The 57,671-nt window shown below is 37.4% G+C and carries 49 protein-coding genes, 17 pseudogenes and 1 other annotated feature (1 of these 67 running past the window's edge); of the genes and pseudogenes, 40 read left to right on the forward strand and 26 right to left on the reverse strand.

Translation table 11 applies throughout. From position 1 onward, the window contains the following. Positions 1-257 (forward strand): annotated as a pseudogene (locus M44_RS05020) (transposase); the annotation flags it as partial. Positions 258-385: 128 nt separating this feature from the next. Here the strand turns inward: M44_RS05020 and M44_RS20460 are convergent. Further along, positions 386-1,024, reverse strand: coding sequence for an alpha/beta hydrolase (locus M44_RS20460; RefSeq protein ID WP_010171471.1), 639 nt, complete (start codon positions 1,022-1,024; stop codon positions 386-388). A gap of 271 nt (positions 1,025-1,295) precedes the next feature. Here M44_RS20460 and M44_RS20465 point away from each other — a divergent pair, with 271 nt between their 5' ends. The 6 genes and pseudogenes from M44_RS20465 to M44_RS05055 all read left to right on the forward strand — a co-directional run bounded on the left by M44_RS20465 (position 1,296) and on the right by M44_RS05055 (position 12,591). Next, complete coding sequence (locus tag M44_RS20465; RefSeq protein WP_010171474.1) at positions 1,296-2,411, forward strand: phosphatidylglycerol lysyltransferase domain-containing protein; 1,116 nt, start codon at positions 1,296-1,298, stop codon at positions 2,409-2,411. 285 nt (positions 2,412-2,696) lie between these two features. Beyond that, positions 2,697-4,214 (forward strand): annotated as a pseudogene (mqo, locus tag M44_RS20470) (malate dehydrogenase (quinone)). Positions 4,215-4,348: 134 nt separating this feature from the next. After that, positions 4,349-4,882: a GNAT family N-acetyltransferase gene (locus M44_RS05040; RefSeq protein WP_010171476.1), complete on the forward strand. Its 534-nt coding sequence runs from the start codon at positions 4,349-4,351 to the stop codon at positions 4,880-4,882. Between the two features lie 72 nt (positions 4,883-4,954). Beyond that, a complete protein-coding gene (gene addB, locus M44_RS05045) occupies positions 4,955-8,431 on the forward strand; it encodes a helicase-exonuclease AddAB subunit AddB (RefSeq protein WP_010171478.1) in 3,477 nt (1,158 codons plus the stop codon). Next, positions 8,424-12,168, forward strand: a pseudogene (addA, locus tag M44_RS20475) (helicase-exonuclease AddAB subunit AddA). The gene addB and the pseudogene addA overlap by 8 nt, the downstream one beginning before the upstream one ends. Before the next feature lie 108 nt (positions 12,169-12,276). Continuing rightward, positions 12,277-12,591, forward strand: coding sequence for an HNH endonuclease (locus M44_RS05055; protein WP_010171479.1), 315 nt, complete (start codon positions 12,277-12,279; stop codon positions 12,589-12,591). A 226-nt stretch (positions 12,592-12,817) separates the two neighbouring features. On the opposite strand, the gene M44_RS05060 is transcribed toward M44_RS05055, so the two are convergent. The 7 genes from M44_RS05060 to M44_RS05090 all read right to left on the reverse strand — a co-directional run bounded on the left by M44_RS05060 (position 12,818) and on the right by M44_RS05090 (position 14,733). After that, on the reverse strand, positions 12,818-13,036 hold the full coding sequence (locus tag M44_RS05060; RefSeq protein ID WP_010171481.1) for a spore germination protein: 219 nt from the start codon (positions 13,034-13,036) through the stop codon (positions 12,818-12,820). A 60-nt stretch (positions 13,037-13,096) separates the two neighbouring features. Next, positions 13,097-13,492 (reverse strand): spore germination protein GerPE, encoded by a 396-nt coding sequence (locus M44_RS05065; RefSeq protein WP_010171483.1) that lies wholly within the window; start codon positions 13,490-13,492, stop codon positions 13,097-13,099. Between the two features lie 4 nt (positions 13,493-13,496). Beyond that, a complete protein-coding gene (locus M44_RS05070; protein WP_010171485.1) occupies positions 13,497-13,676 on the reverse strand; it encodes a germination protein GerPD in 180 nt (59 codons plus the stop codon). A gap of 62 nt (positions 13,677-13,738) precedes the next feature. Beyond that, entirely contained in the window at positions 13,739-14,104 is a 366-nt protein-coding gene (gerPC, locus tag M44_RS05075) for a spore germination protein GerPC (protein ID WP_010171487.1), read from the reverse strand. 2 nt (positions 14,105-14,106) lie between these two features. Then, complete coding sequence (locus tag M44_RS28725) at positions 14,107-14,238, reverse strand: hypothetical protein (RefSeq protein ID WP_272941178.1); 132 nt, start codon at positions 14,236-14,238, stop codon at positions 14,107-14,109. A 42-nt stretch (positions 14,239-14,280) separates the two neighbouring features. Beyond that, positions 14,281-14,499, reverse strand: a complete 219-nt coding sequence (locus M44_RS05085; protein WP_010171493.1) for a spore germination protein GerPB — start codon at positions 14,497-14,499, stop codon at positions 14,281-14,283. Positions 14,500-14,511: 12 nt separating this feature from the next. Next, the gene (locus M44_RS05090; protein WP_010171495.1) at positions 14,512-14,733 is read right to left on the reverse strand and encodes a spore germination protein; all 222 of its coding nucleotides are present in this window, start codon (positions 14,731-14,733) and stop codon (positions 14,512-14,514) included. 122 nt (positions 14,734-14,855) lie between these two features. On the opposite strand from M44_RS05090, the gene M44_RS24775 reads away from it, so the two are divergent. From M44_RS24775 to M44_RS05105, 4 genes and pseudogenes are all read left to right on the forward strand, one after another. Continuing rightward, the gene (locus tag M44_RS24775) at positions 14,856-15,365 is read left to right on the forward strand and encodes a DUF418 domain-containing protein (protein WP_050770910.1); all 510 of its coding nucleotides are present in this window, start codon (positions 14,856-14,858) and stop codon (positions 15,363-15,365) included. Positions 15,366-15,525: 160 nt separating this feature from the next. Beyond that, on the forward strand, positions 15,526-16,041 hold the full coding sequence (locus M44_RS24780; RefSeq protein ID WP_050770913.1) for a DUF418 domain-containing protein: 516 nt from the start codon (positions 15,526-15,528) through the stop codon (positions 16,039-16,041). Continuing rightward, positions 16,038-16,864 (forward strand): annotated as a pseudogene (locus tag M44_RS20485) (fumarylacetoacetate hydrolase family protein). Before M44_RS24780 ends, M44_RS20485 begins: the two are co-directional and overlap by 4 nt. Positions 16,865-16,935: 71 nt before the next feature. After that, on the forward strand, positions 16,936-17,304 hold the full coding sequence (locus M44_RS05105) for a YisL family protein (protein WP_010171500.1): 369 nt from the start codon (positions 16,936-16,938) through the stop codon (positions 17,302-17,304). A 32-nt stretch (positions 17,305-17,336) separates the two neighbouring features. Here M44_RS05105 and M44_RS27840 read toward each other — a convergent pair whose 3' ends face one another. After that, positions 17,337-17,660, reverse strand: a complete 324-nt coding sequence (locus M44_RS27840) for a DUF2777 family protein (RefSeq protein WP_237705213.1) — start codon at positions 17,658-17,660, stop codon at positions 17,337-17,339. Further along, complete coding sequence (locus M44_RS27845; RefSeq protein WP_050770916.1) at positions 17,593-17,898, reverse strand: DUF2777 family protein; 306 nt, start codon at positions 17,896-17,898, stop codon at positions 17,593-17,595. The genes M44_RS27840 and M44_RS27845 overlap by 68 nt, the downstream gene beginning before the upstream one ends. A 170-nt stretch (positions 17,899-18,068) precedes the next feature. On the opposite strand from M44_RS27845, the gene asnB reads away from it, so the two are divergent. From asnB to M44_RS05130, 4 genes and pseudogenes are all read left to right on the forward strand, one after another. Beyond that, positions 18,069-19,916, forward strand: a complete 1,848-nt coding sequence (gene asnB, locus M44_RS05115; protein WP_010171501.1) for an asparagine synthase (glutamine-hydrolyzing) — start codon at positions 18,069-18,071, stop codon at positions 19,914-19,916. A 162-nt stretch (positions 19,917-20,078) separates the two neighbouring features. Then, positions 20,079-21,615 (forward strand): annotated as a pseudogene (locus M44_RS20495) (phytoene desaturase family protein). After that, the gene (locus M44_RS20500; RefSeq protein WP_010171504.1) at positions 21,612-23,108 is read left to right on the forward strand and encodes a phytoene desaturase family protein; all 1,497 of its coding nucleotides are present in this window, start codon (positions 21,612-21,614) and stop codon (positions 23,106-23,108) included. The pseudogene M44_RS20495 and the gene M44_RS20500 overlap by 4 nt, the downstream one beginning before the upstream one ends. After that, positions 23,074-23,910, forward strand: a complete 837-nt coding sequence (locus tag M44_RS05130; RefSeq protein ID WP_010171506.1) for a phytoene/squalene synthase family protein — start codon at positions 23,074-23,076, stop codon at positions 23,908-23,910. The genes M44_RS20500 and M44_RS05130 overlap by 35 nt, the downstream gene beginning before the upstream one ends. A gap of 145 nt (positions 23,911-24,055) precedes the next feature. Here the strand turns inward: M44_RS05130 and M44_RS05135 are convergent, their stop codons facing one another. From M44_RS05135 to M44_RS05150, 4 genes and pseudogenes are all read right to left on the reverse strand, one after another. Continuing rightward, positions 24,056-25,432 (reverse strand): ammonium transporter, encoded by a 1,377-nt coding sequence (locus M44_RS05135; RefSeq protein ID WP_420167094.1) that lies wholly within the window; start codon positions 25,430-25,432, stop codon positions 24,056-24,058. Positions 25,433-25,448: 16 nt separating this feature from the next. After that, positions 25,449-25,790: a P-II family nitrogen regulator gene (locus M44_RS05140; protein ID WP_010171509.1), complete on the reverse strand. Its 342-nt coding sequence runs from the start codon at positions 25,788-25,790 to the stop codon at positions 25,449-25,451. A gap of 158 nt (positions 25,791-25,948) precedes the next feature. Next, a complete protein-coding gene (locus M44_RS05145; protein WP_010171511.1) occupies positions 25,949-27,298 on the reverse strand; it encodes an MATE family efflux transporter in 1,350 nt (449 codons plus the stop codon). A gap of 264 nt (positions 27,299-27,562) precedes the next feature. After that, positions 27,563-29,327: pseudogene (locus M44_RS05150) on the reverse strand (alpha-glycosidase). Positions 29,328-29,620: 293 nt separating this feature from the next. Here M44_RS05150 and M44_RS05155 point away from each other — a divergent pair. The 5 genes and pseudogenes from M44_RS05155 (at position 29,621) to M44_RS20515 (ending at position 35,795) form a co-directional block, all read left to right on the forward strand. Next, the gene (locus M44_RS05155) at positions 29,621-30,901 is read left to right on the forward strand and encodes an extracellular solute-binding protein (RefSeq protein ID WP_010171514.1); all 1,281 of its coding nucleotides are present in this window, start codon (positions 29,621-29,623) and stop codon (positions 30,899-30,901) included. Between the two features lie 133 nt (positions 30,902-31,034). After that, a pseudogene (locus tag M44_RS20505) lies at positions 31,035-32,317 on the forward strand (carbohydrate ABC transporter permease). Position 32,318: 1 nt separating this feature from the next. Then, positions 32,319-33,161 carry a sugar ABC transporter permease gene (locus M44_RS05165; RefSeq protein WP_010171516.1) on the forward strand — a complete coding sequence of 281 codons (843 nt, stop codon included), beginning with the start codon at positions 32,319-32,321 and terminating at the stop codon, positions 33,159-33,161. Between the two features lie 26 nt (positions 33,162-33,187). Further along, a pseudogene (locus M44_RS20510) lies at positions 33,188-34,733 on the forward strand (alpha-amylase family glycosyl hydrolase). Positions 34,734-34,757: 24 nt separating this feature from the next. Further along, positions 34,758-35,795 (forward strand): annotated as a pseudogene (locus M44_RS20515) (LacI family DNA-binding transcriptional regulator). A gap of 36 nt (positions 35,796-35,831) precedes the next feature. On the opposite strand, the pseudogene M44_RS20520 reads toward M44_RS20515, so the two are convergent. From M44_RS20520 to M44_RS20525, 3 genes and pseudogenes are all read right to left on the reverse strand, one after another. Further along, positions 35,832-36,684: pseudogene (locus tag M44_RS20520) on the reverse strand (SDR family oxidoreductase). Between the two features lie 208 nt (positions 36,685-36,892). Beyond that, positions 36,893-37,024 (reverse strand): DUF3941 domain-containing protein, encoded by a 132-nt coding sequence (locus tag M44_RS25945; RefSeq protein ID WP_010171525.1) that lies wholly within the window; start codon positions 37,022-37,024, stop codon positions 36,893-36,895. 54 nt (positions 37,025-37,078) lie between these two features. Continuing rightward, positions 37,079-37,932, reverse strand: a pseudogene (locus M44_RS20525) (DegV family protein). 126 nt (positions 37,933-38,058) lie between these two features. Between M44_RS20525 and M44_RS20530 the strand changes: the two are divergent. Next, positions 38,059-38,913 (forward strand): annotated as a pseudogene (locus tag M44_RS20530) (YitT family protein). Between the two features lie 61 nt (positions 38,914-38,974). On the opposite strand, the gene M44_RS05200 reads toward M44_RS20530, so the two are convergent. The 3 genes and pseudogenes from M44_RS05200 to M44_RS20535 form a co-directional block, all read right to left on the reverse strand. Then, on the reverse strand, positions 38,975-39,178 hold the full coding sequence (locus tag M44_RS05200; RefSeq protein WP_010171527.1) for a DUF3813 domain-containing protein: 204 nt from the start codon (positions 39,176-39,178) through the stop codon (positions 38,975-38,977). 2 nt (positions 39,179-39,180) lie between these two features. Then, positions 39,181-39,333 carry a hypothetical protein gene (locus M44_RS27485; RefSeq protein ID WP_010171529.1) on the reverse strand — a complete coding sequence of 51 codons (153 nt, stop codon included), beginning with the start codon at positions 39,331-39,333 and terminating at the stop codon, positions 39,181-39,183. Between the two features lie 103 nt (positions 39,334-39,436). Further along, positions 39,437-40,244, reverse strand: a pseudogene (locus M44_RS20535) (Cof-type HAD-IIB family hydrolase). A gap of 120 nt (positions 40,245-40,364) precedes the next feature. Between M44_RS20535 and M44_RS20540 the strand changes: the two are divergent. Both M44_RS20540 and M44_RS05220 read left to right on the forward strand, forming a co-directional pair. Further along, a pseudogene (locus M44_RS20540) lies at positions 40,365-41,127 on the forward strand (alpha/beta fold hydrolase). A 60-nt stretch (positions 41,128-41,187) separates the two neighbouring features. Next, the gene (locus tag M44_RS05220) at positions 41,188-41,496 is read left to right on the forward strand and encodes a metal-sulfur cluster assembly factor (protein WP_010171535.1); all 309 of its coding nucleotides are present in this window, start codon (positions 41,188-41,190) and stop codon (positions 41,494-41,496) included. Positions 41,497-41,550: 54 nt separating this feature from the next. On the opposite strand, the gene M44_RS05225 is transcribed toward M44_RS05220, so the two are convergent. Further along, complete coding sequence (locus M44_RS05225) at positions 41,551-42,243, reverse strand: Crp/Fnr family transcriptional regulator (protein ID WP_010171537.1); 693 nt, start codon at positions 42,241-42,243, stop codon at positions 41,551-41,553. A 29-nt stretch (positions 42,244-42,272) separates the two neighbouring features. Beyond that, positions 42,273-43,088 (reverse strand): undecaprenyl-diphosphate phosphatase, encoded by an 816-nt coding sequence (locus M44_RS05230; protein ID WP_010171539.1) that lies wholly within the window; start codon positions 43,086-43,088, stop codon positions 42,273-42,275. 127 nt (positions 43,089-43,215) lie between these two features. On the opposite strand from M44_RS05230, the gene M44_RS05235 reads away from it, so the two are divergent. Then, the gene (locus M44_RS05235) at positions 43,216-43,395 is read left to right on the forward strand and encodes a YjzC family protein (protein WP_010171542.1); all 180 of its coding nucleotides are present in this window, start codon (positions 43,216-43,218) and stop codon (positions 43,393-43,395) included. A gap of 45 nt (positions 43,396-43,440) precedes the next feature. Here M44_RS05235 and M44_RS05240 read toward each other — a convergent pair whose 3' ends face one another. Beyond that, positions 43,441-43,635 (reverse strand): DUF2929 family protein, encoded by a 195-nt coding sequence (locus M44_RS05240; RefSeq protein ID WP_010171544.1) that lies wholly within the window; start codon positions 43,633-43,635, stop codon positions 43,441-43,443. A gap of 544 nt (positions 43,636-44,179) precedes the next feature. Between M44_RS05240 and M44_RS26815 the strand changes: the two genes are divergently transcribed. The 6 genes from M44_RS26815 to M44_RS05265 all read left to right on the forward strand — a co-directional run bounded on the left by M44_RS26815 (position 44,180) and on the right by M44_RS05265 (position 46,598). Further along, positions 44,180-44,317 (forward strand): hypothetical protein, encoded by a 138-nt coding sequence (locus M44_RS26815; protein WP_010171546.1) that lies wholly within the window; start codon positions 44,180-44,182, stop codon positions 44,315-44,317. A gap of 100 nt (positions 44,318-44,417) precedes the next feature. Beyond that, positions 44,418-44,609, forward strand: a complete 192-nt coding sequence (locus M44_RS24795; RefSeq protein WP_010171547.1) for a hypothetical protein — start codon at positions 44,418-44,420, stop codon at positions 44,607-44,609. A gap of 16 nt (positions 44,610-44,625) precedes the next feature. After that, the gene (locus M44_RS05255) at positions 44,626-45,339 is read left to right on the forward strand and encodes a hypothetical protein (RefSeq protein ID WP_059282420.1); all 714 of its coding nucleotides are present in this window, start codon (positions 44,626-44,628) and stop codon (positions 45,337-45,339) included. A gap of 103 nt (positions 45,340-45,442) precedes the next feature. Beyond that, entirely contained in the window at positions 45,443-45,676 is a 234-nt protein-coding gene (locus tag M44_RS27850; RefSeq protein WP_237705211.1) for a hypothetical protein, read from the forward strand. 8 nt (positions 45,677-45,684) lie between these two features. Continuing rightward, positions 45,685-46,407, forward strand: coding sequence for a BMP family ABC transporter substrate-binding protein (locus tag M44_RS20550; protein ID WP_337444036.1), 723 nt, complete (start codon positions 45,685-45,687; stop codon positions 46,405-46,407). A 2-nt stretch (positions 46,408-46,409) separates the two neighbouring features. Then, entirely contained in the window at positions 46,410-46,598 is a 189-nt protein-coding gene (locus tag M44_RS05265; RefSeq protein ID WP_010171551.1) for a ComZ family protein, read from the forward strand. A 45-nt stretch (positions 46,599-46,643) separates the two neighbouring features. On the opposite strand, the gene M44_RS05270 is transcribed toward M44_RS05265, so the two are convergent. Continuing rightward, entirely contained in the window at positions 46,644-46,868 is a 225-nt protein-coding gene (locus M44_RS05270; protein WP_010171553.1) for a hypothetical protein, read from the reverse strand. Positions 46,869-47,030: 162 nt separating this feature from the next. Here M44_RS05270 and M44_RS05275 point away from each other — a divergent pair, with 162 nt between their 5' ends. The 6 genes and pseudogenes from M44_RS05275 to M44_RS05295 all read left to right on the forward strand — a co-directional run bounded on the left by M44_RS05275 (position 47,031) and on the right by M44_RS05295 (position 51,223). Continuing rightward, on the forward strand, positions 47,031-47,963 hold the full coding sequence (locus M44_RS05275; protein WP_010171555.1) for a beta-ketoacyl-ACP synthase III: 933 nt from the start codon (positions 47,031-47,033) through the stop codon (positions 47,961-47,963). 47 nt (positions 47,964-48,010) lie between these two features. Next, positions 48,011-49,238 (forward strand): annotated as a pseudogene (fabF, locus tag M44_RS20555) (beta-ketoacyl-ACP synthase II). A 105-nt stretch (positions 49,239-49,343) separates the two neighbouring features. After that, complete coding sequence (locus tag M44_RS28730; RefSeq protein ID WP_010171561.1) at positions 49,344-49,862, forward strand: DUF2268 domain-containing putative Zn-dependent protease; 519 nt, start codon at positions 49,344-49,346, stop codon at positions 49,860-49,862. Next, positions 49,792-50,100 (forward strand): DUF2268 domain-containing putative Zn-dependent protease, encoded by a 309-nt coding sequence (locus tag M44_RS28735; protein WP_162013645.1) that lies wholly within the window; start codon positions 49,792-49,794, stop codon positions 50,098-50,100. Before M44_RS28730 ends, M44_RS28735 begins: the two co-directional genes overlap by 71 nt. A gap of 84 nt (positions 50,101-50,184) precedes the next feature. Beyond that, positions 50,185-50,403 carry a YuzI family membrane protein gene (locus M44_RS05290; protein ID WP_010171565.1) on the forward strand — a complete coding sequence of 73 codons (219 nt, stop codon included), beginning with the start codon at positions 50,185-50,187 and terminating at the stop codon, positions 50,401-50,403. 79 nt (positions 50,404-50,482) lie between these two features. Beyond that, positions 50,483-51,223, forward strand: coding sequence for a YjbA family protein (locus M44_RS05295; protein ID WP_010171567.1), 741 nt, complete (start codon positions 50,483-50,485; stop codon positions 51,221-51,223). A gap of 38 nt (positions 51,224-51,261) precedes the next feature. Here M44_RS05295 and trpS read toward each other — a convergent pair. Then, a pseudogene (gene trpS / locus M44_RS20565) lies at positions 51,262-52,252 on the reverse strand (tryptophan--tRNA ligase). Positions 52,253-52,296: 44 nt separating this feature from the next. After that, positions 52,297-52,528 (reverse strand) — a binding site (T-box leader). Between the two features lie 49 nt (positions 52,529-52,577). Further along, the gene (locus M44_RS05305) at positions 52,578-52,889 is read right to left on the reverse strand and encodes a DUF3899 domain-containing protein (protein WP_029326739.1); all 312 of its coding nucleotides are present in this window, start codon (positions 52,887-52,889) and stop codon (positions 52,578-52,580) included. 552 nt (positions 52,890-53,441) lie between these two features. Between M44_RS05305 and M44_RS20570 the strand changes: the two are divergent. The 4 genes and pseudogenes from M44_RS20570 to M44_RS05325 form a co-directional block, all read left to right on the forward strand. Further along, positions 53,442-55,111 (forward strand): annotated as a pseudogene (locus M44_RS20570) (peptide ABC transporter substrate-binding protein). Between the two features lie 177 nt (positions 55,112-55,288). After that, positions 55,289-56,218 (forward strand): oligopeptide ABC transporter permease, encoded by a 930-nt coding sequence (gene opp3b / locus M44_RS05315; protein ID WP_010171573.1) that lies wholly within the window; start codon positions 55,289-55,291, stop codon positions 56,216-56,218. Next, entirely contained in the window at positions 56,218-57,246 is a 1,029-nt protein-coding gene (gene opp3C / locus M44_RS05320) for an oligopeptide ABC transporter permease (RefSeq protein WP_010171575.1), read from the forward strand. Before opp3b ends, opp3C begins: the two co-directional genes overlap by 1 nt. A 17-nt stretch (positions 57,247-57,263) precedes the next feature. Beyond that, a protein-coding gene (locus M44_RS05325) for an ABC transporter ATP-binding protein (RefSeq protein WP_010171577.1) crosses the window boundary here: on the forward strand, positions 57,264-57,671 show its 5' end (the start). The gene runs 660 nt beyond the window's last position; the window shows 408 of its 1,068 coding nt (coding positions 1-408); its start codon is at positions 57,264-57,266; its stop codon lies beyond the right edge, outside the window.

Consider the following 57,671-nt stretch of genomic DNA (forward strand, 5'->3'; position numbering starts at 1 on the left):
TGTGAAAGTGGTAACCCGTCATGTATGTGGAAGAACATAAAGAGAAGGTAAGGATAAATAGGTTATCAAATCCTGGAAAGAAGCTATATAAATTTAGAAAAGAAAAAGTGGAGCGAAGCTTCGCAGACTCAAAAGAGCTGCATGGGCTTCGCTATTGTAGGTTTAGGGGAATTAAAAACGCAAGTGAGCAGGTTCTTCTAACTGCAGCTTGCCAGAATATAAAAAAGATTGCGACCCACCTAGCGAAGCTCGGATAAATGGGAAGCAATCTTTTTTTATACTTATCCAAACATATCGAGGCGAAAACACCTTTGAATATCTATGAAAAAATTAACTTTCTCGACGAGCTGAGGACGAATTTAATTCGKCCTTTTTGTTCTTTTTCTTATAATACATCCTGGAATAATGTGTGARTCAAAGAAGGTACCCTTTCTTTCCAAGCGGATTCATGATGAATTCCTTCATCATAAATAGAGAACTGTAGAGGAACGTCTTTTCCATCGATAAGTAGATGCATACGTTTTGATACATCTACATATGTTTTAGCATCAATCGTCGCAGTCTCCTCGTCTGTACCAACATCCATATAAAATGAGTGAATACCTTTCAAATCAACCTGCTCCACTAACTCAAAAATGTCGTCCTCATTAAACCAATAGGCAGAAGACAAAGCCCCAATTCGTGAAAATATAGTTGGATACATACACGCTATATACGTAGCGAGTAACCCTCCCATTGAACTGCCTGCAAATCCCGTTATTTCAGGGTTTGTTCGATATCGAGAATCAATCAATGGTTTAACTGTCATGATTAAGTCATCGGCAAAAGCAGGAGCATCTCCACCTAAAACGCCGTTTTCTCCAAATAATGTGTATTTAATTTGATGATCTATCCAAGGACCATATTCATTAAACCGTTCAAATCGGTCTGTAGGTGAGTGGATTCCAACGACGATAAGTTCAAGTCCCGTCTCTTCTAAGTAATTTTTTACTTCCCCATGAAACCCCGAAGTTAGCTTCTTCATCTACAAATAAATTTTGGCCATCTGGCATATAAAGAACGGGATATGTTTTAGAAGATGTATCATAAGAAGTAGGAAGAAACACGCTCMCCTTTTCTAGTTTTTTTGTARAGAGGGGCWTGTTAACTAAAAAATTGKTCTAGCMTTWCGATCMCTCCTTTATCTCTACTATTATACCAGAACTAGGGATAGTCTTGATTGCGCTTTCAGTATATTAAAAAACAGGATTTTGTGCTATTCTAATAATTGCAATCTAACGATGAGGAGGAAAACATTGAACAGCATTGCCATTATTTTCATTTTATTCGTTGTCTTAGTTGAACTTCCTTCATTAAAACGTAGGTCCATTGAGAGGAATGACATATGTTATCAAGAGACGACACGTTTTCTTCAGCAATATGGAGGAAATCATGTGTCTCATCTGCTTTTTACGATGGATAAATTGGTCTATTGGACCAAGGATCGACAAGCTATGATCTTATACCAGAAAGTCGGCAAGACATTCATAGTGTTGGGTGATCCTATTGGGAGAGAAGAGTATCTTTCCGGCGCTATTAAAGAATTCATTGACTTCTCAATAGAAAAGAAACAAAAAATAGCTATCTATCAAGCATCGGCTAACTATATTGATCTATATCGTCAACATGATTTTAATACGGTCAAAATAGGGGAAGAAGCAGTTGTACCATTACCTGATTTTAGTTTGAGTGGAAAGAAAATGCAAAATCTAAGGTCAAGTCGTAGTAAATTTGAACGACTCGGCTACTCATTTTCCTTTGTATCTCCACCATTTGATGAAGCATTCATCCAAAACCTTAAAGAAGTGTCCGACTCCTGGTTAAATGGTCGTAAGGAAAAAGGTTTTTCTGTTGGGTATTTTTGTGAAAGAGCACTAACAAATTTTCATATAGCCGTGTTAAAAGATGAACAAGGATCAGTTGTTGCGTTTGCCACGCTTTCTTATTACCGCCAAGAAAAGAAAACATATGCTACTATTGACTTAATGAGATATAAGAACAGTTGTCCAAACGGGACGATGGATATGCTATTCTTGTCTATTTTAGATTGGTGCAAAGTCAGAGGGTTCGAAACATGTAGTTTAGGAATGGCTCCATTGTCCAATACAGTTAACGAAATGGACGCAGCATCTCGTGGTGTTCAAAAGCTTGTATCATTTGCCTATCATTATGGTCATCGCTTTTATAATTTTAAAGGTCTGTATAACTATAAAAATAAATATTTTCCTAATTGGGAACCAAGATATGTTGTTTTTCAGAAGAGCTTACTTCTTGTCTATATTCAGCTAATTTATTTAATACACCGTAATTATTTCTCTATTAATCTGCAGAGATTGAAGATTAGAGGTTTAAGAAGAAACATAGTGAACTAAAATAGGATGTGAACACATCCTATTTTTGTATACAAATATCTAGATTGAAATTTTTTGGAAGAAGCATGGGGACGGTGAAAATATAGTGATAAAATTAAACGATTACTTTCCTTATCCCTTTTGTAGAAAGGATAAATAGTTTATAATTATCAGAAAATAGTAGCTATTCTTGGGTCATAATCATTATAATAGTATAGAAAGACAGATGGAGTTTTACGAGTCAGGGGATTAACATTTAAGAGAGTAGCAGCTCTCTTTACGAATATAGGGGAAAGGAAGATTTTGATGAGTAGCGGACAAGAAAAAACAGATGTGATTTTAATTGGTGCAGGGGTAATGAGTGCAACACTAGGAACTTTATTAAAGGAGCTTGTACCCGAATGGGAGATTAAAGTGTTTGAAAAGTTAGGGAGTCCTGGTGAAGAAAGTTCAAATGAGTGGAACAATGCAGGTACAGGTCATGCTGCCCTATGTGAATTAAATTATACACCTGAAAATCCAGATGGATCAGTTGACATTTCAAAAGCAATAGGAGTAAACGAACAATTCCAACTCTCTAGACAGTTTTGGACTTTTTTGGTGAATAAAGGAATCATTAAAGATCCGAGTGAATTTATTATGCCATTACCACATATGAGTATGGTTCAAGGGGAAGAAAATATCGCTTTTTAAAAAGACGCGTGGAAGCGCTAACAAAAAATCCATTGTTCTATGGTATGGAATTTAGTGACCATCCTGAGACGTTAAAAGACTGGATCCCGCTCATTATGGAAGGTCGTACATCTAATGAGCCCATCGCTGCAACAAAGATTGACTCAGGGACAGACGTCAATTTCGGTGCCTTAACTAGAATGTTGTTCGAGCACCTACAAGATAGAGATGTTCAGGTTCATTACAATCATTGTGTGAAGGGGATGAAGCGAACAGCGGATGGATCATGGGAAGTAAAGGTAGAAGACCTAGGCGGAAAAAATATAGAATATCATACGGCTAAGTTCGTGTTTATTGGTGGTGGAGGAGGAAGCTTACCATTACTACAAAAGACAAGAATACAAGAATCTAAACAAATTGGCGGGTTCCCAGTAAGTGGTCTATTCTTAGTTTGTAAAAACCAAGATGTGATAGATAAGCATCAGGCGAAAGTATACGGGAAAGCAAAAGTAGGTGCTCCTCCTATGTCAGTCCCTCATTTGGATACAAGGTATATTGATCATCAAAAAACGTTACTATTTGGTCCATTTGCAGGCTTTTCACCGAAGTTTCTAAAAACGGGTTCGTACTTTGATTTAATCGGTTCAGTGAAACCGAATAATATTTTTACGATGCTGGCGGCTGGTATAAAGAACATCCCGCTTACAAAGTATTTAATCCAGCAAGTACTTCTTTCTAAAGAAAAGCGAATGGAAGAACTTCGTGAATTTATTCCAAACGCAGCTAGCGAAGATTGGGATATTGTCGTTGCTGGTCAGCGAGTACAGGTGATAAAAGACACAGAATCTGGAGGTAAGGGAACGTTGCAATTTGGTACCGAGGTAGTAAGTGCTGAAGATGGATCAGTTGCAGCTTTACTTGGTGCATCTCCGGGTGCCTCAACGGCTGTTCACGTCATGCTAGAAGTTCTAAAGCAATGCTTCCCTAGTCAGATGAAAGAATGGGAAGGAAAAATAAAAAGAAATGATTCCTTCTTATGGAATATTACTATCGAATCACCCTGAATTTTTTGAACGGATACATGAACAAACGGCTGAATCACTAGGACTCATGATCAAGCAACAGGAAGTAAGTCGTGTAATGGAATCATAAAGTATGAATCAAACAAAGCCTTTCATCTAGTATAGGATGTGGGCTTTATTTGCTTAGAAAAAACGTTCTTTTATTTTTGTGATGCAAAGGAAATTCCTTGTCAAAAATGGAATAGTAAAAGGGAGGGATAGGAAATGCACATTTTAGAAAATCAACGTATCTATTTAGGATTATTTGAAGAGGACGACTTTCATAAAATGAAAGATTGGTATCGTTATAATCAAACCTATCCTAGGTTATTAAGCGCAGAGCCATACCGTCCGAAAACAGTGGAACAACTAAAAAAATGGATGACGGAAACATCTGAAAAAGATTATCGATTTTCAATAAGATTAAAATCTACCGATGATCTAATTGGATACATGGAGTTAGATGATATCCTTTGGTCTAACCGAGTTGGATGGATTTCCTTAGGAATTGGTGAACTGGAGCACCGAGGGAAAGGATATGGGAAAGAAGCGATGGACACGATCCTAAGGTATGCCTTCCATGAGCTTAACCTTCATCGCATACAGCTGACCGTGTTCTCTTATAATGAACCCGCAATCCATTTGTATGAGAAGGTGGGTTTTCAAAAGGAAGGCACATACCGACAGTTTTTAGAACGTGATGGAAACCGTCACGATATGTTACTATATGGATTATTGAAAGAAGAATGGAGAGGATAGCCTCTCTATTTTTTATGGAAGATTTGGAAAAGTGGTATATACATACGATCGCACAAGAAAGGAGTGTTACTTATGTCACTAAGATTGATTACAGGTAGAGCCGGTTCTGGCAAGACCGCAACAATAATAAAAGAAATAAAGGAGAAGTTGAAAGAAAACCCTATGGGTAGACCCATCATTTATCTTGTTCCTGAACAAATGACCTTCTTATCTGAGTATGCGCTTGTACAAGATGAAGAAATTAAAGGGATTATCCGTGCTCAAGTGTATAGCTTTACTAGACTTGCATGGAGAGTGTTACAAGATACGGGTGGAATGAATCGGTATCATTTATCAAGTGTTGGGTTAAATATGCTCATCAGAAAAATTATCACAGATCATAAGGACGAGTTTACACTGTTTAAAAAAGCAAGTGATAAGCCAGGATTTGTGAAACAAGTAGAGGACATGCTTATTGAATTTAAACGGTATCTAGTTGAACCAGAGACCATAATGGGGGAGACTGAATCACGCGTCCTTTCTGACAAACTACATGATTTAGAAATAATATTTCGAGAATTTGAGCTGGCTACAAAGGAAAAGTACATTGATTCTGAAGATTATTTGACCCTTCTATCTTCCTCTATTGAACGTTCAAGTTATTTAAAGGATGCAGACATTTACATAGATGGATTTCATAGCTTTACACCACAAGAGTATGCAGTGATACAAGCATTAATGGAGAGAACAAAACGAGTGACAATCGCCTTCACAATCGACAGATCTACTCAGCTTCCGTACGGGGAAACGAAGCAACTGTTTCGTATGACAGAAGAGAGCATAAGTAAAATAGAGTCAATTGCGTATAGTAGTCAAATTCAACAAGACCCAATGATTGTGTTAGACACCCAGGCTCGTTTTAAAAGTCAAACAATTGCTCACCTTGAGAGGCATTGGGAAACAAGGCCTTCTGTTCCTAGTAATGAATCATCCTATGTGACAATTGTTGAGGCAGCCAATCCTAGGGCAGAAATTGAAGGGATTGCGAGAGAAATACGCAGGTTAGCAAGAGAAGAAGGGTATCGTTATCGCGATATTGCTCTATTTTTACGGAATAGTGCAGATTATGGTGATATTATTGAAACTATTTTTTATGATTACGATATTCCTTTTTTTATGGACCAAAAAAGGACGATGTTAAATCATCCATTAATCGAGTTAGTCCGTTCTACGCTTGAAACCATTCATTCTCACTGGCGTTATGAGGCTGTCTTCCGCGCAGTTAAAACGGATTTGTTATTCCCATTAGATCAATCTCCAAAAAAGCTTCGTGAAAAGATGGATCGTCTTGAAAACTATGTGCTCGCATACGGGATTAAGGGAAGTTCTTGGACCAATAAAGATCGATGGAGATACAGACGATTTAGAGGATTAGAGTTAACGGATAGCCCCCAAACAGACGAGGAGAGAGAGAAGGAGCACGAGATTAATGAGTTAAGACTCTTCATATCAGCACCGATTTTACGACTTGGTCGCAGGATGAAACGTGGAAATACGGTTAGAGATTATTGTATCTCTTTGTATCAATTCCTTGAAGAGTTAGACATTCCACAGAAGCTAGAGAGGTTTGCTCAATCGGCAAATGACCGAGGAGATGTCATTGCAGCAAGAGAACATGATCAGGCTTGGAATGCTGTAGTAGATTTGCTTGATCAGTATGTGGAGATATTAGGAGATTCTAAGATATCAGTCAAAAGGTTTTCGGATATTCTGGATGCAGGAATTGAGACGATGAAATTTTCGCTTGTGCCTCCTTCTAATGACCAGGTTATCGTAGCTGACTTAGAGCTTTCTAGGCTAGCCAATATTCGAGCGGGATTTGTCATTGGAGTGAATGATGGTGTTCTTCCATCAAAGTTTCAAGACGAAGGAATACTGTCTGCTGAAGATCGGACAAGCTTCGCTAATAGGGGTGTACAACTAGCCCCAACCAGCACAGTAAAATTAGAAGACGAGGAATTTGTTGCGTATAAGGCCTTTACTACTCCGTCTGAAAGGCTCTATATATCATACGCTCTAGCAAACGATGAAGGAAAAGCGTTAATGTCCTCTCCATACATAAAGAGGATAAATGAATTGCTTCCCAATATTCGTACTCAATTGGTTGTACAAGAACCGTCTGAATTACATGTTAAATTTCAAAAATCGTATGCTAGTCATCCTACTGTCTCAATTTCGTACGTCACGACTCAGTTGCAGCTAGGGCTAAGGGGGTACCAAGTAGCACCAGTTTGGTGGGACGTTTATAACTATTATATGAAATCAAGTCACTATCAAGAGAAAGTACATCGTATCTTAACTAGTTTGTTCTACCAAAACCGCACAAAAAAATTATCTGAAGAGACTAGCAAAGAATTGTATGGAGAAAGCATTTTAGGTTCCGTATCTCGTATGGAGCTATTTAATAGCTGTCCGTTCTCTCACTTTGCCTCTCACGGTTTGAAGCTAAGAGAACGAGAAATGTATCGACTAGAAGCACCAGATATCGGGGAGTTATTTCATGGGGCGTTAAAATGGATCTCTGATATGATGAATGATCAAAACCGTTCGTGGAAGGATTTAAATAAAGCGGATTGTAGAAAGCTTGCTCAGCATGCAGTAGAAGTTCTGGCCCCTCGATTGCAAAAACAAATACTCTTAAGTAGTAATCGACATCATTATATTAAGAGGAAACTAGAGTTGATTTTAGAAAGAGCTTCCCTTGTTTTAAGTGAACAAGCGAAGGTAAGCGGATTTACTCCAGTAGGGTTAGAGCTTGGATTTGGCCCAAATGGAGAGCTTCCGCCGTTTGCTTTTACGCTTAAAAATGGAATTAAGATGGAGCTTCAAGGACGAATTGATCGAGTGGATAAAGGTGTGAAGGATGAGCAAACATTCCTTCGAATCATCGATTATAAATCAAGCCAAAAGGATTTGGATTTAACCGAGGTATATTACGGTATATCACTTCAAATGCTAACGTATTTAGACATCGTCTTAACACACTCTGAAAAGCTGGTGCAATCTAAAGGGTACCCTGGGGGTGTACTTTATTTCCATATTCACGATCCCCTTGTTAAAAGTAAGAAATTATTAACAGTAGATCAAATAGAAGAAGAAATTTTTAAAAGCTTTCGTATGAAAGGGTTGCTCCTTGGGGACCAAAATCTACTACAGCTAATGGACGAAACATTAGAGCCAGGTGGGAAATCTCGAATTGTTTCAGCAGAACTTAAAAAAGATGGAAGCTTGTCTTCTCGCTCTAAAGTAGCATCGGAGCAAGATTTTAATGTGATGAGAAACTATATACGAAAACAATATGAACATGTAGGAAACAAGATTGTGACGGGTGTAGTGGATATTGAGCCTTACAAGCTAAAGAAAAAAGTGCCATGTCAATTCTGTTCCTACCGATCAGTCTGCCAATTTGATCAATCGTTAGAAGAGTCAGATTACCGTGTATTTACTCCATATAAACAGGATGAAGCACTTGATCTAATGAGAGAGGAGGGAAAGGGAGAAGATGAATAATATCCCGATAAAGCCAAAAGATGCGAAATGGACAAACGATCAGTGGAAGGCCATCTGGGCGAAAGACCGTGATATATTAGTGGCTGCAGCTGCAGGTTCTGGTAAGACAGCTGTCCTGGTCGAACGAATTATTCAAAAGGTTGTTGAGAAAGAACATCCAATCAACGTAGATGAGCTATTAGTTGTAACGTTTACGAATGCAGCTGCAGCGGAAATGAGACATCGTATAGGTGAAGCTCTTGAAAAAGAAATGAAGAATACACCAAATAGTCATCATCTTCGTAAGCAGTTGACCCTATTAAATAAGGCAAGTATATCTACACTCCATTCTTTTTGTTTAGAAGTGATCCGAAAATATTACTATTCCATTAATATAGATCCAGGCTTTCGTATTGCAGACGATACAGAACGCGCGCTATTAATGGATGAAGTGCTTGATGATTTATTTGAAGAAGAATATGGCCGTGAGAATAATGATCACTTTTATCAAGTTGTGGACACATTTAGCAATGACCGTAGTGATGAGGAATTGCAGAATATGGTTCGAGTGCTTTATGAGTTTTCACGCTCTCACCCCAATCCAAATAGCTGGTTAGATGAATTGGTGAGCACGTATGACGTCCATGAAGATACCACATCAATCGATGAGCTACCATTTATGCAGCAAATAAAAGAAGACATTATGTTGCAGCTAGAAGGTGCCCTTAATTTACTTGAACAAGGCATGAAGTTGACAAAGATACCGGGTGGCCCCGCCCCTTACGCATCTAATTTTGAAGATGATCGAGTGTTAATTGAAAGTCTATTAAGAGCATCGGAAGGGAGTTTCTCTGAGAGTTACCCTTATTTTCAAGAGTTGAAATATACTCGACTTAAGCCGTGTAAAGGGGATGAATACGACGACAGGCTTATGAAAGATGCGAAAAAAATCCGAGATCAAGTGAAAAAACAGGTAGGAAAGATACAAGATGAATTTTTCACACGCCGTCCAGAGAGCTATGTGAAAGATCTGAGGGAAATGAAGCCGCATATCTCTGTCCTCATTGAGTTAGTAAAGAAGTTTCATGTGGCTTTTCAAGTTGTAAAAGAAGAAAAGAGTTTAGTGGATTTCTCTGATTTAGAGCATTACACATTAGAAATTTTAACGAACCCTTACTCCAGTGAAGGACAGGCTGAACCGTCAGAAGCTGCACTATTTTATAAAGAAAAATTCAAGGAAGTACTAGTGGATGAGTACCAGGATACGAATATGGTGCAGGAGACGATTATTGGGCTTATTACGGGTGAACAAGAAGAAACAGGTAACTTATTTATGGTTGGGGACGTGAAGCAGAGTATCTATCGTTTTAGGTTAGCAGAGCCAAACTTATTTTTAGGAAAATACAACCGCTTTACAACAGATCAAAGTGAAAGTGGACTACGTATTGACTTGTCTCAAAACTTCCGAAGTCGGAAAGAGGTACTAGAAGGAACGAACTATTTGTTTAAGCAGATTATGGGTGTAAGAGTCGGAGAAATTGAGTATGATGAACAGGCTGAGTTAAAGGTAGGAGCCGCTTATCCTGTGGAGGAAGACTATCCCGTAGAGCTTGCTCTCATTGATTTAGCTGATCAAGATACGAATGATGAGCTAAGTGAGTTAGATGAAGAAGCCGTGTTGGATAGAGAGGATTTAGAAAAGTCTCAGCTTGAAGCCAGATACATGGCACAAAAGGTACGAAAACTCATTGATGACAAAACTCCCATATATGATGCGAAGACGGGAACTCATCGTTCAATTGAGTTTCGTGATATTGTCATTTTACTGAGATCCATGCCGTGGGCACCAGAAATTATGGAAGAGTTTAAAAAATACAACATCCCAATATACGCCAACATTTCAAAAGGTTATTTTGATGCAACGGAAGTTAGTATAATGATCTCTCTTTTAAAAATGATAGATAATCCTTATCAAGATATACCGCTAGCCTCTGTGTTACGGTCCCCTATAGTAGGACTGGATGAAGAAGAAATGGCGATTGTTCGACTTAGTTCTAGGGGGGCAAGCTTTTATGATGCCGTTCAAGCATTCATAAGAAAAGAATCAGAACAATACCCAAGAGCGTACAATCAACTAAAACGATTTATGGAAAAATATGAGCATTGGCGAGTACTTGCTCGTCAAAACTCACTAGCGAGTTTAATTTGGCAGCTGTACCGAGATACGGATTTTTATGATTTCGTTGGAGGTCTTCCGGGAGGAAAGCAACGTCAAGCCAATTTAAGAGCTCTTCACGACAGAGCAAGACAATACGAGGAAACAAGCTTTAGGGGACTATTCCGTTTCCTTCGTTTTGTAGAAAGGATGCGTGAAAGGGGAGCCGATTTAGGGGCGGCAAGAGCGCTTAGCGAGCAAGAAGATGTCGTAAGACTCATGACCATTCATTCAAGTAAAGGGCTAGAGTTTCCAGTCGTGTTCATTGCGGGACTTTCGAAGCAGTTCAACTTAATGGACATGAATAAAAGCTACTTATTAGATAAAGAACTTGGATTCGCTACAAAATATATTCATTCTGAAAAAAGAATAACGTATCCGAGTATCATTCAACTAGCATTTAAACGAAAGAAACGACTAGAAACCATTGCAGAAGAGATGAGAGTACTTTACGTTGCCTTAACCCGTGCCAAAGAAAAGCTGTATTTAGTAGGTACGGTTAAAGATTTACAAAAATCTATTGAAGCATGGAAGATGCTTACAAGCCATAGTGATTGGTTATTACCGGACTATACAAGAGCGAATGCTGTAAGTTATTTAGATTGGGTAGGTCCTTCCCTTGTTCGACACAACGAGTGTCATGCATTTCATGATGGTCAACTTGAATTGTTATCGGAAGATATCATCCATCATCCATCATGTTGGAAAATTGAACTCTATTCAAAGGATGAATTTGAACTCATACAACATCAAGAAAAAGAGCATGAAAACTGGATAGAACATGTGAAAAATGGGACGCCTGTGAATGAAGAGGTATCTTCTGAAGTGGTGGAAAGGATGAACTGGTCGTATGTGTATAAATCAGCAACCAGCGTGAAATCGAAGCAAAGCGTTTCAGAAATAAAGCGGATATTTGAAGTGCAGCATGCAGAATCTGCGGGTAACGACTTTATAAAAAAACTTACAAAAGCCGATTATGAAGCGACCATTATTTTTACAAAAACAATCCTTAACGCCAGCAGAAGTTGGAACGGCTATGCATACCGTCATGCAGCACGTCTCACTTGAAAAAGAGCCTTCCTATGCAGAGATAAGTGAATTAGTGCAGCGATTAGAAAGTCAAGAAATCTTAACAAATGAACAGGCGGATGCAATTAGTGTAGAAGATATTGTAGCATTTTTTACCACACCGGTCGGGAAACGACTCCTTCATGCAGAAGTAGTTCATAGAGAAATCCCATTTAGCTTAAGGGTAAATCAATCAGAACTCGGTGTTGAAAGTGAAGAAGATGAAGGAATCCTGGTGCAAGGAATTATTGATTTAGTATTTAAGGATGAGAATGGCTGGGTGTTGGTGGACTATAAGACAGATAATATCTCGGAACGATTCCAAGGAGATTTTAATAAAGCCCTGCCCATATTAGAAAAACGGTACAAAATTCAAGTGGAGTTGTATAAAAAAGCACTTGAAGAAATTTGGAAACACACCATAGATGAGAATTATTTATTTTTCTTTGATGGTGGGTGCACCATTAGTTTTTGAGTGGAGACTGTCTTGCTAAATAGGGCAAGGCAGTTTTTTTATTTCACTGCTCACTTCCTCACTACTGATCGTTTTCGGGTACACTATAGTGAAAGGAGAGTGAGAAATATGGGGAAGAAAAATAAAATGAAGGGCGCATGTATGCTTTGTTTAAGAGATGAAGTAGAATTGACAGAACATCATTTAACACCGAAAGAAATGGGTGGAACTCATCTGCCGACATCAATGCTTTGTATCCCGTGTCACAAACATCTTCATGCGCTGTATACAAACGCAGAGCTTGCCGTCCGATTAAATACCATTGAGAAATTAAAGGAAGATCCACAAATACGCAAATGGCTACACTATATAAAGAAGCAGCCAGCGACTAAGGTGATCCGCTCGAGTAAAAGTAATGATAAAAGGAGGAAGGGAAAGAACTGAGGGGAATGGTTGTATAGGCAGAATAAAGTTATTTGGTGTTCGAGGACAAGACTATATAACAGTTGAAAGATGGTACGAGTTTCTTTTGAGCAAGGGGGCACAACTTAAAAATATAAAGTAACAAAACAATGATTGTTTACCCTCCTACCCATCTTGCTTCCCTATCGACCTGTAAACAAAGAAAAAACCCCCGATAAGCCTATAGTCACTTCGGAAGTCTCTCCTTCTAATTATTCCCTACAACTGGCATATCAATGCCATTCGCATCGAATGTGTTCGTAATACTAAATACATTGTTGACGATGATAAATGGACCGGTGTTTCCTCCTCCAGATCCTGAAAAAGATTTAGAAGCGGATTTTGGATTCATAAACACGGTATCTCCAAATTGAACAGTACCACCGCCGACATTTTGGATTTGAACGGGTCCGACAATAGCTGGCATGGTACACACCCTTTTAGTCAATGTCTATATAGCACTATATGTCTAGCTTACATTAAACGTTCATTGTTCCTTTTGTTCGTTCCCATTATCCTTTTCTAGTTGACGTATATTCTTAATTCGTGCTTCCATCCTAACGTTACTTGTATTCCCAATATGAACAATTGAAGAAGCAGAAACCCCTATTATATCTACTGTATGAACCCTGATTGAAGGTGAAAAGTTTATTTTCCTTGTTTGAATTTGTGGGGGTCTTGTTAGAAAAGGGATAGGTTCATAAAAGATACGATACTGTAGTAAATCCTCACCCTCATTTCCGAAAAAGGTATCCGATTCACGCTGGACGGCAAATACTAAATTTCGTGCACTAATAAATCGTGAATCACCGATTTGTAATTCCGAACTGAAGGCTAATGTCCGTAGCTTTACATGGTTTACGACACTATTACGCTTCATCATCGGATTATCCTTTTGGTACGAGAGGGACAAACGGGCCAATAATTAACGATTCTGCTGGTGTATCAAATGTGGAAGCTAGTTGAATGGTATCTGCATCACCAATCAAAAGTAAGGATGAACTTGCGACTCCATCCACTTTGATTTCTCCCACTTGTAACTCTCTATTCACTACCTGAAGAATCATCTGCGTCCTCTCCTTTTTGATCAGGCATTTGTGATATGAACGTAAAAATCGCTTGCTGTACATCATTTTTTTAATTTAGATAGTATTTTGTTAAAGGCACCATCGGGATTATTTTGCTCAAGAGCTCCCACGGGAAAGGTTTCTAAATAAAAATTAACTCTTTCTGGAATTTGTTTAAGTAGGTCCTCTTTAATATGGGTGTAATAGGGAGCGTCTAGTGACCTTTGTAGCTGAGTTTCATTGTCTTGTATTATACTGTCCAGGTGATTCGCTAAGAAGTCCTGCATATCCTTTATTAGGGGTTCACGTAATTGATCAACAGGAATCGACTGTAATGGATTACCAGCTTGATTGACAGCTAATTCTTCGATTGATTTAGCATCACCAGGGTTCAGCCCTATATTTAATGTTCCATCTAAGTTCTCCACCTTTAATTGATCAAACTTATATTCAATTTTTCAACAGCAATTCTAGGCTGTTCTTTTAATTCTTCTACCTGTTTTTGTAATGCCTTAACTGTTTTTCTAACTCTTGAAGCTGTGCATTTTGTTGTTGAATCCATTGTAATAATTGCTGATAAGAGTACATGCCATCCACCTATCTTTTATTTGGGTGATATTGGTACAAAAATTGGTGGTTCTAGTGGGGTAGAGGTTCCATTTTTCTCAGGTTCAGGTGCAGGTTTAATAAACCCTCCTGTGTTAAACAAATAAGACGCTGGTATAATGTTTCCGCTCGTACCGATTTGAAAAACAGAGGAATTTGATATACCGCCAATCTTTATGGAATGAATGGTAATAGACTGTTGCACGTAAATATTCACTAGGATCACCCCTTATGCATTTAGAATAACACCTGAATCAATGCCATCTGGGTCTTGAACGTTTGTAGCAGAGTATTCATTATAAATTTTCAGTCCGTCTCCAGTATTAAAGGAGCCTGCACCAGAGAATGTTTTAGCGGTAGAGTATGGACTCATTTGAAAGACATCTCCAATGTTGACAATTCCACTTGAACCGACACTAATGACTTGAACAACACCGACAAATGCGGGCATAGCCGCTCACATCCCTTTTTCCTTTGTATAATTACATTATGGGAAGTCGGATAAAACGTGATTATCGCCTAGGAAGAGATTGGGTGATAGAATAAAGAAAAAGAGAAATGGGGGAAATTAGTTTGAAATTCATCCAGCCAATTGGTTCAAATGAACGTATTCATTCTATAGATATTATGAGAGGGTTCTCTTTATTAGGAATTTTTCTTGTAAATATGATATTTTTTCATTCGCCGTATATTCATTACAATCCATATGAGTGGTGGGATGAGCCACTTGATTCATCCGTCTATATGTTGATTGATGTTTTCGTTCAATCTAGTTTTTATCCATTATTCGCCATGTTATTTGGCTTTGGTTTGGCTCTTCAGCAGCAACGATTTTTAGATAGAGGAGAGGCATTTTCCTTTTTTGCTGTGAGAAGACTGTTAGTACTTCTAGTGTTTGGTCTTGTTCATGCTTTAGTTATATGGTCGGGAGATATATTAACCAATTATGCTGTATTTGGCTTAGTCTTGTTAGTGACTCTACGATGGTCAGGAGCTACATTGCTTTCTTTTAGGTTTAAGCTTATGGTTTATTCCTCAATTTTTATTAAGTGGTCTCATATTTATTGCAAGTATTGCGAGTGACAGTGTTAGTACGATTTGGACGAATATTACGGCTGTTCAGGATAGTATACAGGCTTTTAGTAGTGGTTCTGTAGCAGATATATTCAATCAACGCTTTTCAGATTGGTGGCTGGTAAATGGACCTAGTAACCTAGTATTCTTATTTCTATCTATTTTTCCAATGATGTTAATTGGAGCAGGTATAGCAAAGCTTGGGTGGGTTCAGTACCATACCGACCATAAGAAAAAATGGAAGGTTATTTTCATTGGCGCGTTGGTAGTAGGGCTACTTCTAAAAAGTCTTCCCTATATCATTTCACAAGAATATACATATGTGATGATTCAAGATTCTTTAGGAGGACCACTCGTCGCCATAATGTATGCTTCGCTTATTGTCTTACTAACAAGAGTGAAGAGGGCTGAGAAGATACTTCGTCCGATAGGACAAGCGGGTAAAATGGCTTTTTCTCTTTATATTTTCCAATCTATTATTGGTACTCTAATCTTTTATTCGTATGGACTTGGATTATATGGTCAAATGTCTTTAGCAACAGGTAGCTTGTTAGCAGTAGGGATCTATTTTATCCAAGTCATTATTGCGGGCATTTATTTGAATCGATTCCAGTATGGACCTCTTGAGAAATTATGGAGATGGTTATCTTACGGGAAAAAGACAGGTCGGGAGGTAAGTGAATGAAGCTAGTTTCCTATCAGTATCAAAAAAAGAGTGGAATAGGCATTGTAGAGGGTGAACATGTCATCCCGCTTGCAGATGGTATAAGCATGCTTGAAGTGATGGAAAGGGGATTCGATGTGTATGCAAGGGAAGAGCCTATTCCTCTTCAAGAATGTCAATTATTCTCACCTATTGATAGACCAAGAAAAATATATTGTGTGTTGGGAGAAATTATTATGACCATGCTCTTGAGATGGGCGGAGAACAAGGTGTTCCAGAAGAGCTAGTGGTATTCACGAAAGCTTCTACCTCCATTATTGGTCACAAGGATACCATTATCGTTTCACATAACCTAACAAATCAGCTCGATTACGAAGGAGAGCTAGCTGTCATTATTGGGAGAGAAGGAAAGTCCATTCCTAAAGAGAAAGCAATGGAGTATGTATTTGGGTATACCATTTTAAATGACATTACCGCAAGAGACTTACAGAAGAAGCATGGACAATTTTTTCTTGGGAAAAGCATGGATACTTTTTGTCCTTTAGGTCCTGTCATTGTCACGAAAGATGAAATAGAAGATCCGCATCAATTAATGTTAGAGACATTTGTGAATGGAGAAAAACGTCAATCGAGCTCTACATCCAAAATGATGAGAAAGATAGAGGAACTCATTTCAGAAATTTCTTCCGTATTAACGCTCGAGCGGGGAGACGTGATTGCGACTGGAACTCCTGCAGGGGTAGGAAAAGGATTTCATCCTCCCAAATTTCTTAAAGATGGTGATCAGGTGACCGTTAAGATAGAAAAGATTGGCGAATTGGTGAACAATGTGAAATTTAATTAGCTTGTCCTTTTCAGATTTTTACGGTCGTGATAGTATAAATTCATAGTTGTTAGTTTAAGAGGGGGAACGAGATGTCTACATCTACACATTTACACATTACTACATGGGTAGTAGGAATTATCTTATTTATTGTTGCTTATGCAATGTATAAGCAAGGGAACGAAAAAGCAGCCAAAATTACACATATGTCCTTACGTTTGTTCTACATTCTGATTATTATATCTGGCCTATTGTTATTTATTAATTATGCAGCAATTAACCATATGCTATATGGAATAAAAGCGTTAGTTGGAATATGGGTGATTGGTGTATTTGAGATGATTCTAGTTCGTACGAAAAAAGGAAAATCGTTAAAGGTGTTTTGGGTACAATTTGTTATCGCTCTTTTAGCGGTACTATATCTAGGGTTTAGCTTAGACATAGGCATAAATTGGTTTTAATCGTAATAAGTAAGAGTGAGCGCCTTTTTTGCTCACTCTATTTTTTCAATGATAATCCGCTTTCCAGTACTATTTGTAAATTCAAACCGATCTCTGTGGCGTTGATAATAGCTGAAATGATGTTGAACATTACAAATTTCATCTCCATTATCAAAGATAATAAAGTTTACGCCTTGTTTTATTTTCCTTCCTTCTAAGAAAGTAAGATGATTATGGCAATAAATACAATCAAAAATGGAATAATTCAATGAATTTAATGTTGTTAAAAAGTGAAGAAACGCTTCGTCGCTAATATCTTCTAACAAAGTTCCAAAAGAAAGTGTTAGCTTTTTTTTGTAACCTAAGCTCCATTCCATCCAATAGAGGAAGGGCAACTCCCTCCACTGCTAATTCATGATCAGAAAGAATCTCAGCAACCCTCCACTTATTATGATTCATTACTTCTAACTGATAATCATCAAAAAACTCTAGCATAGTGGCTTCATCATTCTCATCATCAAAAAAGACCCATTGGTCATTTAATTTTTCAACAGTTCCGGTAATAAACGCACGATCTTGTCTATTTAATAATGCGAAGCGTTCAGGACTATTCACAATATAAACTTCCTTTCTTCCAAAGTACACTATCCTTTTTATACAAATCCATAAGGATCTATACTCGAAGTTACGAGGAGAAACAACTAAACGAATGTCATGAGTCGTTCTGTTTGCATAGGATAACCATGTAGATTTTTTTAACGTGTGACAGGAAAGGATGTTGTGATATGTGTGGAATAACAGGAATTAGTAGCTTTAAATGGGATACAAGGCAACAAAGGGATTCAGTATCTACTATGACAGAAACGTTAAAGAAAAGGGGTCCCGATGAAACGAACTATTGGATGACGTCACGGGTAGCATTCGGACATAAACGATTAATCGTCGTGGATCCAGAAAACGGTAAGCAACCAATGGTTCAACATAATCAAGGAAAAACCTTTACTATTTGCTACAATGGTGAGCTTTACAATACAGAAGACCTTCGCAAAGAACTCCTTATTAAAGGATATTCCTTTGAGGGTCATTCTGATACAGAAGTATTGCTAACGGCTTACATTGAATGGAGAGAAGAGTGTGTTACAAAGCTAAATGGAATATTTGCCTTTGCTGTTTGGGATGAAGAAAAGGAACACTTATTTATTGCGAGAGACCGATTAGGTGTAAAACCTCTATTCTTCGCAGAGAAGAAGGATTTCTTACTATTCGGTTCAGAAATAAAGGCAATCTTAGCTCACCCATCAGTTAAAGCAGAGGTTACAAGAGAGGGATTGAGTGAAGTTTTAGGTTTAGGCCCTTCTAGAAGTCCTGGAAACGGTGTCTTTAAAGGAATAGAAGAGCTGCGTCCTGCACATGCATTAATCTTCGATCAGAACGGAATGAAAACGTGGAGATATTGGAATGTAGAAAGTCGAGTGCATCGTGATACATTCGAAGAAACAGTAGATAAGGTACGTCATTTATTAACGGATAGTATTGAAAGGCAACTTGTATCCGATGTCCCTTTATGCACTTTTTTATCTGGAGGTGTAGATTCAAGTGCTATAACAGCAGTAGCAGCAAACTACTATAAGAAACAGGGAAGAGGCCGTCTGCACACTTATTCCATCGACTATGAGGGTAATGATCAATATTTTAAATCAAGTGAATTCCAACCTAATTCGGATGGGTATTGGATTGATATGATGACATCAAAATTTAATACAGTTCATCATAGATGTGTCATTAGCCAGGAATTATTAAAACAACATTTAATTGAAGCCGTACATGTTCGTGATTTGCCTGGGATGGCAGATGTAGATTCGTCTTTGTTATGGTTCTGTCGAGAAATTAAACAGGACTTTACGGTAGGATTATCAGGTGAATGTGCAGATGAAATTTTTGGAGGGTATCCATGGTTTCATCGTAGAGAAGATTTTGAACGCGAAGGATTTCCCTGGATGAGATCGACGGATGAGAGACAAGGGCTCTTAACGACGGAATGGCAAAAAAGGTTGAATTTACAAGAGTATGTAAGAAATCAATACGATAAGACGGTAAAGGAAACACCTAGATTAGATGGGGAAACGGGTGTTGAGGCAAGAAGAAGAGAATTATTTTATTTAAATATGATTTGGTTTATGACCACCCTTTTAGATAGAAAAGACCGTATGAGTATGGGGGCAAGCTTAGAAGTTCGAGTGCCGTTTGCTGACCATCGTTTAGTTGAATATGCTTGGAATATTCCATGGGAAATGAAGATGCACGAAAATCGGGAAAAAGGAATTCTTAGAAAAGCTCTTGAGGGTCTTTTACCAACGGATGTCCTTTACAGAAAAAAGAGCCCTTATCCTAAAACCCACAATCCATCCTATACAACTCTTGTGACAGACTGGGTCAATGAAATAGTATCTGGAGAAAGTATCCTTCATGAATTATTTGATGGGGAGAAACTTCGAGGGATTGTAGACACAAGGGGAGCTGCCTTTGATGTTCCGTGGTTCGGACAATTGATGACAGGCCCGCAGCTACTAGCACACTTAGCACAAATTCATACTTGGTTTGAAGACTACAATATTCAACTTATAGAATCTTAATCAAATAACGCAACCAATTCCAAGGTATTGGTTGCGTTATTTTTAATAGGCTAAAGTAATAATGTTTGAGTTTATGAAAGTACATAGGTATAATGAAGTTATTAATATGTATAACAATTGTATAAGTTTTGTATATATAAATCGTAAAAAGGAGGGGAAAGGATGCTGTCATCCAAAAAGATTGCCATCATCGGAGCGGGCCCAGGAGGCTTGGGGGCTGCGATGCTTCTGGCTAGTAAGGGATATCATGTCGAAGTGTTTGAAAAGCATGGAGTGGTAGGTGGAAGAAATGGATCGTTAAAACTTGGAGACTACACATTTGATGTAGGCCCAACATTCTTGAGTATGCCTGAGATTGCAGAAGAATTGTTTGAAGCGAGTGGAAGAAATCTTCATGATTATTTAGATTTGAAAGAGCTTGACATGATGTATGAATTAGTATTTCCAGATAAGAATGTTCAAATGTGGCGAAACCCTGAGAAGATGAAAGAGGAATTACACCGTCATTTTCCACATGATGTTGAAGGGTATGAGCGTTTTATGGATGGAACTAAGAAAAAAGATGGAACGCTTAAAACCGATTTTACAAAGTCCTATGGATAAATATTATCAATATATTAGTTGGAAGGTTTTAAAAGCATTACCTCAGCTTTCTTTAGGTAAAACACTTCACGATGTTCTCTCAGATTATTTTTCGGAAGAACAGCTTCGATTAGCCTTCACGTTTCAATCCAAATACTTAGGAATGTCTCCTTGGGAATGTCCTGGAGCATTTTCTATACTTTCCTTCATGGAGCATGAATACGGTATTTTTCATCCGATGGGTGGGCTCCACCAATTATCGATAGCGATGGCTAAAGTCGTCGAAGAAGAAGGTGGGAAAATCCATCTAAATCGTCCAGTTTCAAAATTATGGATCGAAAATGGAAAAAAAGTTAAGGGAGTACTGTTAGAAGATGGGACAAAGTTTGAAGCAGATGAGGTAGTAGTGAATGGTGATTTCGCTCATGTTATGACCAATTTAGTAGAAGAAGGAACTCTTCAAAAATATAGCAAGAAGAACCTAGAGAAGAAAAAATACTCTTGCTCTACTTTTATGATGTATGTAGGGGTGGATAAACAATACAATTTACCTCATCATACGATTGTGTTTGCGGATGATTATAAGCGAAATGTAGAAGAAATAACAAAGTCTTTTACTTTACCTGAGGATCCATCTATCTATGTACAAAATGCTTCCGTGACAGATCCAACTCTTGCCCCAGAGGGGAAATCAGCCTTATATATTTTGGCTCCGGTGCCAAATAACTTTAGTGAAATCGAGTGGGAAAACCATAAAGGTGAGTTTGTAGACCTGATACTTTCTACATTGGAAACGAAATCGGGCTTTAAAGGAATTAAAGAGCATACAGAGGTCATGAAAGTGATTTCACCGAAGGAATGGGAAACTGATTATAACGTCTATAAAGGAGCAACATTTAACTTAGGGCATCAATTAACTCAAATGATGGCACTCCGTCCTCATAATAAATTTGAAGAATTAGAGCATGTTTGGTTAGTAGGTGGAGGAACTCATCCAGGGAGTGGCCTTCCAACGATACTTGAATCCTCTAGAATCACCACCAATCTTATGCAAACAGAACACGAGAAGGCCTATTCTATTCCTGCGAATAAGAAGGAAATGGAGAGAGTACTGTGAATATAGGGATTGTTGGTGGAGGAATTGGAGGAATGGTTACAGCCTTACTTCTTCAAAAAGAAGGTCACCAGGTAACCATTTTTGAAAAGGATTCGAAATTAGGTGGGCGTTTAGCTTATGTTGAACGAGACGGATATAAAATTGACAAAGGTCCTACAATTATTTTACTTCCTGATATGTTAAAAGAAATTTTAAACGAATCAGGGATTCCAGAAGAGGAATTAGAAATGATACAGTGTAATCCTCTTTATCAATTACACTTTCAAAACGGACAGATTTTCACCAAGTATGCTAACATGGAATTACAGAAGAAAGAGATTGAACGTCTTTATCCTGGTAATGGTGAAGGATTTGACCGATTTATGAGAGCGATGAAGCAGAATTTTGAAATTGGGAAGCCGAATTTTTTAGATCAAGCTTTTCTTTCTAAAAAGGATTGGTTAAATCCAAAAACCATGGGAACTTTGCTTAAGCTGCGGGCTTTCCGTTCTGTTTCTACCCAATTAAAACACTATTTTTCAGACGTTGACTTGCAAACTGCTTATGCCCTTCAAACTATTTATATTGGTGGTAATCCCTATACGACTCCTGGAATATACAGTCTAGTATCCTATAGCGAACATGAACACGGAATCTACTATTTAAAGGGTGGGTACGCAAGCTTAGTGCAGGTAGTTGAAAAAGCGTTAGTAAAAGCGAATGTGAAGGTTCAGACAAATGCAGAAGTAACGGAGATTGTATTAGAGGGTGATTTGGCAAAAGGTATCGTCGTAGACGGTATTGAACATCCTTTGGACTCCGTTGTGTTAAATGGAGATTTTCCTGTTGCGCAAAAACTGGTGGGTGAGAAGAAGAAATATGAACCTTCTGCTGGATGCTTGTTACTTTATATGGGTATAGATGGACAATATGATGAACGCATGCTCCATCAATTCTATATGAGCAAGGATTTCTCGAATACAATGAAGGAAGTATTTAAAGAAAAGAAGCTTCCTGAAGACCCATCTTATTATGTATTTCACCCTTCACTTGTAGATGAAACGTTGGCACCAAAAGGGAAGGGAGTACTCTATGTACTAGTTCCAGTTCCAAGTGGTAGTGAACTAGATTGGGAGAAGGAAAAAGAGGCGTTTAGTCAGCGAATTATTGAAAGTATGGAACATAATGGATTTCCTGAATTATCCAATAGAGTAAATTGGCTTGAAATAAGAACACCGAAAGAAGCGGAAGCCGAAGGATTATTCGCAGGGGGTAGTTTTGGAATTGCACCAACCCTTCTTCAGTCTGGTCCATTCAGGCCACAGTTACAGCCATTCTCTTACCAAAATGTATTTGCTGTAGGAGCCTCTATTCATCCTGGTGGAGGTATACCCATTGTCCTTCAAGGGGCAAAACTCCTTGCAGATCATATAAAAACTACGAATCGTGTTGAAAAACGAAAGGAAGTGACATTCCAGCATGAACAGTCTGTCCAAAGCATACCAAGAATGTGAAGAAGTTATAAAATTTCATAGTAAAACATTTTATCGAGCGTTCTCTTTATTACCAAAAGACCAGAAAAAGGCTGTTTGGGCTGTGTATGCTTTTTGTCGTATAGTCGATGATATTGTTGATGAACATGAGGATCCTGTTACAGATCTCTACGCCTTTGAGGAAGAATTTCGGTTGTTTTTAGAAGGAAGATTTCAAGATGATAACTCAATGTGGGTCGCCCTATCAGATGTATTTAACCGATTTAATATGGATGTGCAAGCTTTTTGGGACATGATTAAGGGTCAAAGAATGGATATAAACAGTAGAGTGTATGAAACTACGAACGATGTATTGGATTATTCTTATCATGTTGCTAGTACAGTAGGTTTAATGCTGTTACCTATTCTAGCTCCTGGTAAAGAGAAGACTCTACGAGAGGGTGCTATTCACTTAGGCTATGCAATGCAAATGACAAACATTCTGCGAGATGTGGGCGAGGATCTTGAGCGTAATCGCATTTATCTTCCTAGAGACTTATTTACTAAGTACCACTATACACAAGCAGAGTTAGAAAGCTTGATTAAAAATGATGCATTTGTAGCGATTTGGGAAGACCTTGCTAGAAAAGCTGAATTGTATTATGAATCAGCCCTTTTAAGTATAAATGAGTATCCGCTTTATTCAAGAACCCCAGTTAAAGGAGCTGCTTTACTTTACCGAGCAATAATAGGGCAGGTTCGTAAGAATCATTACAACGTGTTTACTGAAAGAAATTATGTTACAGCTGAAATGAAAAATGAAATATTAAGTATGATGTCTTAGATTGTTTAAATTCGAGCTGTTCCAAAATGGAATGGCTTTTCATTTTGTTATATTCCTAGTCGATTCGTTTTGTATAAATAAATGGTTACCTTTTCATTTAAATAAAAAATCCACTCATTATAGAGTGGACTAGTCTTATAAATGATCAGTTAGCTGAAGTGGATGCTTTTCCATTAGGAAGTCCATTTAATTTTTCTACTAGCTCAGAGCCGAATTCTGGTGAAATGCTTGAATGTGTACTAAAAATGGTATCACGCAATTCATATGCATTAGATCCGTGCTCAGCAAAATCAAGTCCAGCAATTTCTTCTTCTTTTGAAACACGTAGTCCAATAACAGACTTGATCACAAACGCTACAATTCCAGTTGTTGCTCCGGTCCAAAGTATAACAGCAAGAACCCCTATGATTTGTACAAGCAGAAGGGATGCCCCCCCTCCGTAGAATAAACCGCTTGATACATCAAATAGTCCAACTGCAAGGGTTCCCCAAATCCCGCAAATACCGTGGACGGCAATTGCTCCAACAGGATCATCGACTTTGACTCTAGCATCAATAAAGCGGACAGCTTCCACTAAAATCACTCCAGCGATTGACCCGATAATGACTGCTCCGCCAATTGATACATTTGCACAACCTGCCGTAATACCAACAAGTCCTCCTAAGGCACCGTTGAGAGTAAGAGAAGGATCGATTCTGTTAAATCTAAATTGAGTGTAAAGTGCTGAAGATACAATAGCACCTGAAGCTGACAGTAATGTGGTGGTGATCACGTGAGGTACAATAGATGGATCAGCAGCTAAAGCACTTCCTCCGTTAAATCCAAACCATCCAAACCATAGAATAAATACACCTAAAGCACCGATTGGTATGTTGTGACCAGGAATAACATTTACTTTTCCTTTAGAATACTTTCCTAAGCGTGGCCCTAAGAATAGGACAGTCGTAATGGCTGCAACAGCTCCAGTTAAATGAACAACTGTGGAACCAGCGAAATCAACAAATCCTAAATCGGTTAACCAACCGCTTCCACTCCACACCCAATGACCTACAACTGGGTAGATAAATGCTGTCATGACAATAGTTAACAGCAGGTAGCTGTTCAATTTCATTCGTTCAGCCACAGCACCTGATATGATAGTTGCGCAAGTTGCGGCAAAGACCGCTTGGAATAAAAAGAAACCTACATCTTCTACACCATTTAATAAATATCCTGAGCCTCCAATAAATCCACCAACAGAATCACCAAACATAATCGCATACCCTACGACAAAATATAAAATGGAAGCGATGGCAACAGTTAAAACGTTTTTCATCAATATGTTTAGAGTATTTTTACTTCGAGTGAACCCTGCCTCCACCATGGCGAAACCAGCGTGCATAAAGAAAACTAAGATAGCAGCAATCATTACCCAAAGCATATCGACAGATGCCTGAACGTTAGCAGCCGTTGTTTCGGCAGCGAAGGTAGGGCTAGCAAACAGGAACAGTCCAGTTAAAAGTGAAAGTGTTTTTTTCATAATCGATCCTCCATTCATTTTATAAAACAGCCTCTTTTCCTCGTTCGCCAGAGCGAATACGAATCACTTCTTCAATTGAAGAAATGAAAATCTTCCCATCTCCAATCGTGTCTGTTGAACACGAATCAATAATGACATCTACAATTTCATCAAGTCTACTTTCTTCAATCACCATTTCTACCTTAACTCTAGGAACCAATTGAATTTCAAAGGAAGTACCACGAAATACTCCTTTTTTTCCTTGTTGTTTCCCGCATCCTGCTGCTTCTGTTACCGTTAGCCCGCTTATTCCGACAGCTGACAGTCCGTCTTTTAACGTTTGAAATGCTTCAGGTCGGATTATAGCTTCAATCTTTTTCATATGATCACCATCCTGCGTTAGTTTTTCTAACATTATCTTGTTATATTTTATATCATATGCTGAATTTTTAAAAAGTTCAAGTGTAAATATTAATGAAAACGCTTTAATGTTAGAAAAGTTAACATGAAATAAAAAATGCACCTAAATTTAGGTGCATTTTACAAAGAGCTACCGTGGACGAATGATTTTTCTGCCCATTTTTTATTGCGCCAGCGAATTACCATTAGGATACCTCGAATCCACTCATCTAAAAGGAATGAAATCCAAATACCTATTAGCCCTAATCCTAAAACAATGCCTAATAGGTAGGACAGCAAGACGCTCACTCCCCACATGGAAGCAATCCCTACATAAACTGGAAATCGTACATCACCAGCTGCTCGAAGTGAATTGATGATGACAAGATTAGTACTTCTTCCTGGCTCTAAAAATGCGTTAATAAGAAGGAGAGTGCCTCCTAAAGCGATAATTTTTTCATTATTCGTAAATAGTGAGAATAAATCTGATGAAAATAGAACAAAGGATGCAGCGATGACAATGGTAGTAAAGATGGCAATTTTTAAGCTTTTAATCCCACGCCTATAGGCATCCTCGTATTTACCAGCCCCAATTTGATGACCGATTAAAATTTGAGTTCCTTGGCTCAAGGCAATACTAAACATAAAAATAAAAAGAGTGATATTTTGGGTGTATACTTTGGTTGTTAGGGCTTCAGTTCCTAAACTATTAACAAAAATCGTAATGACAAACTGTGATGCGCTATAAGAAAGTTGTTCTCCAGCAGAAGGAATCCCTATTTGCAAAAGATTCTTGAGGTGGTCTTTTGGGACTATTTTTAATATAGAAAAAGGTAGAGTATAGTCTAATCTTTTTAGCAAAACGATAAAGGAAACAATTAACCCGATTAGTCTACTACCAGCTGTTGAAATGGCAACACCTTCAACACCGAGGACGGGTAACCCAAAAGGTCCAAAAATAAAAAAATAGTTTCCTATAATATTAAGAATGTTCATGCCAATCGTGATATACATCGCATCTTTAGTGAATCCATAGCTTCGTAAAATGGCTCCATTTGTCATGATTAATGCTTGAATAAAGGCAAATCCACCAACAATCTTAAGATACTTAGAGGCTTCTTCCATCAGCTCGCTTTGTAAATTCATAAGAGATAAGAGGTGAGAGGATAACGCAAAGAGCCCTATACTCAGCATTAGTCCTATTGCAAGATTGGCAGCTAGTGACGTAACGGCAATTTCTTTTGCTGTTCGGTCCTTATTTGCCCCTAAATTTTGAGAAATGAGAATAGAGGTTCCAGTTGTAATAAAACCGAACATAACAATGATTAAATATAAGATGGAGTTTGATACTCCGACGGCAGCTACCGAGTCATCAGAATATTGGCTAAGCATAAGGGTGTCAGCATTTCCCATTAACATGTGCAAAAATACTTCAATAAAAATGGGCCATGTAAGGGAAAAAAGGGTTAATTTTTTGGCTGTATTACTCATAATGTGAACTCCTTTAGTCAATCAAGATCCAAAAAAAGCATGTAATAAGAAGGCTTTGATGCATAGTAATTTTGATATAAGCTAATATCCAGCGGTGAATTTGGAGAAAATGCGTCAGCCTATTCGACAAGGCTCCAACTAAGCCTACGTAGAGAAATCATTTTGCGGAAATTAGCAGCGTTGTTTAACAGAATAAAAAAGAAAAAAGGTGAGTACATGAATGTGGAGAACATTTCATGTATCACCTGACTAACTCATTTAGCTTTATTCTTCAAAAGCTAGTATCGTAAATCCGTATGGTGGTAATTGTTCAATTAACGAGCTTGCTTCTGCGGCGTATTCCTTTTCTGTCCAAAGATTCTTGATTAACTTTCCTTTTAAGTTAAAAGGAATTTTGTATTCTTGGTCCAAAGAAGAAGTGTTCATTAACATTAAAATGGTTGTTCGTCCATCCGTCTTAGTATAGCCTATCACATGTTCATGTTGGTCGGGATTTAAAAATGTGAAAGTACCTTCATTACCAAGAAGTGGAACTTCTTTTCTTAATCGTAATAAGGTTTGCACATGTGTGAATAGATCCAAATCTTGTTCACTCTCGTCCCAAGGCATACATTTACGGCAGCCTGGATCTTGTTCGCCAGTTAATCCTATCTCGTCTCCATAATAAATACAAGGTGTCCCGATAAATGTTAATAAAAAGTTGAAAATTTGTTTTAATCGGTTTTTATCTTCCCCTGCTTCCGTTAAGACTCTAGGAGTATCATGACTTCCGATTAAATTAAATTGAACCGCATTAACAGTGGAAGGATACATATGATTAACCGTTGTCATATTCCAAACAAATTCCTTTGCTGTAATAGACTGCTTTGCAAATAAATTTAATAAATTTGTTGTAAATGGATAGTTCATAACCGCATCAAATTGATCTCCGTGTAACCAAGGCATAGAATCGTGCCAAATTTCTCCTAAGATATATAATTCGGGCTTAATAGATCGCACCTCGGTTCTGAAATCTCTCCAGAATTGGTGGTCCACTTCGTTTGCAACATCAAGTCTCCACCCATCAATGTTAAACTCTCTTACCCAGTAACGACCTACTTCTAATAAATATTCCCGCACCTCATGGTTTTGAGTATTTAACTTTGGCATCTGTGGAACGAATCCAAACGTATCATAATTTGGAATGTCGTCTGTTTTTAAAGGAAACTCATGTGTGTGGAACCAGTTTTTATACTTAGAATTCTCACCATTTTCCAATACATCCTGGAATTGTGGGAAGTAAAAGCCGCTATGGTTAAATACTGCATCAAGCATTACTTTTATTCCTTGTTCATGACAGGTGTTTACTAATTCTACTAAATCTTCTTTTGTACCAAACTGAGGGTCGATTTCCATGTAATCGATTGTATCGTATTTATGATTAGAATATGCTTTAAAAATAGGAGTGAAATAGATTCCACTAATGCCTAATCTTTTTAAGTATGGAATTTTTTCAATTACACCTTTTAGATCTCCGCCGAAGAAGTTTTCGGGTGTTGGTGCTGCTCCTCCCCATGGTAATGTACCTTCAGGATCATTAGATTGATCACCATTAGCAAATCGTTCAGGGAATATTTGATACCAAACCGTATCTTTCACCCAATTTGGAGCATCAAACACATCATTTGGATGTAAAAATGGGAAACAGAAATAGTAAGCTACATCATCCCATGGAGCTGCCCCAAACCCTTTATCACCTAGATAGATGGTTTCGTCCTCATCTTCTAATTTAAAGCCGTATCGCAATCTTCTAAACTCAGGTTTTATAGAAACAAACCAATACTCATATAAGGCATCTGTGCCGCTAACAGTCATCGGGATAGAGGAATGTATCCATTTTCCGTCTTTCCAATCATATGGGTCTCCATGTAATAATGAAACGTTTGTCACATCATTTTTTTTTGTTTCGGATTCTAATATGTAGAGTATCTTTAGTGCAAGCGTATGCATAATTATCTTTCGGACGGTGATAAATCGCTTCTTTTAGCATAAGATGTAGCCTCCTTTTTTAATTCCCCTAAAGCTTATTCAATAAAGAACACAATGTCAATCAATAGATACAAATGTGTCAAAAGTGTAAAAACGATTACAAAAAATCTAGTATTCTATAATTTTTTTCTAAAAAACTATTGATTAACGTTTGAATGTAAGTATAATGAAAGTAGGTTGTGCAATCGTTTTCACAGAAAATGAAAGCGTTACAAAAAAGGGCTTACATATTCTCTCTACGAATTGCTCAATTTATATGAAGAATATACTTATACTTTTGGGAGGGGTCTTGAAATGAAAAAGACGTTAACATTATTCATGGCATTCTTGTTAATGATTGGTGTGCTTGCTGCATGTGGTCCTCAAGATGAGGAAACAACAGATGAAGGCACAACAAACGAAGGTACAGAAACAACAGAAGCTGATAAGCCTGAAAAGCTTATTGTATGGGAAGACCAAGAGAAAAGTGGTTGGTTAGAAAAAGTAGCAGCTGATTTCACAGCTGAATACGGTATCGAAATTGAATTTAAAGAAGTAGAAATGGCTACAAAAATGAAAGAGCAACTTCGTCTTGACGGTCCTGCTGGAACAGGTCCTGACGTATTAACTCTTCCACATGACCAAATTGGTGAAAATGCCCTTGCAGGTCATATTGCTCCATTAACTGTAGACCAAGAAGTGTTAGATCGTTTTACAGAGTCTTCAGTCACTGCTCAAACATTTGACGGGACTCTATACGGATTACCAAAATCTTCAGAAACTCCAGTTTTAGTATACAACAAAGCTTTACTTTCTGAAGCTCCAGCATCTATGGATGATCTATATGAAATCGCTAAAAATCCTGGTGATGCAGAATACGGTTTCTTAGCATTATGGGATAACTTCTATTTCGCTCACGGTCCAATTGGTGGATTTGGCGGATATGTATTTGAAAATGTTGATGGCGCTCTTGATGCATCTGCGTTAGGATTAAACAATGAAGGTGCAGTAGAAGGAATTTCTTACATTCAAAAATGGTATGAAGAAGGTTTATTCCCAAGTGGAATCGTCGGTGAAAACGGTGGCTCTGCAATGGACGGATTATTCAATGAAGGTAAAGTTGCAGCTGTAATGAATGGACCATGGTCTTTCCAAAGCTATAAAGATGCTGGAATTGATATCGGTATGGCAGCACTTCCAACATTACCAAACGGTGAACATATGCAAACATTCATGGGTGTTAAAGGATGGCACGTATCTGGTTATTCTGAAAACCAAGAATGGGCAACTAAATTTGTAGAATTCATCACAAGTGATGAAAACTCTCTATATCGCTTTGAACAAACTCAAGAGGTTCCGACTAACCTTGCGTTAATCGATGATCCTACAATTGCTGAAAATGAAGGTGCTAAAGCAGTAGCTGAGCAATCTCAACACGCTACTCCAATGCCAAACATTCCTGAAATGGGAGAAGTTTGGGGCCCAATGGCTGATGCTTTACAAACAGTTGTAACTGGTAAAGCTGCGCCTCAAGAAGCTGCTGATACTGCAGTAGATCAAATTCAACAAAACATTCAAGCGAACCATTCAAACTAAATGAAAGTGATAGCGGTGCTTCAGTGCTGCTATCCCTTTTCTTTTCAAACGTTTTGTGAAAGAAAATACATTTTTCTTTCACAAAGCTTTTGAAAGCTTAAAAAATTAGATGTAGTAGAAAGGGGAATTTAGGATGGCTGACGTATCCTATCAATCCAATCATCGAAAAACAGCACTGGCCCTTTCCCTAGTACCAGGTTTAGGACAACTTTACAACAAGCAATTCTTAAAAGGAGGAGCATTCCTCGTCCTTACAGCTGCGTTTTTCATTGTTTTCTTAGACACTTTAAACATGGGGCTCTGGGGGTTAGTTACTCTAGGAGAAAAACACCACGAGATCATTCTGTCTTCTTATTAGTTGAAGGTATTCTTTCTGTCATAATCATTATGTTCGGATTGTTATTCTACGGATTAAATTTAAACGATGCATACAAAAATGGTGAGAAAAGAGACAGAGGAGAAAAATTAAGTACGATTCGTGAACAGTATCGCAACCTTGTGGATAGTGGATTCCCGTATCTAATCATTTCACCAGGGTTTCTATTACTTACATTTGTTGTTATTTTCCCGATTATCTTTGTAATACTGTTAGCTTTTACGAACTATGATCTATACCATTCTCCACCGGCAAAATTAGTGGACTGGGTAGCATTTAAAAACTTTGTAGATATCTTCAATATTCCTATTTGGCGTGAAACATTCTTTAGTGTACTTGCTTGGACATTAGTATGGACATTTGGTGCAACTACTTCTCAAGTAGCACTAGGAATTTTCTTAGCCATTATCGTTAATCAAAAAGATCTAAAAGGTAAACGATTAATCCGTACTGTATTTATCTTACCTTGGGCGGTTCCAGCATTCGTTTCAATTCTTGTATTTGCTGGAATGTTCAATGAATCGTTCGGTACGATTAACAATGACATTTTGGCATTTTTGGGAATTGAGCCCGTTTCTTGGATGACTGAACCGATGTACACTCGAATCGCTCTAATCGGAATTCAAGCGTGGTTAGGATTTCCATTCATTTTCGCTATGACGACTGGTGTACTGCAATCGATTCCAGAAGAGTTATACGAAGCAGCAACTGTAGATGGTGCCTCTGCATTCCAAAAATTTAAGAATATCACGTTGCCGTTAGTGTTATTTGCTACAGCACCAATTCTTATTACTCAATTTACATTCAACTTTAACAACTTCAATATTATTTACTTATTTAATGGTGGTGGACCTGCTCTTCCAGGAACAAATGCAGGCGGAACAGATATCTTAATCTCTTGGATTTACAGTCTGACAATGACATCTGCACAATATTCGAAAGCAGCCGCTATCACATTAATACTTTCTGCTATTGTTATTACAGTAGCGCTATGGCAGTTTAGAAGAACGAACTCATTCCAAGAAGAGGATATGATGTAATATGAATATTAAGACACAGAGAACAATTAGACTGACACTATCCTACCTAGTCATTGGTATCATGTTTATGATCATCCTCTATCCACTTGCATGGATAGTAGGATCATCGTTTAATCCAGGTCAAAGCTTATCTGGTTCCAGTATTATTCCTGAAAATGCTACGTTAAAGCATTATAAAGAGTTATTTGACACGAGCCAATCTAACTATTTGACCTGGTATTGGAACTCCTTAAAAGTAAGTATACTTACGATGCTATTCACAGTCATTTCTGTTAGTTTAACGGCTTATGCGTTTTCTCGTTATCGCTTTGTTGGTCGTAAGAACGGTTTATTAACATTCTTAATCCTGCAAATGATTCCAAACTTTGCAGCATTAATCGCAATTTTCGTCCTTGCCTTACAAACAGGCTTGCTAGATACTCATTTAGGGCTTATCCTAGTGTATGTAGGTGGACAAATTCCGATGAACACATGGTTGATGAAAGGGTACCTTGATACGATTCCAAAAGAGCTTGATGAATCAGCAAAAATGGACGGAGCTGGGCATTTACGAATTTTCTTCCAAATTGTAATGCCGCTTGCAACACCGATTATTTCGGTTGTAGCATTGTTCTCATTCATTTCTCCATTTGCTGACTTTATCTTAGCAAGTATCTTACTTCGTTCAGAAGACAAGTATACACTTCCTGTAGGACTGTATGATCTTGTAGCAAAACAATTTGGAGCAGAGTTTACAACATTTGCAGCTGGCTCCGTATTAATCGCATTGCCAATTGCATTACTATTCTTGTACTTCCAAAAGTATTTCGTTTCCGGATTAACAGCTGGTGGTACAAAAGGTTAATATTGAACAATAGAGGAGGAGCGGTGATGAAAAATAGAGTGTTGGCACTCATTTTAATCCCGTTTCTTCTTTTTTATTCAGCAGAACCCATACTTGCTGATGAAAAAGAAGAAAGAATGTGGCAGGATGAATCCATATATTTTATAATGGTGGATCGATTTGCTAACGGGGATTCAACAAATGATTTAGATAGTGATATTACAGACCCTAGGGCCTACCAAGGGGGAGATTTTAAAGGGATCAATGAAAAACTTGATTATATTCAAGATATGGGCTTTACAGCCATTTGGTTAACACCTGTGTTTGATAACATGGAAAAAGGTTACCACGGGTATTGGATTAACGACTTTTATAACACGGATGAGCATTTTGGAACGTTGGATGAGTTTAAGAATCTGGTAGAGGAAGCACATAGTCGTGACATGAAAGTCATATTAGATTTTGTTGTGAATCATGTCGGATATGACCATCCTTGGCTTGAAGACCCATCAAAGCAAGATTGGTTCCACGAGGATATTGGTGCTGTGAATTGGTCGGATCCTGAATCCTATCAGAATGGATGGATATACGGATTACCTGACTTAAATACAGAAAATGAAGAAGTAAAAGAGTATATATTTGATGCTGCAAAATGGTGGATTGAAGAAACAAATATTGATGGGTACCGTTTAGATACTGTTCGTCACGTTCCTCAAGAATTTTGGTCAGAGTTTTCGAATGAAGTGAAATCAGTTAAGGATAACTTTTATTTAATCGGTGAAATCTTTGACAAAGACCCACGTGGAATTGAGGCTTACACAGGCCTAGGGATTGATGGATTTGTTGATTTTCCGTTAAATGAGGAGTTGCGTTCAGTATTTCAACATGTCGATGTCTCAATGGACCGACTTCCAAACTACTGGAAGTACAGCGAAACGTTTTATGAAGATCCTTATCTCATGGGGAACTTTATTGATAACCATGATATGAGTCGATTCACAATGCTAGCGGAGCAAAATAATATGTTTCCTCCAACTAGATGGAAGCAGGCAATCACTTATATGTATACGATTCCTGGAATTCCCATTGTGTATTATGGGTCTGAAATTGCTTTAAACGGTGGGGAAGATCCAGATAACCGACGTCTTATGAATTTCAATACGGATGAAGAGCTAATTGAATACATTGGTGACGTTGGACAGCTACGTCAAGAATTACCTGCATTAACTAGAGGGACAATTGAACTTCTAGGAGAAGATAAAGGTATGCTTGTGTATAAAAGAGAATATGAGGATGAGACGATTGTCGTTGCCATCAATGATAGCAGTGAAACTAAGACGATTGTCGTCGATGCTTCAAGCCTAGAAAATAAAAAAGAAACTTAAAGGGTTATTAAATGGTGACTTTATAAGAGAAAATAATGGTGAATACTCGATTACATTAGATAGAGAAACATCAGAAATTTACGCTCTAACAGAGAAATCTGGTATCAATATCAGATTTATATTGGCGCTCGCTGCGGTTTATATTGTCTTTTTAGGGTTTATGTATATGGCTTGGAAGCGCGGTAAGAAGAGAAAGTCAGAGCAGTAGGTTTACAATACAGGGGGAAATATGATGGGGGTTACTATTAAGGATGTTGCAAAATTAGCAAATGTTGCACCTTCAACAGTTTCACGGGTGATTGCTAATAATCCAAGAATTAGTGATAAAACAAAGCAAAAGGTAAGAGAGGCAATGGATGAATTAGGATATCACCCTAACTTTATAGCGAGAAGTTTAGCTAATCAATCTACAAAGGTTATTGGATTAGTGTTACCTAGTTCAGGTGATGTGTTTTTCAAAACCCATTTTCCCTACCGTTTTGAGGGGTTTAAGCGAAGGGGCTCATGAGAAAAACTTTGCTCTTCAGATCACAACAGGACAAACCGATGAAGAAATTTTAGATGGGGTTGTTCAAATGGTTCAAGGAAGAAGAGTGGATGGGGTTATCTTACTATATTCAAGAGTTAATGACCAAATTGTTTCATATCTTTTAGAGAGAGATTTTCCGTTTGTTGTCATTGGAAAACCATTTAAACATGAAGACAGAATCACACACGTTGACAATGATAACTTTTCTGCGACGAAAGAAGCTACACAGCATCTTATTCGACTCGGTCATGAGAGAATCGCCTTTATAGGTGGAGATTTAGAGCTGGTCGTAACATTAGAACGTCTTTTAGGTTACGAAAAAGCTTTAGAATCAATTGGAGTTGAAATAAATAATTCTTACATTGTGCATGAGCCATTCTTAGAAGAAGGTGGGGTAGAAGCGGTAAAGAAATTAATGAATTTAGTTTCTCCTCCAACAGCTATGATTGTCACCGATGATTTAATGGCTCTAGGCGTAATTAAAAAAATTAAAACGAACATCAATACAAGGTACCAAGGGACATATCTATTGTAAGCTTTAATAATGTGTTGTTTGGAGAACTATCACGGCCACAATTGACGTCAGTTGATATCAATATCTTTGAACTTGGCTATCAAGCTTCCAAAGCTTTAATTGATATATTAGAAACTCCAAATCAAGAAGCAAGAAGAATTTCTGTACCACATACCATTGTGGTGCGCCAATCTTGTCAGTCTCTTGGTGAGTATGTTGGGTTATAAGGTTAAAAAGGCTGCCTAAAAGGGGCAGCCTTTTTATTATCCATTTACAATGACTCCACCATTTATATGAATAATTTGTCCAGTAGTATAAGAAGATTCATCGCTAGCTAAATGAACATATGCAGGAGCAAGCTCAAATGGTTGACCAGCCCGTCCCATTGGCGTTGTGCTACCAAATGATTGTACTTTCTCAGAATCAAAAGTAGATGGTATTAAAGGTGTCCATATAGGACCAGGAGCAACGCCATTCACTCGAATTCCATCTTTAGCAAGCTGCATGGATAAGGATCGAGTAAAAGTTGTAATTGCGCCTTTTGTTGATGAATAATCGAGCAAAGTTTCATGACCTTTATAAGCAGTGATGCTCGTTGTATTTATAATGGATGCACCTCTTGGTAAATGTGGAAGAGCTGCTTTAGTAATGTAAAAGAAGGAGAAAATATTTGTTCTAAACGTTCTTTCTAGCTGTTCTGATGTAATCTCTAAAATACTTTCTTTTGGATGCTGCTCTCCTGCATTATTAACTAAAATATCTAATTTTCCTAGTTCATTTATGGTTTGGCTAACTACTTGCTGACAGAATGTTTCTTCACCTAAATCTCCAGAAAATAATACACATCTTTGACCGATGGCTTCTATTTCTTTTTTTGTTACTTTGAGCATCTTCATGCTCTTCCAAATAAGCAATGGCAATATCTGCCCCCTCTTTTGCATAATAAAGAGCAACAGACTTCCCGATTCCACTATCACCACCAGATATTAAAGCCACTTTTCCCTTTAGCTTGTCACTGCCTAGATAGTTGTCGTCTACATATTTAGGCTGTGGGTGCATATCTTCAGTGGTTCCTGGCTGATGATCTTGATGCTGAGGTGGAAAGGTTTGTTTTATTTTTTGACTGAGACATTTTACTCACTCCTATTGATTATTCTTGAGATAGTTTTCTACACAGGGAAGAAAAGCATACTCGTTACTGCACTATTTACCCAAATGATAAAAATGTAATCTTCAAGAAGTCACCAATACATGTTTAACCAAGGGAAGTTTGGGTCATAAAAATGGTATAGAAAAAGACCCTATCATGAGGGTCTCTGTTTAATTATAAATGATCTGTTTTTTTAGAATATTGATGTTTACCCTTTTTGCGGTTGGCCTCTTTCATCATATTTTTCTCATGATGAAGGGCATTATTATCACGTGCTTTTTTATCATTATCAGAAGTATGTGGCATATGATTCTCCTCCTTATGACTAGTGTGTGTAGTCATAAGAAAGATATTCTATGGTTACCGTTTATTTAAGAAGAATATGGCGAGTGTTCCTGGTCCTGAATGTGACCCTACTGCACTTCCTATCATGTTGATTTCAAATTCAGTTGTCTGGAAGCGTTCTTGAATTAACGTTTTCATTTCTTGAGCTAATTCTTCGTGATCACCATGACTAATCCCAATGGTTTGTTGATCAAGGTTCGAGCCTCTCTCTTCCATTAAGTCAAGTATACGAGCAAGCAACTTTTTTTGCCTCGTAGCTTTTCGAGTGGAATTAACTTTCCGTCTTCAACATGAAGAAGAGGTTTGATATTTAATAGTCCACCTACGAAGGCAGATGCTTTGCTAACTCTTCCGCCTTTAGCTAAGTAATCGAGGTCTTCAACAGTAAATAAATGCTCCATAGAGTTGGCGTGCTCCTTAGCTAGTTCGACGATCTCTTCTTTAGGAAGGTTAGAGTTTATAGCTTTTAATGCTTCTTTTACAACTAATCCATAGCCAAGAGATGCACATTTCGAGTCAATAATCGTAAGGTCTAAGGTAGGAAGGGTTTCCTTTACTTGGTCACGTATCATGACGGCTGTTTGATATGTGCCTGAAAGCTCTGAAGAAAAAGCAATGTATATCCCTGATTTTCCTGACTCGGCAAGCTGTGTGAATTTTTCTTCAAGTAAAACTGGAGAGGCTTGAGATGTTTTCGGTACTTCTCCACTTCTGATTTCCTTATAAAGTTCTTTTGCATCAATTCCAATAAGATCTTCATATTCATTACCTTTAATATGCACTTTAAGTGGAATGAGCTCTAGCTCTTCTTGTGAAAAATAAGATGCATGTAAGTCACATGCACTATCAGCAAATAATTGGATTTTCATAAACGTTCACCCTCAATATTCAAAAGTCTTACTTTAAATATTACAGATTTCTTTTGTTTTTGTACAATCAAATAATATGTTTTAATGGAAAACGTACAGAATAATGAAGATTGGAGGAGTTTTGCCATGTCAAGAGATGTATTTATTATTGAAGCAAAGAAAATCGTGATTGTTATTATTGGCGCTATATTTGGAGCAACAGCCTTAAATTTATTCTTAATTCCAGCTAACGTTTTTGCAAGTGGATTCACAGGTATTGCTCAGCTTTTATCAGGTTTACTTTCTACCTATACATCCGTTCATGTATCGACGGGTATATTATTTTTCCTGTTAAATATTCCGGTTACAATTCTAGGATGGGTGAAAGTAGGGAAAGGTTTTACGATTTATAGTTTTATTTCCGTTTTTGCTACAACGTTCTTTTTAGAAGTCATTCCAGTAGTAGAGCTTTCTCCAGACATCTTATTAAATGCCGTGTTTGGTGGAGTAATAGGAGCCTTAGGAGTCGGATTAACCTTAAAATGGGGGCTTCCACGGGTGGAATGGATATTGTCGCAATGGTTCTATCAAGAATGAAGGATCGGCCAGTTGGAGCTTATTTGTTTCTATTAAATGGATTGATTATTGTGACCGCGGGGTTTCTTTATGACTGGGAACAAGCTTTATACACCTTAGTTGCCTTATACGTTTCTACACGAGTGATTGACGCCATACATACGAGACATGAAAAGCTAACGGCCATGATCATCACAAAGAAGTCACAAGAGCTTACTGATGCTATACATGGGAAATTAGTGCGCGGTATCACTACCGTACCGGCAAAAGGAGGTTTTACAAAAGAAGCCAAAGAAATGATGATTGTCGTGATAACCCGATATGAACTGTATGATTTAGAGCATATAATTAAAGACGTTGATCCACAAGCTTTTACAAATATCGTTGAAACAGCAGGGATTTTCGGTATTTTTTAGAAAAGATTAATACATGAGGGTATTCCTAAAGAATCATTTTAGGAATACCCTTTATAAATCTAAAATCTATTTTAAGGCTCAGTTATTTCTAATAACTGTCCTTGTAGCTGTCGTAATTGACGTTGTTCGTAGACGTTGCAATTAGCATAAGCAGAAGACAGCGCGTTTTTTGCCTTAGCTATGGAAGCTTTTATTTCCATATCTGAACCAAATTCCACCGTATGCTTTGCCTCTTCAACGAATTGTCGAGCTTGTCGAAACAAAGGGTTAGACATGATTAATTTCCTCCTAAAGAGGAGTCGTGCACATTTTGCAATTTAAGTGCTTCTGCTTCAGCGTACGTTAAATGATAAGGAATTTTCTCATCATGCTTATTCACAGTCACTTTACCTTGTTGAACAAATCTTTTAGATTTATTACTTTTTGCCAATGTGATCACTCCCCACCTAGTCGTAGAAGATATTGAATCTTCCTTAACTAGTATGAACAATGTAGAGGAAGTTTAATGGTTGTAACAATTGGATAAGCATCCATTATAAATTAAATTTTTTCTCTAAAAACACCGCAATTCCATCTTCTTCATTTGATAAAGTTATTTCGTTGGCAAGTTCCTTTAATTTATCTATGGCATTTCCCATGGCTACACCAATACCGGCATATTCAATCATTTCTAAATCATTATCCTCATCTCCAAATGCAATAACATTAGCAGCAGGGATATCAAGATCTTTGGCGACGATGTCAATTCCTTTGGCTTTATGTAAGCCTGCTTTTACAATTTCAATAACATGCCAAGGTGCAGCCCATCTTCTATGGTCAATAACTTCTGCATGAACAGAGCTTAAATGTTCTCTGATGCTTGGAACATGTGTATCATCTGCGTGAATGAGAAGGGAAGTGGGGTGGTCTGTTAAAATGGATCGTAAGTCACCAGTCTCAATGGAAGGCTCTCCAAAAAGAAAAAATCTCAATCAAACGTTCATCATGATAATGAAAATATACATCATCAATTACTTCTGCAATAATATTGAAGAAAGAAAATTTATGACAAGCTTCAATAATGGACAACGCTACATCTAAATCCATTGGTTCATGAAAAGGACCCCAATCATTTTGTAAGGGGTGGTGAACAAAAGCCCCATTAAAATTTACGATAGGTGTATGTAAGTTTAATTCTTGATAATACATGTCGCTTGCTCTGTAAGGTCTTCCGGTTGCAATCATTACCTCATGACCTTTTTCCATTACTTGTTGTAACGCTTTTTTTGTTCTAGGTGAAATCTTTTTTTCATCTGTTAATAAGGTCCCGTCTAAATCTAATACAATTAAATGCTTGTCCATATTTGTCTCCTTTACCTATATGCCTTACTCTTAGTGTAGAGACATAAAACTATTCTGTCTACTTGTTACCACTTTTTTGTTAATAAGAGTACAATGAGTCAGTGTAGAGGAGGAATAAAAATGATAGGAATTGAACGAAACAAATGGGGTCAAGTCCCATTCTTAGAAGTTGTAGATTTTTCTTTACGGAATGAAGCGGCTCCTTTCGTTATTTTTATACATGGATTTACAAGTGCTAAGGAACATAATTTGCCGTATGCGTATTATTTAGCAGAAAAGGGCTACCGTGTACTTTTACCTGATACTCTTTACCATGGAGAAAGGCAAATAGGGCTATCAGAAATTCAGCTAGGCTTTAGATTTTGGGAGATTGTCATCCAAACCATTAAAGAATTAGAAATACTACAAAAAAAAGTATAATGAACTAAGAAAAATAGAGAACGGAAGAATTGGAATAGCGGGAACTTCTATGGGAGGGATCGTAACATTAGGGGCATTAACTCAATACTCTTGGATAAAAGCGGCCGTTTCGTTAATGGGTAGTCCCGCTCCTGTAGAGTTTGCAGAAAAACAAGTAGAATGGGTAAAGGAAAACGACTCATTGCCACTGGATGATAAAGATGTAAGCGACTTACTTTCTACCTTAAGAACCTTTGATTTGTCTTTACAGCCCGAATTACTGAACAATAGACCGTTAATGTTATGGCATGGGAAAAAAGATCAAGTGGTGCCCTTTCAACCAACGTATAACTTTTATGCAACGATATATCCTACATATGATCAAAAAGAGCATATCTATTTTATGGTGGATGAAGAAGGAGAGCATAAAGTACCACGGCCAGCTATTTTAAAAACTGTAGAATGGTTTTGTCGACATATTTAAGCGGACTTTTTGGAGTCTGTGACAAAAATTTGTTACACTAGAAGAGAAGGAGTGAGTGGAATGGATCAAGACTTAAAAGATAATATGATGGGCGCATTGGAACAAGTTGTTGACCCTGAACTTGGTATAGATATCGTCAATCTTGGATTAGTTTATGATGTAGAATTAAACGACGAGGGGTTAGCTGTTGTGACGATGACGCTAACTTCTATGGGCTGTCCTTTAGCTGGTACCATTGTCGATCAAGTGAAAATTGCTCTTAAGGACATACCTGAAGTGAAGGATACTGAAGTAAACATTGTATGGAATCCGCCTTGGAGCCGAGATAAGATGAGTCGTTATGCAAAAATAGCACTAGGTATTCGTTAATCGAAAAGAGGAGGTTCCAGTATAGAACCTCCTCTTTCTATTTCCAAAAGAAACTTAGTGTATTTGACAAACTTCAATCGGACAATCCTCACATTCAATACTATCCTTTAAAAATTGTAGTCGATGTAAGGTTACATATCCTTTCTCAAGGGAAAGAACACCTTCTTTTTTTAATTCATTCAGAAGTCGATTCACTACTTCCCTTGAGGTACCACAAAAATTGGCTAACTCCTGATTGGTAAGAGGTAAATCAATTACTATACCATCTGGAGTTGCTTTCCCGTAAGAATTCGCTAACCGAATAATGGTTGAATAGAGAGCTCCTTTTTTACCATGTAAAATGAGATCTCTAAATTTCGTTTCATTACGACGATTTTGAAGCTGTACCCACTTTAGCCATTCAATCGTCAACTCAGGATTTCTGGCAAGTTTTTGCTCAAAAATACTCTTTGGTAAAGAATAAACCGTACAATTTTCAAGAGCTTTGCAGTTCATTGAATGAGTGGACGTTCCGCAAAAAAGTGTAAAATCACCGATTACATCTCCTTCAGACGTCATTCGCAAAGAAATCTCTCGACCATCCGGTATAACTTTGCTAATTTGCATTCTGCCCTGCTGAAGAAAATATACTTCATTAGCTGTCGAACCCTCACGAAACAGAAAACTCCCTTTTACAACGGATCGTTTATGATTTTCATCAGTAAAAAAGTTGCGGATGTTAGAATGGAGTTGCTCTTCAAATCTCATTTTTTCCATCCCCTTATAAATGTGCCTAATTATACAAACAGTAAAACAGCTAAGCCTACGATGAAACAATAATAGGCAAAGTATTTAAGGTTTCCGCGCTGCATTATGTTCATAAACCATTTCAAACTATAATAAGAAGCAATTAAAGATCCAATAAAACCTAAGGTATATGGAATCCATAATTCACTTATTGTATTACTTTCTAGTATATCAGAAACACTCTTCGCTGTTACCCCTAAACTAATGGGTATAAATAAGAGGAAAGAAAAACGTAAAGCGGTCTCTTGTTTCATCCCCAGTGCCATAGCCGCAACAATGGTAGCTCCAGAACGACTGATTCCAGGCATAAGGGCAACAGCCTGTCCTAATCCAACAATGATCGCATCTTTCATTGACAGATCACCATCACGTTTTTTTCCTTTCATATTGCGGATATACCAAAGTCCAATACCTGTAATAATGAGTGTGGCACCCACAAACTTAATATTATTAAATGTTTCTTCAATCAGGTCTCCAAACAGCACACCTATAACTCCAGCTGGTATTGTACCTATGATTAAGTAAAGGATAAAATCAAAATCCTTTTTGTTTTCTTCCGTTTTCTTTGATAAATAACCCAATCCATTTCGGACTAACCTCAAGATATCTTCACGATATATCAGTAAAACAGCGAATAATGAAGCTGTATTCACAATAATTTCAAAAGTTAGACCTTCTAAATCGAGATCAAAGAAATGTTGAGCTAATTTTAAATGGCCACTTGAAGAAATGGGGATCGGCTCGGTAAAGCCTTGGAAGATTCCTAAAAACAAATATTTCAGTAACTCTACTACTTCAGCACTCATGTATTGCCCTCCAAAATTTGATTTCCACCTTTAAATGTACCATGATTTTAAACATATGTGTGAAAATAATTAGTGAATGGAAAAAGGAAAATGTGAAAGGATAAAAAGTAACGAAGGAGGGTTTGAAATGGGGCAATCTAGACAATTTAAATCTGGTCAAAAAGCACCGAATAATGGTCTTTACATTGAGATTGGAGAAACAGGAAGTGGAGTGAAAAATCCAAGAAAGGTGAAAATGAAAGCGGGAGATCGATTTCCAGAAAATTCAAATGATGACCGTTACTGGTCATATATGCCGAAGCCTTAAATGAAAAAGAGTGATCCCAGCATTGGGGTCACTCTTTTATAGTTTTTAATGCTTTTCAACAGGTTCTGAAGGAAGAATAGATGTTACAATAAAAATGAATACAGTAGCAATAACTGCCATAATCGTACCAACACCAAAATTAAATGCATCCCCTGCCATCGAACTTGTTACATATGTCGTCATTTGCACAAGTACAAAGGTACCAAAAAAATAGTAAAGAAATATTTCATTGATAACCACCTCATTCTGTCTATGTAATTTATAAGTAGTATTCGTAAGTTTACGCTTAATATCTTACCATAGGTGGCCTTATTTATAAAAGCTTTTCTGAAAGAGTTTTCACCAGGGATGAGTAGAAATTTTTAAGCATAATGGGCGATTGACTTATCAAAGAGATGAGAGTCAACATACACTACCATAGCGCCGAACGTAAAGAAGGATCATTATCTAGATTTGAAGGAGAGTTTAGAATGAGAAACCGAACTTTCAATTAGAAAAGGAATGGTGCAGAATACTTTACCCCAAAAAGCCTAATGGTTTTGCTGTTCTCATAATCGCCGATCAAAATCACTATGTAGATCAGAACACAGATTTTTGGACAGAGCATATTTCAAGACAGCAACTTGTCGAGGATTTATTAAGCAAGGGATACTATATATTTTATTCTAACCTTTATGGGAACCATTGGGGAAGTCCTAAAGCTATTTCACTGCTAAAGCTACTCATCCATCATGTGAAAAAAAGTGAGATCATAAATAATCGCATCCACATCATTGCGGAAGGAATGGGTTCTATTACAGTTGAAAAGCTTACTAAAACGTCTGCTAAAGATATCCGTTCCATCGTTTTTATAAACCCATGTTTATCATTAAAAGAACATATTCAACAAGAAGAAGAGAAGAAGTTTTTCAGAAAAAATTAATGAAAGAATTGTCCCAGTCATATGAGTTTGATGAAAAGCATTACGAAGCATTTAAGAATGGATTAAAAAGAAAAATCCATTCTATTTAGAAAGCTTGAAAGTGCCAATTTGTTTTATTCATTGGATTGGTTCTACCCGTTATATTTCACAAGATTTACTCATAAAGAATATATATAATCGTCGAGTAGAAGGAGAGTACCAAACGAAAATGGTATATGTTTTACCTGAAAAAAGGTTTACGTCCAACCAAATGATTGTAAGTTTCTTGGAAGAATATGAAGGTGAACTATAAAAAAGGGGGAGATCAAATGAGTCTTGCGGTTGTCTATCCAGTTTGTAGCTTTATCGGTTTTGCTGTGTGCAAAGAATTATTGGAAAATGGGTATGAGACCGTTGGTGTAGGACTAGGGATAGAACCTTCAGATCGTTGGTTAGAAATAGGTAGAAATGCTAATGCAAGGTATGTTGGACTAGAAGAATTTACAGGAGAAGAAGAGTGTCGTCATATCTTTATTGATTTATATCGCCATCGAGATTTTGATTTCATAACAAACTCATTAAAAGAGTTTCCTATAAATAAACAGGCCATTGTTCATTATATCCTCCCCATTACTTCTCCTCATAGTGTATGTCGATCTGAACAATCTCAACTTATTCTTTTGCCAACAGTGTATGGACCATACCAGCCTGAAGAGTTTTTATATCAAAGCATAATAAGGGGAAATGAACCCACCCCAAACCTTATAGATGACCCCGACAACCTTTTGTATATAGATGATGTTGCCACCCATATTGTACAATCCATGTATAAACGGGGAGATTTTTCGATGATTTCAACTGAAAAACAGGAATGGGAGAAAGGGTTAGAAATTTTAAACAGGTCCCCATTACGATTTTCGTCACTGAATAAAAGACATATTTGCCAAAACGCATGTATCACAATTCTTCCAATCACTCCAACTATGGACATTCAAGAAGGGTTAAATAAACAAATCCAAACAGCTGAAACAGATGGAATATAAATTCCTTTTCATACAAGAGAAAAAAAGGTAGAATAATAATATAGTTTAATTGAATTCTTGTACAAGCAAATGATTGTGCACGACAGAAGGAGAGTCTCTAAATATGAGTAAAAGACTTGGCATCATAACAATACTATTTTTCAGTATGAGCCTATTTCCTGCCTGTTCTAACACCTCTATTCAAACAACGGAACCATGGAAAGTGGGGTTAATTGTACCTGATACGATTAGTGATCAGGTTTGGGGTACTAAGGGTTACAAAGGATTACTAACGATTCAATCTACATACAATGTCGACGTTTTTTTGAAGAAGGAATACGTTCGAAAGAAGGAGTAATCACTACAATTAGAGAGTTTCAATCGAATGGAGTGACGTTAGTTTTCGGTCATGATTCCTCGTATAGTAGTATATTTAATGAAATTGCCGAAGATTTTCCGACCATCCATTTTGTCAGTTTTAATGGAAATGCAACGGAGTCGAATACCACTAGCTTAAACTTCGAGTCCTATGCTATGGGCTATTTTGGAGACATGACTGCAGCGTATGGTTCTGATACAGGACATTTGGGTGTCATTGGTGCTTACGATTGGCAACCTGAGATCAAAGGATTTGTTGACGGCTCAAAGTTCCAGAATAAAGACAGCGTAGTTCACGTTAAGTACATAAATGACTGGGATGATAAGGATAAGGCTATATTAGCTTTAGATAATCTTATGAGAGAAAACGTGGATGTTGTGTATCCAGCGGGAGATGGGTATAATGTTACCGTAATCGAGCAATTAAAGAATCAAGGGCTATATGCCATTGGATTTGTCTCGGATCAATGGGATTTAGGAGAAAATACAGTTCTAACGAGCACCGTTCAAAACGTTGAAACATTATATAAAGAAGCTGCTAAGCTTTATTCACAAGAGAATCTGCCTGCTGGGAATTTATTTTTTGATTTTCAAGAAGATGCCATTATGCTTGGAAAGTTTAGCCCATTAATTGATGAGGACTTCCAAAATCAACTGAATGTCTATATTCAAAAATATGTAGAAACAGGAAAATTGCCTGAGGAGGAATAATCATGAAACAAGATCGCTCACTAGAATTTATGCAAGTAGCCATGAAGTATTTACCAGAAGCTAAGCGAAAAATGGATGCATCTGGTATTGAATTTTCAATGGAAATGATGCAACCATTTATGGAGCTATTCACAAAAGTAATGAATGAGGCTTACGCGCTTGGATATGAGGATGGACAAAAAGATAAGTAAAAAGATGAGGGTGTCCCAATAGTATAACTGGGAGCACCTTCTTTTTTATTCTTTTAAAAACCATTTTTTCACTGTGGGGTACCACTGTTCAAATAAGGGAGAAAGTCCTTCAATTGATTCATAAAGGTCCGCTAAGTGTTTCATTAAATCATCGTCTTGACCATTTTCAACGTTTTCTGGTTCGTGAGGAATGAATGTCTCTGATTCTCTACCGCTTTCTCTAAATAAAAATTGATCAAAGGGATGTGGCTTTCGTTCTTTTTGGTCCATAAGAATAACTCCTTTTTAACAGTGTATGACCGTTAATGATTTTGGACTAGACGAATAAACAATTTGCAAAAGAGTGATGTTTCGGATAAAATTAGTACCAAGTCATAATAATAAATAATAGTATCTAGGTTTATATATAGGCTGGAGAAAGGGGTTGGAGAGATGAAAGCAGGTATAATAGGTGTAGGGAAATACGTGCCTAACCAAGTAGTGACCAACCAAGATTTAGAACAGAGAATGGATACAACAGATGAGTGGATTAGAACAAGAACAGGAATTGAACAACGACATATTGCCACAGATGAGGAAAATACATCCCATTTAGCTTTTGGAGCTGCTAAAGCAGCTATCGAAGATGCTGGAATATCAGCAAACGATATTGAAATGATACTAGTAGCCACTGTAACACCTGATCAGCCCTTCCCATCAGTCTCGTGTATGTTACAAGAGCAGTTGGGAGCTAAGAATGCAGCTGCGATGGACATTAGTGCTGCTTGTAGTGGGTTTATATATGCTTTGGCGACAGCTAAGCAATTTATTGAGGGTGGGGTATACAAAAATGTATTAATAGTAGGAGTAGAAAAGCTTTCAAAGATTGTTGACTGGGAAGACCGGAACACGGCCGTTTTATTTGGTGACGGTGCTGGTGCTGCTGTAATTGGACCTGTTTCAGAAGATCGAGGAATCTTAAGTTTTGAACTAGGATCAGATGGATCTGGAGGTAAGCACTTATACCAAGATCAATATGTTCAAATGAACGGTCGGGAAGTATTTAAATTTGCTGTTAGGCAAATGGGCGATAGTAGTGTGGCCGTTTTAGATAAGGCAGGATTAACGAAAGCCGATGTGGATTTCCTAATCCCACATCAGGCAAACATTCGGATTATGGAAGCAGCAAGACAACGCTTAGAGTTACCCGAAGAAAAAATGTCCAAGACCGTTCATAAATATGGCAATACATCAGCCGCGTCCATTCCAATTTCTTTAGTTGACGCATTATCAGAAGGGAAAATTAAAGACGACGATATCATTGTTATGGTAGGATTTGGTGGTGGCCTGACATGGGGCGCTATTACATTAAAATGGGGAAAATAATCTCTTAAGAATAAGGAGATGAATATGATGAAAAACGTAGAGTAGTTGTGACAGGTGTAGGTGCCGTTACTCCAGTTGGATTAGATGCAGAATCTTCATGGAGCAATATTAAACAAGGTATTTCAGGTATAAAAGAATTAACAAGGCTAAACCCAGACGATTATCCTGCAAAAGTTGTAGGTGAAATAAGAGACTTTGATCCAGAACAGTATATGGAAAAGAAAGATGCAAGAAAGATGGATCGTTTTACGCAATATGCTGTGGCATCCTCTCTAATGGCTGTGAAAGATGCTCGACTTGATATTAATGAAGAGAACGCACACCGTGTAGGAGTTTGGATTGGTTCAGGGATTGGTGGAATGGAAACATTTGAGAAGCAATTTGAAGTGTTCCAACAACGAGGGTATAAGCGTGTAAGTCCATTTTTTTGTTCCCATGATGATACCAGATATGGCAGCAGGACAGGTTTCCATTACGCTTGGAGCTAAAGGGTTTAATTCTTGTACGGTTACGGCATGTGCAACAGGAACCAACTGTATAGGTGATGCTTTTAAGGTGATTGAGCGTGGGGATGCTGACGTCATGATCTCCGGTGGTGCTGAAGCTCCCATAACTAGAATGTCATTAGCAGGATTTAGTTCCAATACAGCCTTGTCAACGAACCCTAACCCAAATGAAGCAAGTCGTCCGTTTGATGCAAATCGTGATGGATTTGTAATGGGAGAAGGGGCAGGTATTTTAGTTCTTGAGGAACTTGAATACGCAAAAGCCAGAGGAGCAACCATTTTAGCAGAAATTGTAGGTTACGGATGCACAGGAGACGCCTATCACATTACATCACCATCTCCAGAAGGAGAAGGCGGGGCACGTGCAATGAAATTGGCTTTAGAAGACGGCGGTATCCTTCCTTCTGAAGTAGATTATATAAATGCTCATGGTACTAGTACTCAATATAATGATAAATTTGAAACTAGCGCTATTAAAACAGTATTTGGTGAACATGCCTACAAACTTGCTGTTAGTTCAACCAAGTCCATGACGGGGCACCTACTTGGTGCAGCGGGTGGAGTTGAAGCAATATTTACCTTATACACGATGAGAGATCATGTGCTTCCACCAACCATTAACTTAACGAATCCAGATCCAGAATGTGACCTTGATTATGTTCCTAATGTGATGAGAGAAAAAGCTGTAAATGTAGCTATAAGTAACTCTTTAGGGTTTGGTGGACATAACGCAACAATCGCATTTAGAAAATATAGTGAAAGTGAATAAACAACAAAGGCTACTTTTAATCGAGTAGCCTTTGTTGTTTTTTAGGATAAACCTAAACCAATTGTCTTCTCTTTACATATAGATAATCAAAAAGGGGAGATATCGATGGCGGTAAGAGATACTCGAGAGTGGTTAAAAAATGACTGGCAGAGACCAGAGAAATATTTAAAGCAAATAGTGGACAGAGAAAAAGCAGAGAAACAAATTCAATTCTATCTCCAAAATTTTGGAATGTATCGTCCTAGCCAATATAGTCAAGAAAAAATAGATCAGTTTCTTGATGAAAAATACTGGGAGTACGTATCGTTGTTCGAACGAAAGTATAAAGCAAAATGGAAAGGAAAAAGCGTTCCCATCTATATTTTTCCGTATCAATCGCAGGTAAATGGAATGGGAGGAGTCACGTTTTCTGATAAGCTATTTTTGTTTCTTCCATTAGGCTTATCCAAACAGAAACTTGAAGCCTTGTTTGTTCATGAATATCATCACTCCGTCAGATTAAAAAATTTAAATAAAGAAAATGGAAGATTTTACTCTTTTAGATTCCATCATCATGGAAGGATTAGCGGAAAGTGCTGTGGAAGAATATTGCGGGACCAAATACGTTGCAGAGTGGTGCCATAAATATTCTGAAAAAGATCTTACACGCTTTTGGTCAAAAATGATTAAGCCTAATAAATCGGTCACTAGAGAAGATACGATGCATGATCGTATTTTATTTGGGAAAGGATTTTTGCCAACGATGGCAGGGTATGCAGTAGGCTATAAATTAATTCAACGTTATTTAAAGGAGCATCCTACTGTATTGACATTAGACCTACTAGAAGTGGATTCTAAAGAGTTTTTTCGTGAAGTATTGTAAGAAAATGAGCGAAAATCCGAACATATCCGCTACCTCCTTTCATATGTTAATAGTGGACAAGTATATGGGGAGAGGAGAAATGAAATGTTTGTAAGAGGTTTTATCTTATTGGTTGGATTCAGCCTGGCTGTTTCAGGAGGGGTCACATTTATTATGTATCTTAACTTACTAACAACAGGCTTTACCTTTAGTGAATACTTACAGTTTCTCTTCTCTCATTTTGAGAGTTACCTACTTATTATGGGTGTCATACTCATTACATTAGCCATATACTATCCATCAAAAAAGGATGAAATGGACTAACTTCTTTATTAGGAGACGAATAAAATACTAGCTGCCTGCCTATACTGATTGACAAATAGGATTGAAGCGAGGGGTTAATATGCTATATCTTCATGACGTTTGGGTCAACTGGTTTGAAGGCGAGGAAAATGGATATAACGTTTGTCATTTTCACGAGTGGAGAAAAGAAGACGTAATTGAATTGCTCGACCAAGTACCACTTCTTAAGGTTGAAAAAGGAATGTTTGATTGTATTGAAAACTCATTAGATGAACTTCCAGAACAGCTATTAAACGAGGTATATCAGAAAGCTTACTTGCGAAAAAACCATGAACGAATTCAGTTGGATTATTGTTTTATTGCTACCGATGGAATTAGAATCATAGCCGTAGATACGATAGGGTATAGTGTTCCAATTAGAAAGAGTCGTTTAATTCCTAGACAAGAACATTTAGTCTACGATATGGTGGAATGTCATGAACCGAAAGTATACTCATTCTATCAGGATAAGAAGGAGTATCATATTTTATCACCAAATCCGCTACATATGAGTGGGTTAACTCGTAAAGAGCGTCAATTAAAACAACTTTTCTTTATGGCGTTAGACCAGTTGCAAACGGCCCAAAATCTTTCAGAAATTCGTTATTGGTACACCGAGTGGGCTCCGCATGAATATCGACATCTCCAGCATTTATCGTTTGAAGAGATTTGGATGAAATTCTATCAAGAGGTTCAGCTTGGTTGGACGGAAAAGCATGAAATTCTTTGTGAACGCTTAATTAAAGGACAACCCTTCTTTGAAAAGCTTTGGGACATTGAAAATGAATCTAAGGTAAATTAAAAGGCTTCATCCATTAGTGATGAAGCCTTTTCGCTTGGTTATTTACGTTTGCGGCCTAAGCCCATTGCATTTTCCTATTTTTTTAACCATTTTATAAGCGACAGTATTCGCTTTGTCGGCACCTTGGTCTAAAATATCATCCAATTCTTTTGAATCAATTAACTCATAGTAGCGGTCTTGAATCGGTTTAATCGCATTTACAACTACTTCCGCCAAGTCGCTTTTGAATTCTCCGTAGCCTTTCCCCTCATATTTAGCTTCCAATTCTTCAATAGAAACTTTTCCTAAAATAGAGTAGATATTTAATAAGTTAGAAACACCTGGTTTATTATCCTTATCATAACGAACAATCCCTTCAGAGTCAGTTACAGCACTTTTAATTTTCTTTTCAATTTGTTTAGGATCATCCAAAAGCGTGATGGTTGCCTTTTGATTTTCATCAGATTTACTCATTTTCTTTAATGGATCTTGAAGTGACATAATTCTTGCGCCGTTTTTTGAAATACGAATTTCAGGAATAGTGAATATATCGTTGTATTTTTTATTAAAACGCTCTGCAATATCTCTCGTTAGTTCAATATGTTGCTTTTGGTCGTCTCCAACAGGTACCACGTCTGTCTTATATAGAAGAATATCTCCTACCATTAAAGCTGGATACGTAAATAATCCTGAAGAAACGGTTTCTTTTCCTTCTGATTTATCTTTAAATTGGGTCATTCGTTCAAGCTCACCCATATACGTAACACACTGTAACATCCATCCTGCTTGAGCATGTGCTGGAACCTCTGATTGAATAAAAATAGTAGAATGGTCTGGATCAATGCCAGAAGCCAAATACAATGCCGCTAAACTTTTAATGTTCTTTCTTAACTGTAGTCGGTCTTGCTGCACCGTAATAGCATGTTGATCTACTACGCAAAAATAACAGTTGTATTCATGCTGTAGCTCTGTAAATTGCATTATTGCTCCAATGTAATTACCTAGTGTAATGGTTCCACTTGGCTGAATTCCTGAGAAAATAGTCTTCATGTCTTTACCTCCTAAAATATAAAAAACCATTCATCCCTAAAAGAAATAGGGACGAATGGTTTAGATCCGCGGTACCACCCTAAGTGCTCTACGTACTAGAGCCACTCAACGTCATACAAAAGTATGAATCAATTAACGCTTGATAACGTTATAGGCTACTATCATTTCACCTATACACTCAGAAGTCCATTCAATTCCTTATGTTGTTTGTTCACACCACCCACAAACTCTCTTTAAACATAGAGGGAACCTACTACTCTTCTTCACTGATTTAATCTTATGCTTTTCATCATTATAAACAAAAAGAGGCTCGTTATTCAATCTTTTAGAAAATAAAATAAGCAGCAAATAAAGTAAGAATAAATAATAATCCGCCAGTGATAAGGAATGGCTTTGTCATACTATATGATCTTCTTCTTATAATGGCCTCCACTATATCACCTGGAGTATCATCAATGTCATCAAGATCTTCCAAAATTTCTCCGGTTTTAGAATTTCTTCTTAATTTTTTCATACTATAAACTAGTCCGTTAAATATTCCTGCTTCAAATACCATAAGCAAAAGACCGATCATCAATATGGAAAGTCCAATAAAAAAAGAGATATTTACGACATTAAGTAAAAGAGAACCTTCCATTATGAAAGAAAAAATAAAAAGAAATTAGAATAGTACCTAAAAAAGATGCAAAGTAATATTGTTCTTTAAATTCATCAGTTCACCATCTTTCTTATCCATAAACAATAGTATAACAAAAAAAATCAAGAGAATGAAACTTTACAATAAAAGTAAGTGTGTTGCATAAGTGTACATACATCCACGTGGAGAGGACAGGTCGCTTTAGTTAAATAAAGATTGTTAAATCAACTATTGTTCCATATTAAATACGCAAGAGAGAAACGTTTTTTTATGCAAAAAATTGTATATAAATTTAATTGTCAGCCCCTAATGAATGTATAACATATGTAAAAAAACGATTAGAGTAAGAAGAATGTAAACAATGTAAAGGAGAAAGAGAAAGATAAAATAGTTAATAAAAACTAGTATTATCAAGGGTTTTAAGACGTTTATGACAATTGTGCAAAAAAAATGTTAAATATATATTGCAAAATATTATGTATAGGATATAATAGAAAACGAATCTTCTGAAAATTAGAAGATATATAATCATACGAGGAGGTCAATTTCGGGATGAAGAAAAAGCTATCTTTTCTACTAGTTCTTCTTCTTGCTCTATCCACGTTCTTAGCAGCGTGTGGTGGTGGTAGTGAAGAACCAACAGACACATCAAAAGGTGAGGGAGACGGTGAAACTCCTGCAACTGAAGAACCAACAGAAGCACGTGAGCAGGTTTTAAACCTATTAGAATCTTCAGAGATTCCATCAATGGATTCTGCTCTAGCTACTGACCAAGTATCTTTTATCGTAATGAACAACGTGTTTGAAGGATTATATCGTTTAGGTGAAAATGACGAAGCAGTATTAGGTATGGCAGCTGAGGAGCCAACGGTTTCTGAAGACGGCCTAGTGTACACATTTAAAATCCGTGATGCTGTATGGTCTAACGGAGAGCCTGTAACTGCTCAAGACTTTGAGTATGGTTGGAAGAAAGCACTTAACCCTGAAACGGCTGCTGAATATGCATACATCATGTATGATATCAAAAACGCTGCAGCTGCTAACGCTGGTGAAGTTGGACTTGAAGAGGTTGGAGTTAAAGCAATTGACGAGAAAACTCTTGAAGTAACTCTTGAAAAGCCAGTTCCTTATTTTGAAGCATTACTATCTTTCGCAACTTTCTATCCTCAAAAAGAATCATTTGTTACTGAACAAGGTGATCAATATGGTTTAGAAGCTGACACAGTAATTTACAATGGACCATTCGTACTTTCAGAGTGGAAGCATGAGCAAAGTTTCCAATTAAAAAAGAATGCTGATTACTGGGATGCTGACACAGTTAAACTTGAAGAAATCAACCACAATATTGTTAAAGACGTAGCTACTGGTATTAACCTATATGAAACAGGTGAAGCAGATGTAGCAGGATTAAGTGCTGAATTTGTTGATAAGTATAAAGAAGACGATAACTTTAAACTCGTAACGGTACATCTGTATTCTTCTTACGTATGAATCAAGGTGATGAGCTACTTTCAAATGTAAATGCTCGTAAAGCTATTGATATGGCTTGGGATAAGCAAGCATTAGTTGATGTACTTCTTAACAATGGTTCAATTCCTGCGTACTTCTTAGTTCCTCAAGAGTTCGTTGTTGGTCCAGATGGTAACGACTTCCGTTCTATTAACGGTGATATGAATGTTACGGACGTAGCAGCAGCACAAGAACTATGGGCTAAAGCAAAAGAAGAAACTGGTATAGACACATATGAATTAGAATTATTGAATTATGATTCAGATTCAGCTAAGAAAATTGGAGAATATATTAAAGAAGAGCTTGAAAGAAATCTTGAAGGCTTAACAGTAACAATTAAGCAACAACCATTTGCTCAAAAACTTGACTTAGAATCAGCAGGTGATTACCAATTCTCATTCGCTGGTTGGGGTCCTGACTATCCAGATCCAATGACATTCGTTGATATGTTTGTTACTGATGGTGCTCATAACCAAACTGGATATTCAAGCGCAGAGTTTGATGAGAAAATAGAATTTGCTAAAAATGAGACTTCTGACCTAGAAGCTCGCTGGCAAGCAATGGCGGATGCTGAAAAAATCCTTATGGATGACGCAGTTATCTCTCCAATGTATCAAAAAGGTTCAGCATACCTAGAAAAAGAGTATGTTAAAGGAATTCTTCGTCATGCATTTGGTGCTGATTATAGCTACAAATGGGCTCATGTAGAGTAATCCTATACTCATTCTAAATAGCTACCTATTGAAAAGGGGGGTGTATGTTATGCATACGCTCTCCTTTTTCAACGATATCTGCTAATTGTCGGAAAAATAAAAAAAAGAATGATTTTGTCGAAAAATAAAAGAATCTGTGTTATAATATTCTAAAATCTAAGTAAAGGGGGGCTTGGCATGATCAAATATGGAATTCAACGTTTTATGTATATGATCATCACTTTGCTCATCATTGCAACAGCTACATTCTTCTTAATGAAGCTCCTTCCTGGATCACCTCTTCAAAACCAAGAAAAGCTTTCTCCAGAACAAAAAGTAATGATTTTGGAGCAGTATGGTTTAAATGATCCACTACCAATCCAATACATTAATTATATGGCAAACTTAGCTCAGGGAGATTTAGGATTGTCATTTAAATATGATGGACGTCCTGTAACTACGATTATCGGAGAACGTATTGGCCCATCTGCTTTATTAGGTGGTCAAGCAATGATATTAGGAACAATCATTGGACTGTTTTTAGGAATCTTAGCAGCTATAAAACATAATACTTTTTGGGATTATGGCTCCACATTTGCTGCAGTTATCGGAATTTCTGTTCCATCCTTCGTATTTGCAGCATTGCTTCAATATTACGTTGGTGTTCAATGGGGTATTTTACCTGTAGCTTTATGGGATGGTTGGGAATACAGTATTCTTCCTACGATTGCTTTAGCTGTCGGTGTTACAGCTACTATTGCTCGTTTTGCTCGTACTGAAATGTTAGAAGTATTAGGTTCTGATTATATTGTTTTAGCACGTGCTAAGGGAGTAAGCGGGACAAAGATCATTACTCGCCATGCAATTCGAAATGCAATGATTCCAATTATCACGATTATAGGCCCAATGACAGTAGGTGTTATGACAGGATCACTAGTAATTGAACAGATCTTCGCTGTACCAGGTCTTGGACCTCAGTTTACAAATAGTATTGTACAAAATGATTACCCTGTCATTATGGGTGTTACACTTTTCTTTAGTATTTTATTTATTGCAGTAATATTTATTATTGACCTTTTATACGGGGTAATTGATCCGCGTATTCGTCTGGCAGGAGGGAAAAAATAATGAGCTTAAAAAAATCACAGCATGAAACCAATTTATCACCTGCCCAATTCGAACGTGTCGAGTTTGATCCTTCTCAGGCCGAAGCAATTTCAAGAGAAAGCTTGAACTTTTGGCAGGACGCATGGATACGCTTGCGAAAAAATAAGGGTGCCATCGTTGGGTTAATTTTAGTTTTAGTCACTACATTTATGGCGTTATTAGGACCATACTTTAATGAATTCGAATATAGCGATCAAAATCTTCGTCATGCAAAACTACCACCTAAAATTCCTGTATTAGAAAACGTGAGTTGGTTACCGTTTGATGGGACTGACCAAGATGGTTTTGATTGGTATGAAGCAAAAGAAGTGGAAGTCAACTATTGGTTTGGTACGGACGATTTAGGCCGTGATATTTTCACTCGTACTTGGGAAGGGACTCGTATCTCCCTATTAATCGGTGTGCTAGCTGCGGTTATCGACTTCTTAATTGGTGTTGCGTATGGTGGTATTTCAGGATACTACGGCGGTCGTGTGGATAATATAATGCAACGTATTATTGAAGTTTTAGTTGGTATTCCTAACTTAATCGTTGTCATTTTATTTATCTTAATATTTGATCCAGGTATCTTCTCCATAACAATGGCGATGGTTATTACTGGATGGGTTACAATGGCGCGTATAGTTCGTGGTCAGTTGTTGTCCCTGAAGAATCGTGAATTTGTTCTAGCTTCTAGAACATTAGGAGCAACGAACAATCGCTTAATTTTTAAACACTTGTTACCAAATGCTGTAGGTCCAATCATTATCACTATGATGTTCACAGTACCTACTGCAATCTTTACAGAAGCTTTTTTAAGCTTTATTGGTTTAGGTATTCAACCGCCACTTGCTTCACTTGGTTCACTTGTTAATGAAGGGTATCGATCTCTACAAACATATCCACATATTATGACATTCCCTGCGATTGTCATCAGTGTTATTATTTTAGGTTTTAACTTATTAGCTGATGGTCTACGTGATGCGTTAGATCCAAAAATGCGTAAATAATTGAAGGGGGAATACAAATGAGTAACGTTTTAGAAGTAAAAAATCTTCATGTCTCCTTCAATACGCACGGGGGAGAAGTGCAAGCCGTACGCGGTGTTAGCTTTGACTTAAAAAAAGGTGAAACTCTTGCCATCGTTGGTGAGTCTGGTTCTGGTAAATCAGTCACTACAAAAGCGTTAATGGGCTTAATTCCAAATCCTCCAGGTTTTATCAAAGAAGGAGAAATCCTCTTTGATGGAAAAGACCTGGCAAAGGAAAAAGAACGTGAAATGCAGAAGATTCGTGGGAAAGACATTTCAATGATTTTCCAAGATCCAATGACATCACTTAATCCAACGATGACGATTGGGAAACAAATAATGGAGCCACTTTTAAAGCATCAAAAGCTAAGTAAAGCAGATGCTAAAAAGCGTGCAGTAGAGCTA

The sequence above is a fragment of the Bacillus coahuilensis m4-4 genome (assembly GCF_000171615.1).
Taxonomy (GTDB): Bacteria; Bacillota; Bacilli; order Bacillales; family Bacillaceae_K; genus Bacillus_T; species Bacillus_T coahuilensis.

Excerpts from the sequence above, each read along its gene's own strand:
- M44_RS05040 (WP_010171476.1), top strand. The coding sequence starts at position 4,349 with ATGCACATTTTAGAAAATCAACGTATCTATTTAGGATTATTTGAAGAG.
- addB (WP_010171478.1), top strand. The coding sequence starts at position 4,955 with ATGTCACTAAGATTGATTACAGGTAGAGCCGGTTCTGGCAAGACCGCA.
- M44_RS05055 (WP_010171479.1), top strand. The coding sequence starts at position 12,277 with ATGGGGAAGAAAAATAAAATGAAGGGCGCATGTATGCTTTGTTTAAGA.
- M44_RS05060 (WP_010171481.1), bottom strand. The coding sequence starts at position 13,036 with ATGCCAGCTATTGTCGGACCCGTTCAAATCCAAAATGTCGGCGGTGGT.
- M44_RS05065 (WP_010171483.1), bottom strand. The coding sequence starts at position 13,492 with ATGATGAAGCGTAATAGTGTCGTAAACCATGTAAAGCTACGGACATTA.
- M44_RS05070 (WP_010171485.1), bottom strand. The coding sequence starts at position 13,676 with ATGATTCTTCAGGTAGTGAATAGAGAGTTACAAGTGGGAGAAATCAAA.
- M44_RS28725 (WP_272941178.1), bottom strand. The coding sequence starts at position 14,238 with ATGGATTCAACAACAAAATGCACAGCTTCAAGAGTTAGAAAAACAGTT.
- M44_RS05090 (WP_010171495.1), bottom strand. The coding sequence starts at position 14,733 with ATGCCCGCATTTGTCGGTGTTGTTCAAGTCATTAGTGTCGGTTCAAGT.
- M44_RS24780 (WP_050770913.1), top strand. The coding sequence starts at position 15,526 with ATGATGTTAATTGGAGCAGGTATAGCAAAGCTTGGGTGGGTTCAGTAC.
- M44_RS05105 (WP_010171500.1), top strand. The coding sequence starts at position 16,936 with ATGTCTACATCTACACATTTACACATTACTACATGGGTAGTAGGAATT.
- M44_RS27840 (WP_237705213.1), bottom strand. The coding sequence starts at position 17,660 with ATGGAATGGAGCTTAGGTTACAAAAAAAAGCTAACACTTTCTTTTGGA.
- asnB (WP_010171501.1), top strand. The coding sequence starts at position 18,069 with ATGTGTGGAATAACAGGAATTAGTAGCTTTAAATGGGATACAAGGCAA.
- M44_RS05130 (WP_010171506.1), top strand. The coding sequence starts at position 23,074 with ATGAACAGTCTGTCCAAAGCATACCAAGAATGTGAAGAAGTTATAAAA.
- M44_RS05140 (WP_010171509.1), bottom strand. The coding sequence starts at position 25,790 with ATGAAAAAGATTGAAGCTATAATCCGACCTGAAGCATTTCAAACGTTA.
- M44_RS05145 (WP_010171511.1), bottom strand. The coding sequence starts at position 27,298 with ATGAGTAATACAGCCAAAAAATTAACCCTTTTTTCCCTTACATGGCCC.
- M44_RS05155 (WP_010171514.1), top strand. The coding sequence starts at position 29,621 with ATGAAAAAGACGTTAACATTATTCATGGCATTCTTGTTAATGATTGGT.
- M44_RS05165 (WP_010171516.1), top strand. The coding sequence starts at position 32,319 with ATGAATATTAAGACACAGAGAACAATTAGACTGACACTATCCTACCTA.
- M44_RS25945 (WP_010171525.1), bottom strand. The coding sequence starts at position 37,024 with ATGCCACATACTTCTGATAATGATAAAAAAGCACGTGATAATAATGCC.
- M44_RS05200 (WP_010171527.1), bottom strand. The coding sequence starts at position 39,178 with ATGTCTAACCCTTTGTTTCGACAAGCTCGACAATTCGTTGAAGAGGCA.
- M44_RS05220 (WP_010171535.1), top strand. The coding sequence starts at position 41,188 with ATGGATCAAGACTTAAAAGATAATATGATGGGCGCATTGGAACAAGTT.
- M44_RS05225 (WP_010171537.1), bottom strand. The coding sequence starts at position 42,243 with ATGAGATTTGAAGAGCAACTCCATTCTAACATCCGCAACTTTTTTACT.
- M44_RS05230 (WP_010171539.1), bottom strand. The coding sequence starts at position 43,088 with ATGAGTGCTGAAGTAGTAGAGTTACTGAAATATTTGTTTTTAGGAATC.
- M44_RS05235 (WP_010171542.1), top strand. The coding sequence starts at position 43,216 with ATGGGGCAATCTAGACAATTTAAATCTGGTCAAAAAGCACCGAATAAT.
- M44_RS26815 (WP_010171546.1), top strand. The coding sequence starts at position 44,180 with ATGGGTTCTATTACAGTTGAAAAGCTTACTAAAACGTCTGCTAAAGAT.
- M44_RS05255 (WP_059282420.1), top strand. The coding sequence starts at position 44,626 with ATGAGTCTTGCGGTTGTCTATCCAGTTTGTAGCTTTATCGGTTTTGCT.
- M44_RS27850 (WP_237705211.1), top strand. The coding sequence starts at position 45,443 with ATGAGTAAAAGACTTGGCATCATAACAATACTATTTTTCAGTATGAGC.
- M44_RS05265 (WP_010171551.1), top strand. The coding sequence starts at position 46,410 with ATGAAACAAGATCGCTCACTAGAATTTATGCAAGTAGCCATGAAGTAT.
- M44_RS05270 (WP_010171553.1), bottom strand. The coding sequence starts at position 46,868 with ATGGACCAAAAAGAACGAAAGCCACATCCCTTTGATCAATTTTTATTT.
- M44_RS05275 (WP_010171555.1), top strand. The coding sequence starts at position 47,031 with ATGAAAGCAGGTATAATAGGTGTAGGGAAATACGTGCCTAACCAAGTA.
- M44_RS28730 (WP_010171561.1), top strand. The coding sequence starts at position 49,344 with ATGGCGGTAAGAGATACTCGAGAGTGGTTAAAAAATGACTGGCAGAGA.
- M44_RS28735 (WP_162013645.1), top strand. The coding sequence starts at position 49,792 with ATGGAAGGATTAGCGGAAAGTGCTGTGGAAGAATATTGCGGGACCAAA.
- M44_RS05290 (WP_010171565.1), top strand. The coding sequence starts at position 50,185 with ATGTTTGTAAGAGGTTTTATCTTATTGGTTGGATTCAGCCTGGCTGTT.
- M44_RS05295 (WP_010171567.1), top strand. The coding sequence starts at position 50,483 with ATGCTATATCTTCATGACGTTTGGGTCAACTGGTTTGAAGGCGAGGAA.
- M44_RS05305 (WP_029326739.1), bottom strand. The coding sequence starts at position 52,889 with ATGGAAGGTTCTCTTTTACTTAATGTCGTAAATATCTCTTTTTTTATT.
- opp3b (WP_010171573.1), top strand. The coding sequence starts at position 55,289 with ATGATCAAATATGGAATTCAACGTTTTATGTATATGATCATCACTTTG.
- opp3C (WP_010171575.1), top strand. The coding sequence starts at position 56,218 with ATGAGCTTAAAAAAATCACAGCATGAAACCAATTTATCACCTGCCCAA.